61 protein-coding genes (1 of these 61 cut by a window edge) are annotated in these 54,979 nt (G+C 68.1%); 43 read left to right on the forward strand and 18 right to left on the reverse strand.

The window, feature by feature from the left end:
* Positions 1-43: 43 nt before the first annotated feature.
* From ACFXNW_RS25845 to ACFXNW_RS25865, 5 genes are all read right to left on the reverse strand, one after another.
* Positions 44-250 (reverse strand): DUF397 domain-containing protein, encoded by a 207-nt coding sequence (locus ACFXNW_RS25845; protein ID WP_379420387.1) that lies wholly within the window; start codon positions 248-250, stop codon positions 44-46.
* A complete protein-coding gene (locus ACFXNW_RS25850; protein WP_379420388.1) occupies positions 247-1,128 on the reverse strand; it encodes a helix-turn-helix domain-containing protein in 882 nt (293 codons plus the stop codon). The genes ACFXNW_RS25845 and ACFXNW_RS25850 overlap by 4 nt, the downstream gene beginning before the upstream one ends.
* Positions 1,129-1,437: 309 nt before the next feature.
* Complete coding sequence (locus ACFXNW_RS25855) at positions 1,438-2,262, reverse strand: class I SAM-dependent methyltransferase (RefSeq protein WP_379420389.1); 825 nt, start codon at positions 2,260-2,262, stop codon at positions 1,438-1,440.
* On the reverse strand, positions 2,232-2,747 hold the full coding sequence (locus ACFXNW_RS25860; protein ID WP_379420390.1) for a DUF2505 domain-containing protein: 516 nt from the start codon (positions 2,745-2,747) through the stop codon (positions 2,232-2,234). The genes ACFXNW_RS25855 and ACFXNW_RS25860 overlap by 31 nt, the downstream gene beginning before the upstream one ends.
* A 104-nt stretch (positions 2,748-2,851) precedes the next feature.
* The gene (locus ACFXNW_RS25865; protein WP_379420391.1) at positions 2,852-3,337 is read right to left on the reverse strand and encodes a DUF2505 domain-containing protein; all 486 of its coding nucleotides are present in this window, start codon (positions 3,335-3,337) and stop codon (positions 2,852-2,854) included.
* A gap of 42 nt (positions 3,338-3,379) precedes the next feature.
* Here ACFXNW_RS25865 and ACFXNW_RS25870 point away from each other — a divergent pair, with 42 nt between their 5' ends.
* Positions 3,380-4,468: a UDP-N-acetylmuramate dehydrogenase gene (locus ACFXNW_RS25870; RefSeq protein WP_379420602.1), complete on the forward strand. Its 1,089-nt coding sequence runs from the start codon at positions 3,380-3,382 to the stop codon at positions 4,466-4,468.
* 153 nt (positions 4,469-4,621) lie between these two features.
* Complete coding sequence (locus ACFXNW_RS25875) at positions 4,622-5,863, forward strand: Ig-like domain-containing protein (protein ID WP_379420392.1); 1,242 nt, start codon at positions 4,622-4,624, stop codon at positions 5,861-5,863.
* Positions 5,864-5,872: 9 nt separating this feature from the next.
* Here the strand turns inward: ACFXNW_RS25875 and ACFXNW_RS25880 are convergent, their stop codons facing one another.
* The 3 genes from ACFXNW_RS25880 to ACFXNW_RS25890 form a co-directional block, all read right to left on the reverse strand.
* A complete protein-coding gene (locus tag ACFXNW_RS25880; protein ID WP_379420393.1) occupies positions 5,873-6,385 on the reverse strand; it encodes a YbjN domain-containing protein in 513 nt (170 codons plus the stop codon).
* Entirely contained in the window at positions 6,382-7,761 is a 1,380-nt protein-coding gene (gene mshA / locus ACFXNW_RS25885) for a D-inositol-3-phosphate glycosyltransferase (protein WP_379420394.1), read from the reverse strand. The genes ACFXNW_RS25880 and mshA overlap by 4 nt, the downstream gene beginning before the upstream one ends.
* 135 nt (positions 7,762-7,896) lie before the next feature.
* Entirely contained in the window at positions 7,897-8,718 is an 822-nt protein-coding gene (locus ACFXNW_RS25890; protein ID WP_379420395.1) for an alpha/beta fold hydrolase, read from the reverse strand.
* A gap of 159 nt (positions 8,719-8,877) precedes the next feature.
* On the opposite strand from ACFXNW_RS25890, the gene ACFXNW_RS25895 reads away from it, so the two are divergent.
* Complete coding sequence (locus ACFXNW_RS25895; RefSeq protein ID WP_379420396.1) at positions 8,878-9,615, forward strand: SDR family NAD(P)-dependent oxidoreductase; 738 nt, start codon at positions 8,878-8,880, stop codon at positions 9,613-9,615.
* 69 nt (positions 9,616-9,684) lie between these two features.
* Here ACFXNW_RS25895 and ACFXNW_RS25900 read toward each other — a convergent pair whose 3' ends face one another.
* Both ACFXNW_RS25900 and ACFXNW_RS25905 read right to left on the reverse strand, forming a co-directional pair.
* Entirely contained in the window at positions 9,685-10,017 is a 333-nt protein-coding gene (locus ACFXNW_RS25900; protein ID WP_379420397.1) for a YnfA family protein, read from the reverse strand.
* Between the two features lie 59 nt (positions 10,018-10,076).
* On the reverse strand, positions 10,077-10,451 hold the full coding sequence (locus ACFXNW_RS25905) for a MerR family transcriptional regulator (protein ID WP_379420398.1): 375 nt from the start codon (positions 10,449-10,451) through the stop codon (positions 10,077-10,079).
* A gap of 58 nt (positions 10,452-10,509) precedes the next feature.
* Here ACFXNW_RS25905 and ACFXNW_RS25910 point away from each other — a divergent pair, with 58 nt between their 5' ends.
* The 4 genes from ACFXNW_RS25910 to ACFXNW_RS25925 all read left to right on the forward strand — a co-directional run bounded on the left by ACFXNW_RS25910 (position 10,510) and on the right by ACFXNW_RS25925 (position 13,370).
* The gene (locus ACFXNW_RS25910) at positions 10,510-11,280 is read left to right on the forward strand and encodes an SDR family NAD(P)-dependent oxidoreductase (RefSeq protein ID WP_379420399.1); all 771 of its coding nucleotides are present in this window, start codon (positions 10,510-10,512) and stop codon (positions 11,278-11,280) included.
* A gap of 45 nt (positions 11,281-11,325) precedes the next feature.
* Entirely contained in the window at positions 11,326-11,772 is a 447-nt protein-coding gene (locus ACFXNW_RS25915; protein ID WP_379420400.1) for an SgcJ/EcaC family oxidoreductase, read from the forward strand.
* A gap of 79 nt (positions 11,773-11,851) precedes the next feature.
* The gene (locus ACFXNW_RS25920) at positions 11,852-12,625 is read left to right on the forward strand and encodes an SDR family oxidoreductase (protein ID WP_379420401.1); all 774 of its coding nucleotides are present in this window, start codon (positions 11,852-11,854) and stop codon (positions 12,623-12,625) included.
* A 124-nt stretch (positions 12,626-12,749) separates the two neighbouring features.
* Positions 12,750-13,370 (forward strand): antibiotic biosynthesis monooxygenase, encoded by a 621-nt coding sequence (locus ACFXNW_RS25925; protein ID WP_379420402.1) that lies wholly within the window; start codon positions 12,750-12,752, stop codon positions 13,368-13,370.
* A gap of 107 nt (positions 13,371-13,477) precedes the next feature.
* Here ACFXNW_RS25925 and ACFXNW_RS25930 read toward each other — a convergent pair whose 3' ends face one another.
* The gene (locus ACFXNW_RS25930; RefSeq protein WP_379420403.1) at positions 13,478-13,813 is read right to left on the reverse strand and encodes an antibiotic biosynthesis monooxygenase family protein; all 336 of its coding nucleotides are present in this window, start codon (positions 13,811-13,813) and stop codon (positions 13,478-13,480) included.
* Between the two features lie 185 nt (positions 13,814-13,998).
* Between ACFXNW_RS25930 and ACFXNW_RS25935 the strand changes: the two genes are divergently transcribed.
* The 5 genes from ACFXNW_RS25935 (at position 13,999) to ACFXNW_RS25955 (ending at position 20,325) form a co-directional block, all read left to right on the forward strand.
* Positions 13,999-14,895: an ROK family protein gene (locus tag ACFXNW_RS25935; protein ID WP_379420404.1), complete on the forward strand. Its 897-nt coding sequence runs from the start codon at positions 13,999-14,001 to the stop codon at positions 14,893-14,895.
* Positions 14,896-15,074: 179 nt separating this feature from the next.
* A complete protein-coding gene (locus tag ACFXNW_RS25940; RefSeq protein WP_379420405.1) occupies positions 15,075-15,812 on the forward strand; it encodes a phosphoglyceromutase in 738 nt (245 codons plus the stop codon).
* 244 nt (positions 15,813-16,056) lie between these two features.
* Positions 16,057-18,108 carry a CocE/NonD family hydrolase gene (locus tag ACFXNW_RS25945; RefSeq protein WP_379420406.1) on the forward strand — a complete coding sequence of 684 codons (2,052 nt, stop codon included), beginning with the start codon at positions 16,057-16,059 and terminating at the stop codon, positions 18,106-18,108.
* A gap of 295 nt (positions 18,109-18,403) precedes the next feature.
* Positions 18,404-19,639, forward strand: a complete 1,236-nt coding sequence (locus tag ACFXNW_RS25950) for a sensor histidine kinase (protein ID WP_379420407.1) — start codon at positions 18,404-18,406, stop codon at positions 19,637-19,639.
* Positions 19,636-20,325, forward strand: a complete 690-nt coding sequence (locus ACFXNW_RS25955; RefSeq protein WP_280234144.1) for a response regulator transcription factor — start codon at positions 19,636-19,638, stop codon at positions 20,323-20,325. The genes ACFXNW_RS25950 and ACFXNW_RS25955 overlap by 4 nt, the downstream gene beginning before the upstream one ends.
* 18 nt (positions 20,326-20,343) lie before the next feature.
* Here ACFXNW_RS25955 and ACFXNW_RS25960 read toward each other — a convergent pair whose 3' ends face one another.
* Positions 20,344-21,171 (reverse strand): hypothetical protein, encoded by an 828-nt coding sequence (locus tag ACFXNW_RS25960; protein WP_379420603.1) that lies wholly within the window; start codon positions 21,169-21,171, stop codon positions 20,344-20,346.
* 190 nt (positions 21,172-21,361) lie between these two features.
* On the opposite strand from ACFXNW_RS25960, the gene ACFXNW_RS25965 reads away from it, so the two are divergent.
* The 9 genes from ACFXNW_RS25965 (at position 21,362) to ACFXNW_RS26005 (ending at position 30,280) form a co-directional block, all read left to right on the forward strand.
* Positions 21,362-22,393, forward strand: a complete 1,032-nt coding sequence (locus tag ACFXNW_RS25965; RefSeq protein WP_379420408.1) for a hypothetical protein — start codon at positions 21,362-21,364, stop codon at positions 22,391-22,393.
* On the forward strand, positions 22,390-24,423 hold the full coding sequence (locus ACFXNW_RS25970; protein ID WP_379420409.1) for a hypothetical protein: 2,034 nt from the start codon (positions 22,390-22,392) through the stop codon (positions 24,421-24,423). Before ACFXNW_RS25965 ends, ACFXNW_RS25970 begins: the two co-directional genes overlap by 4 nt.
* Positions 24,424-24,532: 109 nt before the next feature.
* Positions 24,533-25,408, forward strand: coding sequence for a sugar phosphate isomerase/epimerase family protein (locus ACFXNW_RS25975; protein ID WP_379420604.1), 876 nt, complete (start codon positions 24,533-24,535; stop codon positions 25,406-25,408).
* Between the two features lie 99 nt (positions 25,409-25,507).
* Positions 25,508-26,398: a thioesterase family protein gene (locus ACFXNW_RS25980; protein ID WP_379420410.1), complete on the forward strand. Its 891-nt coding sequence runs from the start codon at positions 25,508-25,510 to the stop codon at positions 26,396-26,398.
* A 97-nt stretch (positions 26,399-26,495) separates the two neighbouring features.
* The gene (proC, locus tag ACFXNW_RS25985) at positions 26,496-27,314 is read left to right on the forward strand and encodes a pyrroline-5-carboxylate reductase (protein WP_379420411.1); all 819 of its coding nucleotides are present in this window, start codon (positions 26,496-26,498) and stop codon (positions 27,312-27,314) included.
* 144 nt (positions 27,315-27,458) lie between these two features.
* On the forward strand, positions 27,459-27,704 hold the full coding sequence (locus ACFXNW_RS25990; protein ID WP_379420605.1) for a helix-turn-helix domain-containing protein: 246 nt from the start codon (positions 27,459-27,461) through the stop codon (positions 27,702-27,704).
* A gap of 186 nt (positions 27,705-27,890) precedes the next feature.
* Complete coding sequence (locus ACFXNW_RS25995; protein ID WP_003402602.1) at positions 27,891-27,992, forward strand: 30S ribosomal protein bS22; 102 nt, start codon at positions 27,891-27,893, stop codon at positions 27,990-27,992.
* A gap of 234 nt (positions 27,993-28,226) precedes the next feature.
* A complete protein-coding gene (locus ACFXNW_RS26000) occupies positions 28,227-29,273 on the forward strand; it encodes an NAD-dependent epimerase/dehydratase family protein (protein WP_379420412.1) in 1,047 nt (348 codons plus the stop codon).
* A complete protein-coding gene (locus tag ACFXNW_RS26005) occupies positions 29,270-30,280 on the forward strand; it encodes a lysophospholipid acyltransferase family protein (protein WP_379420413.1) in 1,011 nt (336 codons plus the stop codon). The genes ACFXNW_RS26000 and ACFXNW_RS26005 overlap by 4 nt, the downstream gene beginning before the upstream one ends.
* 158 nt (positions 30,281-30,438) lie before the next feature.
* On the opposite strand, the gene ACFXNW_RS26010 is transcribed toward ACFXNW_RS26005, so the two are convergent.
* Complete coding sequence (locus ACFXNW_RS26010; protein ID WP_379420606.1) at positions 30,439-31,395, reverse strand: HAD family hydrolase; 957 nt, start codon at positions 31,393-31,395, stop codon at positions 30,439-30,441.
* Between the two features lie 331 nt (positions 31,396-31,726).
* Here ACFXNW_RS26010 and ACFXNW_RS26015 point away from each other — a divergent pair, with 331 nt between their 5' ends.
* From ACFXNW_RS26015 to ACFXNW_RS26035, 5 genes are all read left to right on the forward strand, one after another.
* Complete coding sequence (locus ACFXNW_RS26015; RefSeq protein ID WP_379420414.1) at positions 31,727-32,011, forward strand: glutaredoxin family protein; 285 nt, start codon at positions 31,727-31,729, stop codon at positions 32,009-32,011.
* Between the two features lie 261 nt (positions 32,012-32,272).
* Positions 32,273-33,235, forward strand: a complete 963-nt coding sequence (locus tag ACFXNW_RS26020) for a redox-sensing transcriptional repressor Rex (RefSeq protein WP_379420415.1) — start codon at positions 32,273-32,275, stop codon at positions 33,233-33,235.
* Positions 33,232-34,671 (forward strand): glutamyl-tRNA reductase, encoded by a 1,440-nt coding sequence (locus tag ACFXNW_RS26025; RefSeq protein ID WP_379420416.1) that lies wholly within the window; start codon positions 33,232-33,234, stop codon positions 34,669-34,671. Before ACFXNW_RS26020 ends, ACFXNW_RS26025 begins: the two co-directional genes overlap by 4 nt.
* Before the next feature lie 73 nt (positions 34,672-34,744).
* Positions 34,745-35,782, forward strand: a complete 1,038-nt coding sequence (gene hemC, locus ACFXNW_RS26030) for a hydroxymethylbilane synthase (protein ID WP_379420417.1) — start codon at positions 34,745-34,747, stop codon at positions 35,780-35,782.
* A complete protein-coding gene (locus tag ACFXNW_RS26035) occupies positions 35,779-37,341 on the forward strand; it encodes a uroporphyrinogen-III synthase (RefSeq protein WP_379420418.1) in 1,563 nt (520 codons plus the stop codon). The genes hemC and ACFXNW_RS26035 overlap by 4 nt, the downstream gene beginning before the upstream one ends.
* A 73-nt stretch (positions 37,342-37,414) precedes the next feature.
* Here ACFXNW_RS26035 and ACFXNW_RS26040 read toward each other — a convergent pair whose 3' ends face one another.
* Both ACFXNW_RS26040 and ACFXNW_RS26045 read right to left on the reverse strand, forming a co-directional pair.
* Entirely contained in the window at positions 37,415-39,625 is a 2,211-nt protein-coding gene (locus tag ACFXNW_RS26040) for a hypothetical protein (protein ID WP_379420419.1), read from the reverse strand.
* A gap of 386 nt (positions 39,626-40,011) precedes the next feature.
* On the reverse strand, positions 40,012-40,287 hold the full coding sequence (locus ACFXNW_RS26045) for a hypothetical protein (RefSeq protein ID WP_379420420.1): 276 nt from the start codon (positions 40,285-40,287) through the stop codon (positions 40,012-40,014).
* A 191-nt stretch (positions 40,288-40,478) separates the two neighbouring features.
* On the opposite strand from ACFXNW_RS26045, the gene hemB reads away from it, so the two are divergent.
* From hemB to ACFXNW_RS26070, 5 genes are all read left to right on the forward strand, one after another.
* Positions 40,479-41,456 (forward strand): porphobilinogen synthase, encoded by a 978-nt coding sequence (hemB, locus tag ACFXNW_RS26050; RefSeq protein ID WP_379420421.1) that lies wholly within the window; start codon positions 40,479-40,481, stop codon positions 41,454-41,456.
* Between the two features lie 17 nt (positions 41,457-41,473).
* On the forward strand, positions 41,474-41,986 hold the full coding sequence (locus ACFXNW_RS26055; RefSeq protein ID WP_379420607.1) for a hypothetical protein: 513 nt from the start codon (positions 41,474-41,476) through the stop codon (positions 41,984-41,986).
* Between the two features lie 289 nt (positions 41,987-42,275).
* Entirely contained in the window at positions 42,276-42,872 is a 597-nt protein-coding gene (locus ACFXNW_RS26060; RefSeq protein WP_379420422.1) for a hypothetical protein, read from the forward strand.
* Complete coding sequence (locus ACFXNW_RS26065; RefSeq protein ID WP_379420423.1) at positions 42,869-43,192, forward strand: hypothetical protein; 324 nt, start codon at positions 42,869-42,871, stop codon at positions 43,190-43,192. The genes ACFXNW_RS26060 and ACFXNW_RS26065 overlap by 4 nt, the downstream gene beginning before the upstream one ends.
* Positions 43,193-43,196: 4 nt before the next feature.
* Positions 43,197-43,412, forward strand: coding sequence for a hypothetical protein (locus ACFXNW_RS26070; RefSeq protein WP_379420424.1), 216 nt, complete (start codon positions 43,197-43,199; stop codon positions 43,410-43,412).
* Positions 43,413-43,457: 45 nt separating this feature from the next.
* Here the strand turns inward: ACFXNW_RS26070 and ACFXNW_RS26075 are convergent, their stop codons facing one another.
* Positions 43,458-43,796, reverse strand: a complete 339-nt coding sequence (locus tag ACFXNW_RS26075) for a hypothetical protein (RefSeq protein WP_379420425.1) — start codon at positions 43,794-43,796, stop codon at positions 43,458-43,460.
* A 228-nt stretch (positions 43,797-44,024) separates the two neighbouring features.
* Between ACFXNW_RS26075 and hemL the strand changes: the two genes are divergently transcribed.
* The 10 genes from hemL to ACFXNW_RS26125 all read left to right on the forward strand — a co-directional run bounded on the left by hemL (position 44,025) and on the right by ACFXNW_RS26125 (position 53,446).
* Positions 44,025-45,362 carry a glutamate-1-semialdehyde 2,1-aminomutase gene (hemL, locus tag ACFXNW_RS26080; protein WP_379420426.1) on the forward strand — a complete coding sequence of 446 codons (1,338 nt, stop codon included), beginning with the start codon at positions 44,025-44,027 and terminating at the stop codon, positions 45,360-45,362.
* Between the two features lie 365 nt (positions 45,363-45,727).
* Positions 45,728-46,375 carry a histidine phosphatase family protein gene (locus ACFXNW_RS26085; RefSeq protein WP_379420608.1) on the forward strand — a complete coding sequence of 216 codons (648 nt, stop codon included), beginning with the start codon at positions 45,728-45,730 and terminating at the stop codon, positions 46,373-46,375.
* Positions 46,372-47,031: a TlpA disulfide reductase family protein gene (locus tag ACFXNW_RS26090; RefSeq protein WP_379420427.1), complete on the forward strand. Its 660-nt coding sequence runs from the start codon at positions 46,372-46,374 to the stop codon at positions 47,029-47,031. The genes ACFXNW_RS26085 and ACFXNW_RS26090 overlap by 4 nt, the downstream gene beginning before the upstream one ends.
* Positions 47,032-47,062: 31 nt before the next feature.
* Positions 47,063-47,266: a hypothetical protein gene (locus ACFXNW_RS26095; protein WP_379420428.1), complete on the forward strand. Its 204-nt coding sequence runs from the start codon at positions 47,063-47,065 to the stop codon at positions 47,264-47,266.
* Positions 47,263-48,111, forward strand: coding sequence for a cytochrome c biogenesis CcdA family protein (locus ACFXNW_RS26100; protein WP_379420429.1), 849 nt, complete (start codon positions 47,263-47,265; stop codon positions 48,109-48,111). Before ACFXNW_RS26095 ends, ACFXNW_RS26100 begins: the two co-directional genes overlap by 4 nt.
* Positions 48,108-49,778, forward strand: coding sequence for a cytochrome c biogenesis protein ResB (locus ACFXNW_RS26105; RefSeq protein WP_379420430.1), 1,671 nt, complete (start codon positions 48,108-48,110; stop codon positions 49,776-49,778). The genes ACFXNW_RS26100 and ACFXNW_RS26105 overlap by 4 nt, the downstream gene beginning before the upstream one ends.
* A gap of 2 nt (positions 49,779-49,780) precedes the next feature.
* The gene (gene ccsB, locus ACFXNW_RS26110) at positions 49,781-50,758 is read left to right on the forward strand and encodes a c-type cytochrome biogenesis protein CcsB (protein ID WP_379420609.1); all 978 of its coding nucleotides are present in this window, start codon (positions 49,781-49,783) and stop codon (positions 50,756-50,758) included.
* Positions 50,759-50,773: 15 nt separating this feature from the next.
* Positions 50,774-51,415 (forward strand): TetR/AcrR family transcriptional regulator, encoded by a 642-nt coding sequence (locus tag ACFXNW_RS26115; protein WP_379420431.1) that lies wholly within the window; start codon positions 50,774-50,776, stop codon positions 51,413-51,415.
* 82 nt (positions 51,416-51,497) lie between these two features.
* Positions 51,498-52,892 carry a lipase family protein gene (locus ACFXNW_RS26120; RefSeq protein WP_379420432.1) on the forward strand — a complete coding sequence of 465 codons (1,395 nt, stop codon included), beginning with the start codon at positions 51,498-51,500 and terminating at the stop codon, positions 52,890-52,892.
* 305 nt (positions 52,893-53,197) lie between these two features.
* The gene (locus ACFXNW_RS26125) at positions 53,198-53,446 is read left to right on the forward strand and encodes a hypothetical protein (protein WP_379420433.1); all 249 of its coding nucleotides are present in this window, start codon (positions 53,198-53,200) and stop codon (positions 53,444-53,446) included.
* Positions 53,447-53,481: 35 nt separating this feature from the next.
* Here ACFXNW_RS26125 and ACFXNW_RS26130 read toward each other — a convergent pair whose 3' ends face one another.
* Together ACFXNW_RS26130 and ACFXNW_RS26135 are read right to left on the reverse strand one after the other, a co-directional pair.
* Entirely contained in the window at positions 53,482-53,688 is a 207-nt protein-coding gene (locus ACFXNW_RS26130) for a hypothetical protein (protein ID WP_379420434.1), read from the reverse strand.
* Positions 53,689-53,806: 118 nt separating this feature from the next.
* A complete protein-coding gene (locus ACFXNW_RS26135; RefSeq protein WP_379420435.1) occupies positions 53,807-54,016 on the reverse strand; it encodes a BldC family transcriptional regulator in 210 nt (69 codons plus the stop codon).
* A gap of 190 nt (positions 54,017-54,206) precedes the next feature.
* Between ACFXNW_RS26135 and ACFXNW_RS26140 the strand changes: the two genes are divergently transcribed.
* Both ACFXNW_RS26140 and ACFXNW_RS26145 read left to right on the forward strand, forming a co-directional pair.
* Positions 54,207-54,566 carry a DUF4229 domain-containing protein gene (locus tag ACFXNW_RS26140; protein WP_379420436.1) on the forward strand — a complete coding sequence of 120 codons (360 nt, stop codon included), beginning with the start codon at positions 54,207-54,209 and terminating at the stop codon, positions 54,564-54,566.
* Positions 54,563-54,979, forward strand: the 5' portion of a protein-coding gene (locus tag ACFXNW_RS26145; RefSeq protein ID WP_379420437.1) for a PLP-dependent cysteine synthase family protein. 669 nt of this gene lie beyond the right edge of the window; only the first 417 of its 1,086 coding nucleotides appear in the window; it begins with the start codon at positions 54,563-54,565; its stop codon lies beyond the right edge, outside the window. The genes ACFXNW_RS26140 and ACFXNW_RS26145 overlap by 4 nt, the downstream gene beginning before the upstream one ends.

The following is a 54,979-nucleotide window of genomic DNA, read 5'->3' on the forward strand; positions in this document are numbered from 1 at the left end:
CTCAGAGACACGCTCGAGCGTCCAGGGCTCGCGCACTGTGGTTCTAGCGGTGGTCGAACTTGCCGCCCGCCACTCCGGCGGTGAACGCTTGCCACTCGCCCGGACCGAAGACGAGCGCGCCTCCGGACGGGTTCTTGGAGTCACGGACACCGACCAGCTCTGCATCAAGGAAAGCGACTTCCACGCAATCCTGGGTTGCGTCGCTGCGGCTGCTCTTGAACCAATGTGCATCAGACAGGTCAACGTTCACTGTAGAAACTCCTTAGCTACCTGGCGGAGCAGGCCCCTGCTGTCCACAGCATCCAGCGCACGATCCTGGAATGCCTTGTACGCCTGATGGTACCGGTGAACATCCTTCGGCTTCTCGAAATACATGCCACCGACGATGCCGGGCACATAGACGACAGGCGGCTCAACCAACCCGCCAACGCGGTTGGCGCCGAAGTCGAGGATTGTGAACTGTCCGACGCTATGGCCGCCTGGAACGCCCGCCTCATTGGGCAGTACACGCAAAGTGACGTTCGGCCGCGTACTCATGTCTGCGAGTCGTTTGAGCTGGACGCCTGTGATCTTTCCGTCGCCGATTGTGCGGCGCAGTACCGATTCGTGCAGCACGACATTGACTTCCACCGGCCGACGTTTCCGGGTAACGATCATCTGCCGGTACTGCCGCATCTGCACTCGCCGTTCGTGTTCGGCCGGAGCCTCGTCGGGGAGCGCTTCCCGCACCAGTACCCGCGTGTAGTCCGCAGTCTGCAAGATCCCTGGAACCAAGTCCGGGTGGTACGACGTGAACGTCTGCGCAGCCGCTTCCATCCCCATGTACACGTCGAAGTTCTCCGGAATCAGATCCCCGAACTCATGCCACCAACTCTTCTCGCTCGTCTGCCGCGCCAGGCCGACATAGGCGGCGACGAGGTGTTCGGGTACCCCGTACAGTTCGCAGGCGGCTTCGACGTGGCCAAGGTTTACTTTTCCGTTCTGTCCGTGTTCGAGCCGATACAAACTGGTGGAACCAATGCCGAGTAGTTGAGCCGCCTGTGGCTGGCTGAGCCCGGCGCGGGTGCGCCAGTCCATCAGGTAGCGCCCGAGTTGGCGGCGCGGCAATGTGGATCCGGTGTCCTGCATGGAAGTCCTCCCCATCGAGGGCGGGCCGATCGACCCGCAAACGGGTAGAGCAATGGCACTGCCGCGGAAACCATGCTGGGCTTTTGCATCGTGCGGGCCGACTGGCCCTGCATTCGCCATTCCGCTTCCGCGACAGATGTTTCGCTGTTGCACGCAGATACCGCTCGAGAACCCCAACATCACAATAGCACAACTGTATCAGTCGTAAACCATTCGCACACAACGGTATTGGAGTCCATCAGGGATATTCCAGCCGAGATATTCACCTGCAGAAACCAACGCGGGCGCCGCCCGAGTGGCCTGCGGAACTCACATGCGGTCGGCCACCGACTCGTCCAGCGGCGACGGCGCCACCACCTCCCACGGCACCGACAGCACGTTGTCCCGCATCCGCCTGCGGTACTCGCGCACTGGGAAACCTTGCTCGCGCAAGAGGTGTGCGGCGGCACGCCAGCGCGCTCGCGGACCGAACGGCGCCAGCGGCGCGGCGTGTGACCACGCGCGGTCGGCGGCGGTGAGCAGCGCGTGCACGCCTTCGCCGGGAATGTTGCGGTGGATCAACACCTTCGGGAGACGTTCGGCGATATCGGAGGGTCGCTCGACGGTGAACGGATCCCAGGCCAGGGTGAGCGAGAGCGGGCCGGTGTGGTCGAGCAGCACCCACGCGCTGCGGCGGCCGAGTTCGTCGCAGGTGCCGTCTACCAGCAGGCCTCCGGGGGCGAGGCCGGAGGTGATCGTCGACCAGGCCTCGGGCACAGCCGATTCCGGGTACTGGCGCAGGACGTTGAACGCGCGGACCAGCACCGGCCGCAGCCCGGCGAGTTCGAAGCCGCCGCGGGCGAAGCTCACGCCGTCACGTCCGGGCACCACACGCTCCGGGTCGATCTCCAGACCGACCACACGCACGTCGGGCCGGACCGTGCGCAGTCGCGCGGCCAGCTCGAACGTGGTCCACGGGCTCGCGCCGTAGCCGAGATCGACCACCAGCGGATCGGTGGCCGCGTGCAACCTGGCGGTGACCAGGTCGTCGTTGATCAGCCAGCGGTCACTGCGGCGCAACCGGTTGACGCCGGTGGTGCCGCGCGTGATCGTGCCGACCGGATTCAGCTGGTGGGGTTTTGCTCTTCCAGCCACGTCTGGGTCACCTCGGCCTCGGCACGGAACAGGTCGACTAGGTTGACCAGCATCAGTTGCTCGAGGCGCGGGCCGACCATCGGGATGAACACCTTCGCCTCGGAGGAGAAACGCATGGTGCAGCCGGTCTCGGTGGGGAACAGGTGCATGGTTCCGGTGAGACTGCCGGGGCCCGCTGGAATGGAGGCGGAGTATTTGCCGGTGACCTCGGGCCCGAACGGTCCGTAGCTCTCCTTGCGGGTGATCACCATGTCCTTGCGCATCACCGTCTGCGCGATCTCGGGCAGGGTTTCGCGCGGCAGGATGTGGTGCAGCACCACCTCGATACCGTCGTCATCGGATTCGAGGCTCACCACGTCGTTGGGCGAGAACTTCCGCATTTCCTCGATCCGGGCCTCCCAGTAATCCCGGTTCGACAGCGCCGCGTACAGCTCTTTGGTGGTATGCAGCGGGTAGCGGGCGGAGTAGTCCAGTCGTCGAGCCATGGGCGGTTACGTTACCGGGACCAGTTGTCGCGGCAGCGCCGGGCGGTGGAAGGAGGGACCGGCCACAAACCGGTCCCCGGCGGCGCCGTCGGCGTCACAGTCGGTCAGCTCTCGGAGATCCAAGCGTTGGTGAACTCGGTCTCCTCGGCCAGCAGTTCGGTGAGGCGTTCGGCGATCGCGGCCTCGATCTTGCCGCCGAACAGCGGAACCTTGACCTCGATCCCACCGTCGACCACGGCGGTAGCGCCCGCGTCGACATCGCTGAGGGTGATCGTCCCGCGGACTTCGGCGGGCGCACCCTCCACCCGCGCCTCGAACGTCGCGGAATTACCGGTCCAGCTCTCGATCCGCGGAATGATGAGGTCACCGGGGCGAACGGCGGTGATCGCCGCGGGTAGCAGCTCGGCGGCGATGGCCTGCACCATCTCGATACGTACCTGCTCACCCTCGACGGTGACCGAATCCAGCCGGGCATTCGGCCCACCGACGGCCGCGATCCGGTCCTTCCAGTACTGCTCGTCGGCGAACGCCGCGCGCACCGCAGCAACCGGATGGGTGTAGCGGGCCGTATACGCCAGGGGTGTAGCCATGGTCGGACACGCTACCGTCTGGCTGTGCGAACTTCACGGTTGGTGTCCTCGGAACAAGTGCGTGACCTGCTGTCGGGGACCGGTGCGACGGTCCGCGACGGGGTGCGCCTAGCGGACCTGACGACGCTGCGGGTCGGCGGCCCGGCCACCGTCGCCGACTGCGCGAGCACCGACGCCCTGGTGGCGGCGGTCCGCGCCCTCGACGCGGCCGGAGTACCCCTGCTGCTGCTCGCCGGTGGCTCGAATCTGCTCATCGATGACGCCGGGTTCGCCGGTGTGGTGGTGCGGGTGGCCAATGACGCGGTCACCTTCGGTGCGGACAGTGTGCTCGCGGAGGCGGGCGCGAACTGGGACGCCGTGGTCGCGGCCACCGTCGACGCCGGATTCGGTGGCCTGGAATGCCTGTCCGGGATTCCTGGCTCGGCCGGGGCGACGCCGGTGCAGAACGTCGGCGCGTACGGCGTCGAGGTCGACCGGCTGCTGCGCCGGATCCAGCTGCTCGACCGCACCACCGGCGAGATCGGCTGGGTCGAACCGGCCGAGCTGGGTTTCGGCTACCGCACCAGCGTGCTCAAGCACAGGGATCGGGCGGTGGTGCTCGCGGTGGAGTTCGCGTTGGATCCGAGCGGTGCCAGCGCACCGTTGCGGTATGGGGAACTCGCTCGGGTTCTCGGCGCGACAGACGGTGAATCCCGGACTGCCGCGCAGGTCAGGGCGGCTGTGCTGACCCTTCGCGCGGGCAAGGGGATGGTGCTCGATGCCGCCGATCACGACACCTGGAGCGCGGGCTCGTTCTTCACCAACCCGGTGGTGCCGCAGGCCGAGGCGGACCAGGTGCTCGGCAAGATCCGCGCACATGTCGGCGAAGTCGCCATCCCCACCTATCCCGCACCGGACGGGGTGAAGCTGTCGGCAGGGTGGCTGATCGAACGCGCGGGCTTCGGCAAAGGCTTCCCGGGTCCGGACGCCGCCGCCCGGTTGTCGACCAAGCACACGCTGGCGCTGACCAACCGTGGTGCGGCGACCGCGACCGACCTGGTCGAGCTGGCCCGCACCGTCCGGGACGGGGTTGCCGAACGGTTCGGCATCCGGCTGGTTCCCGAGCCGGTCACCGTCGGGATCGCACTCTGACGACCCCATCTGATCGATAGCTGATCAATTGCTGTGGCGCTGGTTTGCCGGTAGCAAACTTTCCCTCCGACGTGGCTGATCACACACCCGCACGCAGGCGATCCGGCGTGGTTGTGGTCGGGCGGCCGATTTGCCGGGCGTAGATTCGATGGGGTGAGCAACCGACCAGACAAGTTCGGGCCGGCTGCCGCTGTGGCGGGCGTGCTGTTCGCGGTGGTGGCGCTGGTCGCCGGGTGCACGATCGACCGGGGTGCGGGTTCCGGGTCGGCGCCGGACGAGCCGATCGCCTCGATCACCATGACCCCGGACGACGATGCCGCCGACGTCAGCCCGACCGCGCCCGTTTCGGTGACCGTCGAGAACGGCACCATCAACCAGATCGCCCTGACCAACGCCAATGGCAAGCAGGTCAAGGGTGAGGTGTCGCCGGACAAACGCAGCTACCGCACCACCGAGCCGCTCGGCTACGACTCGTCCTACACCTGGACCGGCACCGCGATCGGCACCGACGGCAAACCCGTCCCCATCGACGGCACCTTCAGCACGCTCGCGCCGAAGGCGACCCTCCCGGCCACTCTCAATATCGGTGACGGCCAGGAGGTCGGCATCGCCGCGCCGATCATCGTGCAATTCAAGGGGTCGGTGCAGAACAAGGCCGCGGTGGAGAAGGCGCTCACCGTCACCACCGATCCGCCCACCGAGGGCGCATGGGCCTGGTTCCCCGACGACAACGGCGGCTCCCGGCTGCACTGGCGTCCCAAGGAGTACTGGACGCCGGGCACCACCGTGCATGTCGGAGCCATGCTCTACGGGCTCGACCTCGGCAACGGCGCCTACGGCGACTCCGACATCACCTCCGATTTCACCATCGGACCCGCGCAGATCGTCAAGGCCGATGCACCGAGCCACCGCATGCAGGTGGTGCGCGACGGTGCCGTCGTCTTCGACTTTCCGGTCAGCTACGGCGAGGGCAACGAGGCGCGCAACGTGACCCGCTCGGGCATTCACGTGGTGACCGAGAAGTACGAGGACTTCATGATGTCGAATCCGCCGTTCTACGAGAACGTCCGCGAGCGCTGGGCCGTGCGCATCTCCAACAACGGCGAATTCATTCACGCCAACCCGGCCTCGCTGTCGGCGCAGGGCGCGGCCAATGTCACCAACGGCTGCATCAACCTCTCGCCCGCCGATGCCGAGGCGTATTTCCCGACGGCGCGCTACGGCGACCCCGTCGAGGTCACCGGCACCCGGATCCAGCTCTCGGCCGCGGACGGCGATCTCTACGACTGGACCATCGATTGGCCGACGTGGAAGTCGATGTCGGCGCTCACCGGCAAACCCGCCACGACGGTTTCCGCTACCCCGGTGCCCCCGCAGCCTGCGGGCGGGCGCTGAGCGCTCGGCTCAGGCGTCGGGGGATTCCTCGATGAGGTGCTCGAACGCGCGCAGATTCTTCAGCGATTCCCCGCGGGAGACCCGCCACTTCCATTCCTTGCGGATGGATTCGGCGAACCCCAATTCGAGCAGGGTGTTGAAGTCGAAATCGACGGCCTCGAGGACCTGGCCGAAGATGCGGTCCAGCTCGTCGGGGATGACGGCATGGGTGGACAGCCGCCCGACGAGGTAGATGTCGCCGACGCGGTCCAGGGTGTACGCCACGCCGTAGAGCTTGCGGTTGCGGCGCAGCAGGTATTTGTAGACGCCCTCGAAGTTCTCGTCCGGCTTGCGGCAGACGAACGATTCGATGCGCACGCCGTGCTTGCCGACGGTGAGCATGAGCGTGGTCTTCAGCTTGCGCTCACCGGGCAGGACGACGACGAAGGTGTCGTCGGCGGGACGGGTGTATTCGATCTCGCGCTCGGCCAGCGTCGCGTCGATCACGTCCGCGGTGGCAGCTGCCTCGGATGCCCGGCTCATCGGCGTGCTCCTGTCCGGCGGCGCCACAGCGCCCGTGATCTGGCCTGATTGTCGCCGAGGATAGTGGGCCTGACCGCTGCCGTGGGGAGGCTACCGAGTCCGGCGCGGTCGGCGGCGAACCGCGACAGCGCAGCCGAATAACTGGCCAGCAGGCCGTCGGCGGTGTGCGCCCAGGAGAATTCCGCGGCGTGCTCGACGGCGCGCGCGCCCATCTGTTCGAGCCTGGCGGGTGCGTCGAGCAGTGTGGTCAGTGCGTCGGCCCAGTCGTCGGTGCGATGGCCGGGAACCAGCAGACCGGTGTGCTGATCGCGGACCGCCGTGCCGAGCCCGCCCACATCGGCGGCGAGCACCGGGGTGCCGCTGGCCTGCGCCTCCAGCGCGACAAGGCCGAAAGATTCGTTGTAGCTGGGGACCGCGACCAGGTCGGCGGCGCGATAGATCTGCACCAGCCGGTCCGAGGACTGCGGCGGCAGGAACGTCACCCGATCGGCGATGCCGAGCTCGGCAGCGAGGTCGATGAGCGCGTCCGGGCGTTTGAGCCCACTGCCCGACGGTCCGCCGACGATGAGTACGCGCAGCTTGCGGCTCGGATCGCGGTGCAGGGCCGCGGCTGCGGCGCGAACAAGAACGTCAGGTGCCTTCAGCGGCTGGATGCGGCCGATGAACGCGACGATCTGCTCGTCGCCTGCCAGACCCAACTCGGCGCGGGCAGCGGCCTTGTCGCCCGGACAGTAGCGACTCAGATCGGCGCCGGGGGGTACCACGTCGATGCGGTCGGCTTCGGCGCCATAGAGCTCGACGAGCTGACGCGCCTCCTCACCGGTATTGGCCACCATCCGGTCGGCCTCCGCGATCACCTGCTTCTCGCCGATCTCCCGGGTCGCCGGTTCCGGACAATCGCCCTCGGCCAGCGCGGCATTCTTCACGGCCGCGAGGGTGTGCGCGGTGTGCACCAGCGGCACCCGCCAGCGGTCGCGGGCCAGCCAGCCCACCTGACCGGAGAGCCAGTAATGCGAATGCACCAGGTCGTAATGGCCGGGCAGATGCCGAGCCTCCTGCCGCAGCACCTCGGCGGTGAACGGGCACAGCTGAGTGGGCAGGTCGTGCTTGTCCAGGCCCTCGAACGGGCCCGCCACCACATTGCGCACCAGCACGCCCGGCGCGGCTTCCTGCACCGGCGGGACATTCGAGGAGGTGGCGCGGGTGAAGATCTCCACCTCGGTACCGCGACGAGCCAGCTCGACGGCGGTTTGCAGCACGTAGACGTTCATGCCGCCCGCATCGCCGGTACCTGGTTGCGCGAGTGGTGAGGTGTGCACCGACAACACCGCGATCCGACGGGGCCGTGGTTCCGGGCGTTCACTCACAATGTCCATACTGCATGGTGTAACGCCACGTTCAGGCGCCCGCTTCCCGACGAGTGACAGCCATCACAGACCGGCCGTGAGGGTGGTCACCCGATCCGCTGCGGACGCGCAGGCCCGGGCCGTGCGGCGCTCGGCGCGGGTCGTTCAGAGGCCGTCGATGAACTCGCCGACTTCGCGGACGAAGCGCTCGCGATCCTCGATGAACAGGCCGTGCTGGGCGTCCTCCCAGAACGACGTGCGCGATTTCGGGGCCAGCTCGGCGATGTATCGGCCGTTGTCGATCGGGACAACGGGGTCGGCGGTGCCGTGGAGCACCAGCACCGGAATGTCGAGGTTGCGCAGGGTCTCGGAGTTGTCCACCGTCCGGTAGAACAGCGCTTTGCGTACGAACGGCGGGGTCGACAGGCTCGCGCCGAACAAACGCTGGGCGTCGGCGCCGGTGTCCGCGCCCGGTCCGGTATTGGAGTTGCCGAACGCAGCGAATCCGCGCATGGCCCGGCCTGCGCTCTCCTCGAACACCGACGGAATCGCGGTCTCCATCGCCGGGCCGACGCCCGCACCGGGGATGCCGGGGCCGATATTGGCCAGCGATCCGGTGTAGATCACGCCCGCGATCGCGCCCGTACCGCAAGCGGTCAGGTAATCGCTGATCGCGATCCCGCCGTAGGACCAGCCGAGCAGCACGGCGCCCGACTCGATCGATTCGGCGGACAGGACTGCGGCCAGGTCGGCGGCCCAGTTCTTCGGGTCGTCGTAGCCGGTCGCGGGTGCACCCGAGTAGCCGTGCCCGCGCAGGTCGACCGCGATCACCCGGTACCGCTCGGCGAGATCCTCGGCAGCCCGGCCCCAGGACCGCAGGTTCGCCGACCAGCCGTGCAACAGCACCAGTGGCCTGCCCTCGGCCGGACCGCTGACCCGGTAGACGATGGTTGTTCCGTCAGCGCTGACGACTTCCCGAATAGCCATGCTCGTCAGGCTAGCGTTTCGTCCCCGGGTCCGGCCCGGTGCGGATCGGGTCGAAGACCCGCCCCTTTAGGCTTGGCGCATGAGCGAGCGCAGCGAGCGAACAGTCAACGCAGCCACGAGTGTGCTCGTGCTCGAGCCGAGCGCCGGCGAGGTGAAAGCATGAGCACACGCACCGCCGTCGTCACCGGAGCCAGCTCGGGAATCGGGGAGGCCACCGCCCGCGAGCTCGCCGATCAGGGTTACCACGTGTATGTCGGTGCTCGCAGGCTCGACCGTTTGCAGCGGCTGGCCGACGAGATCGGCGGTACCGCGCTCGAACTCGATGTGACCTCCGAGGATTCGGTGCGGGCGTTCACCGACGCGATCGACCGGGTGGATGTGCTGGTGAACAATGCCGGCGGGGCGAAGGGCCTCGCGACCGTCGCCGAGGCCGATCTCGACGACTGGCGCTGGATGTGGGAGACCAACGTCCTGGGCACGCTGCGGGTGACCAAGGCGCTGCTGCCCAAGCTCATCGACTCCGGCGACGGACTCATCGTCACCATCACCTCCGTGGCCGCCTTCCACGCCTACGACAACGGCTCCGGCTACACCTCCGCCAAGCACGCCCAAGCCGTCCTGCACCGCACCCTGCGCGGCGAGCTGCTCGGCAAACCGGTCCGCCTCACCGAAATCGCTCCAGGCGCCGTGGAAACCGAATTCTCCCTGGTCCGCTTCGAAGGCGACGAAAACCGCGCCGCCAAGGTCTACGAAGGCATCGACCCCCTCGTAGCCAAGGACATCGCCGAAATCGTCGCCTTCACCGCCTCCCGCCCCCCACACGTCAACCTCGACCAAATCATCGTCAAACCCCGCGACCAAGCCGACCCCGGCCGCTTCGCCCGCCGCACCCCCTGACGTCGGCACGAGTGGTACCTGACGGAGCGGTCTTCTCGCGAAATGCCGCAGCCAGGTACCACTCGGCGGTCAGGTGCGTGGGGCGTACATGATGACGGCGACGCCGAGTAGGCAGATGAGGGCGCCGGTGATGTCCCAGCGGTCGGGGCGGAAGCCGTCGAGGGCCATGCCCCAGGCGAGCGAACCGGCGACGAAGACGCCGCCGTACGCGGCGAGGATGCGGCCGAAGTTCGCGTCCGGCTGGAAGGTCGCGACGAAACCGTAGAGCCCGAGTGCGATGACTCCCGCGCCGATCCACGCCCATCCCCGGTGCTCGCGCACGCCCTGCCAGACCAGCCACGCGCCGCCGATCTCGGCTACGGCGGCCAGGGCGAACAGCAGGATCGAGCGCAGCACGGTCATGGGCGCACCTTATGAGACATCGGAGTCGCGCCGGGTGGTGCCGGACACGAGGGCGCGAGTCAGGATGCCGCGTGGGCGTGCGTGCTCGGCTCGGCGGCGAGGATGGATTGCAGGATGGAGCGCGCCGCTTCTCGTTCGGCGATATCGCGGTTCATGCGGTCCAGTTCCGTGCGGAGGTCCCCGGCCATCTCCTCGCACGTCGGCGCAAGGTAGCGGCCGTCGTCGACCATGCAGGGCAGTACCTCGGCGATCACCCGGGTCGGCAGCCCGGCCGCGAGCAGGATGCGGATGCGTCGCACGGATTCCACATCGGATTCGCTGAACTCGCGGTAGCCGCTGGCGCGGCGTGCCGGTCGCAGCAGCCCCTGTTCCTCGTAGTAACGCAGTCCTCGCACGCTCATGCCGGTCTTGTGGGAAAGCTCGCCGATTCGCATGTGACCCCCGTCTCAGGTGGTTGACTCTCACGTCGACGTGAGACTTTAGCGTAACGGCATGACCGAATACGAAAGCTCGAAACCATTGGCGGGCAAGAAGGCTGTAGTCACCGGCGGCACCCACGGTATGGGGCTGGCCATCGTGCAGTCCCTGGTCGATCGCGGTGCGGAGGTGGTGCTCACCGGGCGCAACGAGGCCGGGATCGAGAAAGCGCGCGCGGAATTGGATCCGGCTGCGGCTCATACCGTTCGCTCCGATGCGACGAAACCCGCGGACATCGAAGAACTCGCCCGCATCGTCGACCAACGCCTCGGCGGTATCGATTATCTGTTCGTCAACCACGGGATCGCCGAGTTCAAGACCCTCGACGAAGCCACGGTCGAGCATTGGGATCGCGTTTTCGACGTCAATGCCAAGGGTGCGTTCTTCACCGTGCAGCGGCTCGCTCCGCTGATCAATGACGGTGGCAGCATCGTCTTCACCACGGTCTCCAACGACCGCATCTTCCCCGGGCTCAGTGCGTATTCGGCGGCGAAGGAAGCCGTGCGCGCATTCGCGAAAGTCCTTGCCGCCGAGCTGTTGCCACGCAGTATCCGGGTCAATGCCGTCGCGCCCGGTTTCATCCTTACGCCGAGTATGGGCGTTGCGGAACTGACCGAAGAGCAGCGCGCGGAATTCATCCGTGACGGTAAGGAAACGACGCCGATGGGCAGGCCTGGAACGGTCGACGAGGTCGCCTCGGCGGCGCTCTACCTGGCCGCTGACGCGACCTTCACCACGGGAACCGAATTGATCGTCGATGGCGGGTTCGCGCAGGGTCTCGGATAACCACCACTTGACCTGAAGCATGGTTCAGGTATCACGCTGTTCATCATGAGCGCAACAACATCCGAACCGCCGGTCGTCGAGGACACCTCCGTCGACCACACCGCCGACATCGCCGCGATCGAACAATTGGTCGCCGATGTCGAGACCGGCTACAACAGCAACGATGCCGAATTGATGATCAGCGGATTCACCGCGAACGCGTCGGCGGGCAATGCGGTCGGCTCGGTGATCACCGGCCGCGACGCTCTGCTCGAGGCCGGCCGCCGCGGCCTCGCAGGCTTCCTGAAGAACGAGTACGTGCACTACGAACTCACCGACATCACCTTCCTGCGTCCCGATATCGCCATCGCGCACAAGGCAGCCAGGGCAACTGCCCCGGACGGCACCCTCATCGACAAAGACCCCGCCATGGTCGCCCTCTACGTCCTGGTCAAGGAGAACGACCGCTGGTGGGTCGCCACCCGCCACAACACCCCGGTCCCAGCAGCTTGACCGAAGCCGGGCGGTGTCGCGACACGCGGTGTTGTCACACTCGCCCGCCCTACGTCGTCTATGCGGTGAAGGACATCGGATGGAGGAGGTAGTGATGCGGGTTGCGGTGCTCGGGGCGAGTGGGCGGATCGGCCGTGAGGTCGTTGATGTACTGAAAAACCAGGGGCATGAGGTTGCCGAGCTGACTCGGGCGGCGGGGGTCGACGCCTACACCGGTGCCGGGTTGGAACCGGCGCTGGACGGTGTGGATGTGGTGGTGGATGCGACCAACGCGTCGACGACAGAAACCGCTGCGGTACAAGACTTCTTCCGTACCATCGCCCGGAACGTGCAGCGGGCGGCGCCTGCGGCGGGGGTGCAGCGGATCGTGCTCGTCTCGATCATCGGCATCGATGCGTTCACCGCGGGGCACTATGCGGGCAAGCTGGCCCATGAGCGCGCCTACCGTGAAGGTCCGCTGCCGGTGCGGATTCTGCGGGCCGCGCAGTTCCACGAATTCACCGAGATGATGTTGGACTGGACCACTCGCGGTGACAGCGCCTACGTTCCGGCGACGCGGACCCAGCTCGTCGCCGCGCGCACGGTGGCCGAAGAGCTGGCGAAGCTGGCGACGGCCGATTCTGCCCTCGAGATGACCGAGATCGCCGGCCCGGAAGAACTGAACCTTGCCGCGGCCACAGCGCGCCTTGCCGCCCGTCGTGGTGCCCCGGCCCGGGTACAGGAAATTACCGACGGCGAGGATCCGAACCGCGACTTGCAGGCCGCGGGCGCCTTGCTACCCGGTCCTGGCGCGCTCATCGCGGGCCCGACCTTCGAGCAGTGGCTCGACCAGCACTACCCCGCGAACGGCTAGCTTGCCGGTTCTCTGCGCCACCGGATGATCAGCTTCGCCTCTTGCCTCCGCGACTACGAGGGAGCATCGTGAAGGGCACCGGTGGCGCCGCCGGGCGCTGCCCTGAGTAGAGAGGGGGTGGGTCGTGTTCGCGCGATCTACCACGATTCAGGCGCAACCCTCCGCTATCGACGCCGGGATTGCGCATATGCGTGATGTCGTGCTGCCTGAACTTCAAGAAATACCAGGGTGCGTCGGATTGTCGCTGATGGTGGACCGGACCAACGGCCGGTGCATCGCCACGAGTTCCTGGGAATCGGAAGCGGCCATGCGCGACAGCATGGAGCGGGTCGGTCCGATTCGTGAACGCGCGATCGCCTTGTTCGGCGGGAGCGCACATGTCGAAGAATGGGAAATCGCCGGTCTGCACCGGGCCCATCTGTCCCGCGAAGGCGCATGCGTGCGGGCAACCTGGGTCAAGACCGATCCGAGCCGCGTCGATGCGGCCGTCGAGGTCTACAAGGCCAGCACTCTGCCCGCGATGGAGGAACTCGACGGGTTCTGCAGCGCGAGCCTGATGATCAACCGCAAGTCCGGCCGAGCCGTCTCCTGCACCACCTACGACAACGCCGAGGCCATGCGGCGCAGCCGTGAGCAGTCGGCTTCCCTGCGGGTCGACGCCGCTCGGGAGACCGGTGTCGAGGCGCTCGACGTCCGCGAGTTCGAACTGGCACTGGCGCATCTGCGGGTGCCGGAAATGGCGTAAGGGGTTCTGCGAGTTCGGTGAAGCGCGTGTGAACCGGCGGGTCGCGAGAGAGCGGCCCGCCGGTTCAGCGTCCGCGCCCACCGAATCATCCGCGCTGGATGAGGCTGCTAGGCCTGCTCCGGCGCGTGCCGGAAGCTGTGGTGGCGGCGCTGTTCGGTGACGGTGATGGAGTATTCGCTGTAGAAATCGGTGCGGCCGAGGTGCTGGGCGCGACGGTGTTCGGGGTCCTCCCGCCAGGCGTCGTGGTTGGCGCGGTTGTCGAAGACGACGATGGAAACGCGTTCACCGTCGGCGGCGGTGAACGCCTTGATGTCGAGGAAGCCGGGCATGGCCCTGGCGCGTTCTTCCATGCGGTCGGCCATGGCGGAGTAGCCGTTGGCTTCGGCGTCGGGGCGCAGGCGCGAACGGAAGATGGTCACGATCTGCGGGTCGTCGTCGGTCACGTTCCTGAGCATGCGTCGGCCGATCTCCGAGCACCACTGATTTTCGAGATCGGTGTCGAACCCTTGGCCCGCCGACTGTGACCGTCCGCTGCTCAGGGGGAGGCGCCGCCGTCGAGGACGTGTCGCCCGCCGAGCCCCAGCACCGTGGGCGACAATCGGTGCCGAGACAGTGATCAGGAGGCTCGGTGGCGGTTCTTGCACTCGATATCGGCGCGACGAAGTTCGCAGCCGGGCTCGTCGACAGCACGGGCCGGGTGAGCGCGGTGCGGAAGGTGCCCGTGCCCACGGCGGAGGTCTGGGAGGTTTGCCGGCAGCTGTTGCTCGAGGTCGCCGAAGGGGGTGCGGTGACGGCGGTCGGGATCGGATCGGCGGGGCCGGTGGATGTGCCGGGCGGGATCGCGGGGCCGCTCAATATCCCCGAGTGGCGCGACGGGTTCGCCATCGTGGCCGCGATCGGCGAGTTGTTTCCCGGCGCCGCAGTGCGATTCGCCATCGACGGGGCGTGTCTTGCCTTGGCCGAACAACATTCGGGTGCGCTGCGTGGCGTACGGAACGCGCTGGCGATGACGGTGTCGTCCGGCATCGGTGGCGGCCTGCTGGTCGATGGACGAGTTTCCTCGGGTCGCACCGGGAACGCGGGGCATATCGGCCACATCGTTGTGCCCGGCTGGGACGTGCCCTGCGCTTGCGGTGGGCTCGGGTGTGTCGAGGCGGTCGCCAGTGGAATGTCGTCGGCGCGGTGGGCCAGGGAACAAGGCTGGGTGGGGGAGAACGGAGCCGAGCTGGCGCGGGCGGCCGCGGCCGGTGATCCGATCGCGCGGGCTGCGCTGGAACGTGCCGGGACCGCACTCGGCCAGGCCATCACCTCCGCAGCGGCGCTGCTCGACGTCGACACCGTCGTCATCGGCGGCGGCTTCGCCCATTCGGGTGAACCGCTGTGGGCGCCGATGCGCGCGGCCATCGCCCGGCACGCGGGCTTGAACTTCATCCGCGACCTGCGGGTGGAGCTGTCCACACTGGCCGACGGTGCGACCCTGGTCGGCGCCGCCATCCTCGCGGCAGGCCTGCCCGCGCCGGGCTGAACCTGCCCACCGATCCGCGCTGGACGGTCGGCTCGCGCTGATCGGTCCGCCCCGCGCTGAACGGCCGTCCCCGGCACGAACCCCTCGCCGCTACGCACCTGCGCCCGAACCCCTGACCGGCGGGTCCACCGCTCGAGGTGCACGCACGGCGCCGATTCGACCATGGCAGGATGGCCCGCATGACGTACACCCTCGTGTTGCTGCGCCACGGCGAGAGCGAATGGAATGCCCTGAATCTGTTCACCGGCTGGGTGGACGTCCATCTGACGGACAAGGGCATCGCCGAGGGCAAGCGGGCGGGCGAGCTGCTCGCCGAGCACGGCATCGCGCCTGACATCGTCTACACCTCGCTGCTGCGTCGCGCGATCAGCACCGCCAATATCGCGCTCGACGCCGCCGACCGCCACTGGATCCCGGTCGTGCGCGACTGGCGCCTCAACGAGCGCCATTACGGCGAGCTACAGGGCAAGAACAAGGCCCAGATCCGCGACAAGTACGGCGATGACCAGTTCATGCTGTGGCGTCGCAGCTACGACACCCCGCCGCCGGCGATCGAAGCCGATAACGAGTACAGCCAGACCGGCGATCCGCGCTACGCCGGTATCGATGTTCCACAGACCGAATGCCTGCTCGACGTGGTGAACCGGATGGTCCCGTACTGGGAGTCGACCATCTCCAAGGAGCTGCTGTCGGGCAAGACCGTGCTGGTCGCCGCACACGGCAACTCGCTGCGCGCCCTGGTCAAGCACCTGGACAAGATCTCCGACGACGATATCGCCGGCCTCAACATCCCCACCGGCATCCCGCTGCGCTACGAACTCGACGAGGACCTGCGTCCGGTGCGTCCCCGTGAGTACCTCGACCCGGAGGCCGCCGCTGCCGGTGCGGCCGCCGTGGCGAGCCAGGGTGGGAAATAACCCCCAGCGATACCTCTCGATCAGCGCGCCGCGTCCCGTTCCGGGACGCGGCGCGCTAGCGTTTCGGCCCGATACCCGCACCCGTCCGTCTGGGTCGGTCAGTGCTCACCGGCATCGGGCCACGCCTGTGAATTCACCGTGTGACCGGCCGCGAGTGGATTAAGTGACTGACGATTATTACTCCCCGGTAAGCGGTGTGTAGGCTGCTCAGCGTCTGACCAGTGCGAGAGGTGGGTCACGTCCGATGAAGTACGTCTTACGGGCCGTTGTGATGATGGTGTCGGCGATGCTGCTGTTTCCCCTCCTGGGACAGAGCGCACTCGCGGCACCGGTAGCGGCAGGCCCAGACGGTGGCGCGGCGGGCGCGAGCTGGGCGACGACCCATGACGGCCCCCAGCAATACTCCAAGATCCACATCGAGTGGGACGTGCCCATCACGATGAGCGACGGGACCGTGCTCAAGGGCAACGTCTATCGGCCCGCCGACGAGTCCGGGCGGCCCGTCGATACCAAGACGCCGACCATCGTCAACATGACGCCGTACACCAAGTTGGTGTCGAATCTGGCCGATCACGCCGGGTCCATTCCCGGCCTGTCGGATGCGCTGCTGCAACTGCTGCGCGACATCGACCTCACCGGCACCCCGCTGTCCGGTGTCACCGACCTGACCAAAGCCTTCGCGGGTGGCGAGCTGCGCAATTTCGCCGTCGACCGTCAGCTCGTCAAAAGCGGGTACACGCAGGTAGTGGTCGATGTCCGGGGAACCGGCTTCTCCCAGGGTGTCTGGGACATGTTGCGTGACCGTGAACAGGCCGACACCGTCGAGGTGATCGACTGGGCCTCGCGTCAGCCGTGGTCGACCGGCAAGGTCGGCATGAACGGCATCTCCTACTCCGGCATCAACCAGGTGCAGGCCGCCGAGAAGCAGCCCGCCGCGCTGAAGGCGATCTTCCCGGTGGTACCCGGCAGCGACCTGGCCAACGACGTCCTCATGCCCGGCGGCGGATTCGGCTTCAACTTCATTCCGCTGTGGCTGACCGCGATCAACGGCCTCAAATGGGTGCCCGACGTGTCCTCGCTGGCCCTCGGCAACTTCGATCAGCAGTGGCTGGCCGACCGGATGGCGTCGCCGTTCACCTACCTCGACGTCTTCCTCAACGCCTACACCAAAGTGAACGTCGACGAGATCGACCCGCGGCTGCACGGCATGCTCGATCACACCAGCCCGGAACGGCAGGCGTGGCTCGGCGATCCGGCGAAGATCAAGACCCCGACCTTCGTGGTCGGTGGGTGGCACGACCTGTTCACCTATTCCGAATCCAAGATCTACAACAAGATTTCGCTGCCGCCGGGCCAGAAGCAGCTGTTGATGGGCAACACCTATCACCTGAACTCCGGCAACGAGTACGGCAAGCCCGGTCTGCCGCCGCGCCTGGACGTATTGCAGCGCGCGTGGTTCGACAAGTGGCTCAAGGGCATCGACAACGGCATCGATAGCTTCGGTCCGGTGACTCTGCGCCAGCAGGGCGGCGGCTGGGTGACCCGCGACGGCTTCGGTGACTCGGCCCCGGCCGATCAGCGCGCCGACCACCGTCGGATGTACCTGTCGGCTGCTGCGAGCGGTACCGCGCGGAGTGTGCACGACGGTTCGTTGACCGGTGCCGCCAATGGCGACACCGCCCGCCTGACCGTCGCGCCCGGATTGACCAGTCTGTGCTCCAACGACGCCGCGCAGGGCAGTGCGGGCGTGCTGTCGGTGATCGACGGATGCGCCAAGGACTCTCGCATCCAGGAGCTCAACGGGCTCACCTTCACCAGCGCGCCGGTCGCCGAGGCGACCACCATCTCCGGTCCGATCGCGGTGCGGCTCAATACCGTTCAGGACGCGGCTGACGGCTACTGGGTGGTGACCGTCAACGATGTGGCGCCCGACGGGCAGTCCACCGTGCTGTCGTCCGGGCAGCTGATGGCCTCGCTGCGTGAGGTCGACGAGGCCAACAGCACCCGCTCGGCCAACGGCGACTACACCGACCCGCGCCCGTTCACCTCGATCGAGAAGCGCAATCCGACCACCCCCGGCGAGGCAACCACCCTCGATATCGGCCTCCCGGCGACCGAGGCGCTGCTGAAGCCGGGCCACCGCTTGCGCGTGGACGTCTACGCGGGCAACTTCCCGAAGGGCCTGCCGATTCTGCCGATGTTGATCGACACCGGGCTGAAGCCGCAGCACGTCCAGCTGGACCCGCAGCGGCCCAGCTTCGTCAACATCCCGGTACGAGGCAACACGGGCTGGTAATCCCCGTCCGTCGACCGAACCCGAACAGGGCGCGGCGATCACCGGAGGGGAATCGCCGCGCCGACAGGCTGCGGCCGAGCGGGGCCGCGTGAGTATCCGAACTCGCGCGGCCCCGTTGCTCGTTTCACGCGGTGATCGACGACACGCCGTAATCCACGGCCGCGCCCATACCGCCGCAGTTTTGGCCGAACAGCAAGTGAACGCCTGGCTAACGTCGCCGTAAGCGGCTGTGACCTGCGTGAAACTTCGCGGACCTGCCGTCGGCGGCATTGCTGGCGACCGTACGATTCATGGTGTGAGTGTTCCCCAGGCCGTGCTGCTGGCAGTTCTGGCGGCTGTTGTCGGGCTGGCCATCGGCGGGCTGCTCATTCCGTATATGAACGCCAGGCAGGCCGCCCGCAGGCAGGCCGAGTCCGGGCTCACCATGTCGCAGGTGCTCGATCTCATCGTGCTGGCTTCGGAAAGCGGAATCGCAGTCGTGGACGAATACCGCGACGTGGTGCTCGTGAACCCCCGCGCCGAGGAACTCGGTCTGGTCCGCAACCGGCTGCTCGACGAACGCGCCTGGGCCGCGGTGGAGAAGGTGCTGGCCAGCGGCGAGTCCGCGGAGTTCGATCTGACGGCCAAGAACCCGGTGCCCGGCCGTAGCCGCATCGCGGTGCGCGGGGTGGCCAGGCCGCTCTCGCGTGAGGAAACCAACTTCACCGTCCTGTTCGCCGACGACGACTCCGAACAGGCCCGCATGGAGGCCACCCGCCGCGACTTCGTGGCCAATGTCAGCCACGAACTCAAGACCCCCGTCGGTGCGATGAGCCTGCTCGCCGAGGCGATGCTGGAATCGGCCGACGATCCCGACGCCGTGCGCCACTTCGGCGAACGCGTCCTCGGCGAGTCGCGCAGGCTCGGCAAGATGGTGACCGAACTGATCGCGCTGTCGCGGCTACAGGGTGCGGAGAAGCTGCCGCAGCTGGAAGTGGTCGACGTCGACACCGTGGTCATGCATGCCGTCGACCGCTCCCGCACCACCGCCGAAGCCGCGGGCATCACCGTCAGCACCGACCGGCCAAGCGGGCTAGAGGTGCTCGGCGATGAAACGCTGCTGGTGACCGCACTGTCGAACCTGGTCGAGAACGCCATCGCCTACTCGCCTGCCGGCTCGCATGTCTCGGTCAGCCGCTCGCTGCGCGGCGAGCACGTCGCCATGGCCGTCACCGACCGCGGTATCGGTATCGCCAAGGAAGACCAGGAGCGGGTGTTCGAACGATTCTTCCGCTCGGACAAGGCGCGCTCGCGCTCGACCGGCGGTACCGGCCTCGGGCTGGCTATCGTCAAACACGTGGCCGCCAACCACAACGGTGAGATCACGCTGTGGAGCAAGTTGGGCACCGGCTCGACTTTCACCCTGCGTATACCGGCACATCACGAAGCCGACGGAGAAGAAGAATCCGGCGGCGTGGTGATGAGCAAGAAGGAAACCAGCCCGCGTCCCCCGGCGCCGGGCCGAACCAATGGTGTGGAGGCACGCAGATGACGAGTGTGTTGATCGTCGAGGATGAGGAGTCGCTGGCCGACCCGCTCGCCTTCCTGCTCAAGAAGGAGGGCTTCGAGGTCACCGTCGTTGGTGACGGCCCGTCCGCGCTCGCCGAGTTCGACCGGTCCGGTGCCGACATCGTGCTGCTCGACCTGATGCTGCCCGGTATGAGCGGCACCGACGTGTGCAAACAGCTGCGCACCCGCAGCGGCGTGCCGGTGATCATGGTGACCGCGCGCGACAGCGAGATCGACAAGGTCGTCGGGCTGGAACTCGGCGCCGACGACTACGTCACCAAGCCGTACTCGGCGCGTGAGCTCATCGCCCGTATCCGGGCCGTGCTGCGCCGCGGCGCGGGAGACGAACTCGACGGCGGCAACGAGAACGGTGTGCTCGAGGCCGGTCCGGTGCGCATGGACGTCGACCGGCACACGGTGCTGGTGAACGGAAAGCCGGTCACGCTGCCGCTCAAGGAGTTCGACCTGCTCGAATACCTGCTGCGCAACTCCGGCAGGGTGCTCACCCGCGGGCAGCTCATCGATCGGGTCTGGGGCGCGGACTACGTCGGCGACACCAAAACCCTCGACGTGCACGTCAAGCGGCTGCGTTCGAAGATCGAAGCCGATCCGGCCCGGCCGGAGCACCTGGTGACGGTGCGCGGTTTGGGCTACAAGCTCGAGGCCTGACCGGACGCGCGTACCGGCCTACGCGGACTGTTCGGTCGCCGGAGCGTCGGCGCGCATCCGGTCGGCGTGCACGGTCGCCGGATGCACGGCGATCAGCCCGAGTCCCGCACGCCGCTTGCAGTGCCGCGCCAGCTCGTCGTAGGCGGGCTTGCCGAGCAGCTCGGTCAGCTCGGGACCATAGGACTGCCAGACCGGTCGTGCGCCGACATGGGCGTCCGGTGAACCGGAGCAGTACCAGTGCAGGTCGAGGCCGCCGGGACCCCAGCCGCGCCGGTCGTATTCGGTGATCACGGTGCGCAGGATCTGCACACCGTCGGGGCGGTCCACCCAATCCTGGGTGCGCCGGATCGGCAGCTGCCAGCACACGTCCGGTTTGACCTCGAGCGGTTCGATGCCGCGGCGCAGCGCCATGGTGTGCAACGCGCAGCCGACGCCGCCCGCGAAACCGGGGCGGTTGAGGAAAATGCAGGCGCCGTCGTAGCGGCGGGTGCGCAGCGCGGGCTCGTCCTCGAGGTCGTCGACCTCCAAATAACCCTTCTTGCTGACCTTGCCCTCGTCGTTGCGGGCCTGATCCATCAGCTGCCAGTCCTCGGGTGTGAGCAGTTTCACAGCCTTCTGGAGGCGCTTGCGGTCGTCGGTATCGGCGAGGAAGGCCCCGTGCGAGCAGCAGCCGTCATCGGGCCGGTCCTCGAGGATGCCCTGACAGGCGGGAGTGCCGAACACACACGTCCACCGCGACAGCAGCCAGGTGAGGTCGGCGACGATGAGATGCTCGTCGTTTGCCGGATCGACGAATTCGATCCATTCACGCGGGAAATCGAGGTCGACCTCTGGGGTCGGGTCCATCTTTCCCGCTGGTCGCGGCCGGGTCTGGCCCGTTGCCGCTGCGCCTGCCGTCACACCTGTCGACGCTAACAGTTCGGTCGCCTGACCTGAAGCTCGCCTCCACCGAATCCATCGCCGGCGTCCCAGGTCATATGGTGCCGCCCGGCTACCGCCTCCGGGCACGCCGCTCGGTCACGAGTACCGTGTTCATGTGCGTCTCGGGGTACTCGATGTGGGAAGCAATACCGTTCACCTACTGGTGGTGGACGCGCATCGGGGTGGCCACCCCATGCCGATGAGTTCCACGAAAGCGACATTGCGGCTGTCGGAAAACATGGATGACGAGGGGAAACTCACCCCCGGCGGCGCCGAGAAGCTGATCGCGACGGTCAAAGAATTCGCCAGCATCGCCGAAACCTCCCGGTGCGTCGAACTGATGCCGTTCGCCACCTCCGCGGTGCGGGATGCCACCAATTCCGAAGAGGTCCTCGCGCGGGTCCGTGCCGAGGCCGGCGTCGATCTGCAGGTGCTGTCCGGCGAGGACGAGGCCCGGCTCACCTTCCTCGCGGTACGCCGCTGGTACGGCTGGAGCGCGGGCCGCATCCTCAATCTCGATATCGGCGGCGGCTCGCTGGAACTGACCATCGGTGGCGACGAGGATCCCGATATCGCGCTGTCGCTTCAGCTCGGTGCGGGGCGGCTGACCAGGGAATGGTTACATGAGGACCCGCCGGGCAAGCGCCGGGTCGCGGTACTGCGCGACTGGCTGGACGCGGAACTGGTCGCACCGGCCAAGCAGGTGATCGATGCGGGCAAACCCGATCTGGCCGTGGGAACTTCGAAGACGTTCCGCTCGCTGGCCCGTCTCACCGGTGCGGCGCCCTCGGGCGCGGGGCCACGGGTGCGTCGTACACTCACCAGCTCAGGTCTTCGTCAACTGATCGGCTTCATCTCCAGAATGACCGCCTCGGACCGGGCGGAGTTGGAGGGCGTGAGTTCGGACCGGTCCCAGCAACTGGTGGCCGGTGCATTGGTCGCGGAGGCGAGTATGCGGGCTCTATCGCTGGATAGCATCGAAATTTGTCCGTGGGCGCTGCGGGAGGGACTGATCCTGCGCAAACTGGATACCGATATGAACGGTGGACCGCTTGTCACACGCGCACCGGGAACGGCCGCTGGCAACAGCGCGCCCTCGCCCGGCGGCGCCACGTCGGCGGGCCCGATCGAAACGGTGCCTTCATGAGTGAGGATTCCAAACAGCTATCGGTCGCCGAGCTGCTGGCCCGCAACGGCCAGCAGGGCGCCGGTTCCTCCGGTGGCGGCCGCCGCCGCAGGGGCGGGCGCGGGCTCTCGGTCGCCGAGCTGACCGGCGATCTGCCGGTGATCGACGGCGGGCGCTCGGCGCATTCGGCGCCCGACGAGGAGGCGGCGGATCCGCAGGCGCCTGCGCCGGGTGAGGTGAACGGATCGCACGGCGTCAGTGGGGTCGACGGCGGGTACGGCGCCAACGGTTCGCACGGCGCGAACGGTTCGCACGGCGCGAACGGTTCGTTTGGCGCGAACGGTTCGTATGGCTCCTACGGCGCGAACGGCTACGGATCCGCTTCGGTGCCCGCACAATTCCCGGCCCCCGCCTACGAATCCCCTGCACCACAGCCGGTGTCCTACGACCCCGACCCGGTCTCTTCGCCGATGTCGGGCCCGATCACCCGATTCGATCCACTGGCCGGCGATACCGATACCGAGCCGCGCCCGGGGCGCAGGTCGCGCCACAGCGCCCCGGACTCGGAGGCAGGCCCCTTCGTCAACGGTCAGCCGCTGGCCGTCGGCGACGCCGTCGGTTCGGGTCGCACCGGCCGCCGCCGCAGGCGCGCGGACCCCGACGACGAGTACGACGCCGAGCCGCAGCTACCGGCCACCACCCACGTCACCGACCCGATGCGCCGAAACGGGCAGCCTGTACCCGAGGCGCCCAACGGCCGGGACAGCTCCGTCAGCGGCCGCGCCGCGCGCCGCAGGGCAGCAGAGGCCGCCGAGGCGCAAGCCGAGGCCGAAGCGCAGGCGGCCGCCGAGGTTCAGGTCGCCGAGCAAGCCAGGGCTGCCGCGGAAGCAGAGGCCGCGGCACAGGCCAAGGCCGCTCGAGCCAGGCCCGCGCGACCCGAGGCAGGCCCGCCCGCCGCGGCGTGGACCCCGCCGGTCAACGGTTACGGACCCACCCCCCAGCCGCAGTGGCAGCCCACCGAGCAGATCGGCCCGCCCGCCCCGCCGAGCCCAGACCTGGGCACGGCAACGGCCGCCTGGACCCCGCCGCCGGTCAACGGTTACTCGCCGGGCCCGCAGCCTCCTGACGAACAGGGCCCGGCGACCGCCGCATGGTCGCCGACCATCAACGGGTTCGCGCCGAGACCCAAACCCGAGCCCGAACCCGGGCCACCGGTTCGCGACAACCGTCCCGAGCTGCCGCGCCGACGTGAGGCGCAGGGCGAGAACGGCCTGCCCGCCTGGTCGGCGCGCAGGCACCGTCCCGGCTCCGGGCCTGAGACCGGTGGCATTCCGACGTCCGCGTGGGCGCTGGCCAGCCAGGACCAGCAGCTGGTCTCCGGTCAGACCGTGGCGGGAGATCTGCTGCGCGACGGCGTCGAACGGGCCGAGGCGGGCCGCAAGGGCCGTGGTCGCAACGACGTCGTCGAACCCGATGATCAGCGCACCGATTTCTTCGCGCCGGTCGCCGACGACGAGCTCGACCACGATGACGCCGACGACTTCTACGATGACGACCTGCTCGACGACGATGATCTCGACGACGAGGACGAGGCGGAATCGTCCTGGGCCCGCCGCACCGCAGCGCTGAGCCGCACCTCGACCTCGCTACGCCGCAAGGCGGGCGCCCTCGGCAAGGTCAAGACCCTCGCCGGCGCCAAGGCCGCGACGCTCGGCAAGAGCGCCTCCGCCGCAGGTGCGGTACCGGCCGCGCGCGGCTCACGCAGCGCCCGCAAGGCCGAGTACGACGCCAACAAACGGCAGTGGATGATCCTCGGCGGCCAGAGCGCGGGCGCGGCGGTCGCGGGCATGTTGCTGTTCAAGGGTTTCGAGCGGATGTGGGAGATGCTGCCCTGGGTGGCGCTCGCGCTGGCCATGGTCGTGATTCTCGGTCTGGTTGCCCTGGTGCGGATCCTGCGGCGCACCGACGACATCCTCAGCACTGTGATCGCGGTCGTCGTCGGCATCTTTGTGACGCTCGGCCCGCTAGCCTTTCTTCTCAGTACGAACTGAGTAGGGAGCGGCTGTGGGGAATATCGGGCAGGCGGACGAGACCAGAGTGGTGCCGGGCCACACGGGCGCGGCGGGGGACTCCGACGTCGACCCTGCCTCGGCCGGCCGAATCCGGGTCGGTTTGTCCACGGCCTCGGTGTATCCGCAGAACACCGAGTCCGCGTTCCGTTATGCCGCCGAATTGGGTTACGACGGTATCGAATTGATGGTCTGGGCCGAACCGGCCAGCCAGAGCATCGCCACCGTGCAGGCCTACATTCGCAAGTACGGGATTCCGGTTCTCGCGGTGCACGCGCCGTGCCTGCTCATCTCCCAACGAGTGTGGGGTCCGGATCCGGTGGCCAAGCTGGAGCGCAGCGTGCGCACCGCGGAGGCGCTCGGCGCCGACACCGTGGTTGTGCATCCGCCGTTCCGCTGGCAGCGCCGCTATGCCGAGAACTTCCCCGCGCAAGTGGCCGAGCTGGAAGCCGACAGCTCCGTGGTGGTCGCGGTGGAGAACATGTTCCCCATGCGCGCCGACACCCTGTTCGGCCGCCGTGGCGGGGCCGCCAAGCGCTTGGAACGGCGCGGTGGACCCGGACTGGCGTTGACGGCGTTCAGCCCGTCCTACGACCCGACCGACACCGGCTTCGCGCACTACACCCTCGACCTGTCGCATACCGCGACCGCGGGCGCCGATCCGCTCGCGCTGGCCGCGCGCATGGGCCCCGGCCTTGTGCATCTGCATCTGGCCGACGGCCGCGGCGCGGCGCACGACGAGCACCTGGTCCCCGGCGACGGGACACAACCGTGTGTCGAGGTGTGCGCCGCACTGGTGGAGTCCGGATTCACCGGTCACGCGGTCGCCGAGATCAATACCCAGAACGCGCGCACCACCGCCGACCGGGCGGGCATGCTCGGCCGGACGCTGGCCTTCGCCCGTGAGCACCTCAACGGGCTCGCCCCGGCGCCCGCGCCGCAGTCGCCGCGCAGCGAATCGGTCTGATAGCGGCCGTCGCATTCCCGCACCCCGGGAATATCGATGTGCCGGTGCCGACTTGTACGCTGTACGAACGACGACGCAGGCCGCACGACAGGAGTGACGATGACGCCGGAGCTGACCGCCGACCCCGATCAGGCCACCGCCGCCCCCTTCGGCCAGGTGTGCGCCCTTACCGAACTCACTACCACCGACCGCGACACCGGGCGCTACGCGGGCACCATCGATCCGATCTGGACGATCGGCCCCAAGGTGCACGGCGGCACCATGGTCGCCTCATCGGCCGCCGCCGCGACCACCTGGCTGCGCACCATCGACCCCGAACGCACCGACATGGCGCCGATCGCGGCGAGCTCGGACTTCCTCGGCGCTCCGGAACCCGGCGCGGTCGAGTACGAGGTGACCGTGCGCAAGGTCGGCCGCCAGATCTGTCTGCTGGACACCACCCTGAGCCAGGGCGGCAAGGCCATGGTGCGCACCGCGTTCACCTTCGGCCATCTCGACGACGCCGGCACACCGCCCGCCTACGCCCCGGCACACACCGACATGCCCGCAGAACCAGGCGCTACCGCTGTCTCCTATGACCCCGAGTCGCCGATGGGCAGGATCGTGCACGTGGCACAGGGCGCCGACCTCTGTATCGATGCCGAATGGGCCCGGTTCCTCGCAGGTGAAACCGGCGAGCCGCGATTGCGGCTGTGGATACGCCCGCGCGAGGCCGACCAGAACGATCCGGACGTGTCGATGTACTTCGCCATGATGGCCGCCGATATGAGCCCGCCGGTTCCGGCGAACCTCGGCAGCTTCGGCTGGGCGCCGACCGTGCAGATGACCACCTATCTGCGCCGCAGGCCCGCCCCTGGCTGGCTGCGCATCATCGCCACCACGCACGAAGTGGGCGGGCGGATGTTCGACGAGGACCAGCTCGTCATCGATTCGACGGGCGCCGTCGTCGCGCAGAGCCGCCAGCTCGCCCTGATGCCGACTCCACGCTGATAGCAGCGAGAGTCGGGTAACCGGCTCGAACGGGCCGCGCTGTCGAGACCCCGCGGTATTGGCAGTACGTCCAGTAGGCCGTCTAGCCTTATGGCTCATGACCAGAATTGCTGTGATCGGTGGCGGGCGGATCGGCGAGGCGTTGATCGCGGGGTTGCTCGAGTCCGGGCGGGCCGTCAAGGATCTGGTGGTCGTGGAGACCCATGCGGATCGGGGTGAGGTGCTCGCGGACCGCTTCGGTATTCGGGTGACCGATTCGGTGACCGACGCCTCCGTCGGCGCGGACCTGCTCGTCATCGCGGTGAAGCCGGGCGATGTCGACGCGGTGCTCGCCGACCTCGGCAAGGCCGAACTCGGCGGCGACCGTGATCAGGTGTTGGTCTCGCTGGCCGCGGGCGTACCGACCGCCCGCCTGGAGAACAAGCTGCCTGCCGGTTTCCCGGTGGTCCGGGTGATGTCGAATACCCCGATGCTCGTCGGACAGGGCATGAGTGTCGTCTCGCCCGGTCGCTACGCCAAGGCCGACCAGCTAGATCTGGTCTCCGAGGTCCTCGACGCCGTCGGCAAGGTTGTTGTCGTCCCCGAAACCCAGATGGACGCGGTCACCGCGGTATCGGGCTCCGGCCCGGCGTATTTCTTCCTCGTCGTCGAGGCGATGGTGGACGCGGGCGTCGGCCTCGGCCTGACCCGCGACGTCGCCACCCAGCTGGTGGTGCAGACCATGGTCGGCTCGGCCGCGCTGCTCGAGGAATCCGGTCAGCATGCCGCGGACCTGCGCGCCGCGGTCACCTCACCGGCCGGAACCACCGCGGCCGCGTTGCGCGAACTGGAGCGCGGCGGAGTGCGTTCGGCCTTCCTCGAGGCCCTGCACGCGGCCAAGCAACGGTCGATAGAACAGGGTGTGGCCGCCGAATAGACGGCAGGGGCCCAGCATGTGAGCCGATTTCTCACTCCCGTCGCAGCAATCCCACTGGTCCCGCTAAGCTTCAAGGAGCACGTGCGTGTCTGTTCCGCCGGTGGGGAAGCCGGCGGCGCGGACGTGCCGGAGGTCAGTGGTGCGATGATGTCTTCGAACAAGATGTCTCAAAGTGGTGGCGGTTCGCCACAGGGACAACCCGTGCTCGGCGGAGGAACCCAGTTCCTCACTGTCGCCGAGGTTGCGAATCTGATGCGAGTGTCGAAAATGACGGTGTATCGGCTGGTGCACTCGGGTGAACTACCCGCGGTGCGCGTCGGCCGGTCGTTCCGGGTGCATGCCAAAGCGGTGCACGAATACCTCGAGACGTCCTACTTCGACGCGGGATGAGTCGATTACCGGCGCGTGTACGCGGGCCGGTACGATGGACCCTCGGTTCGTGTTCACGCACCGCGGCTACCGCATGTTCGTTAGCCCAGGTGGCGCGAACATTGGGAGTGAGGCTTGCCGAGCGACCGGACAGTTGGCGTACGTGAGCGCGTGCGCGCCGAGTAGAGAGAACGCGAGGAACACCCTATGGGTTCTGTGATCAAGAAGCGCCGTAAGCGCATGTCGAAGAAGAAGCACCGCAAGCTGCTTCGTCGTACCCGCGTGCAGCGGCGCAAACTCGGCAAGTAAGCGCTGATGACAGCTGAAGGACCCGTCACCGATCAGGTGGCGGGTCCTTCATTTTGAAATATGAAGATTTGAAACCTGGCATGTTTCCGGTGACTGAAGTCATCGTTAGAAGCCGGTTAAATTTCCCGGCAGCGGGTAGGGCAGCAGTTAGTCTGGAACGGGAATAAATTCGAGGGGGCTCGAAGGTGGGACGGCCCGGTGCGTATGGACGTTGAGGCTAGTAGGGGTGCACGATTGCCCGACGTGGTGATGGTGACCGGCGCGGCCAGGTTCTTCGGCGGCAATGTGGTCTCCCGTCTGGCCCAGGACGAGCGGATCTCGCGCGTCATCGCGGTGGATTCGCTCACCCCCCGCCCGGAACTGCGCAGGCGCATGGGCCGGGCCGAGTTCATTCGCGCCGATATTCGTAACCCGTTGATCCGCAAGGTGGTCGCGGGCAACGACGTCGACACCGTCGTGCACGCCGCGGTGCTGTCGCATCCGCCCGCCGGTGGTAGCCGGGCCGCTATGAAGGATCTCAACGTCCTCGGCGCCATGCAGCTGTTCGCGGTATGCCAGAAGGCGCCTACGGTGCGGCGGGTCGTGCTGCGTTCGTCGTCGGCGGTATACGGCGGCAGCGCCAAGGACCCGGCGAAGTTCACCGAGGAGATGGGCGCGCGCACGCCCCCGAGCGGCGCATTCGCCCGGGACATGATCGAGATCGAAGGATTCGTGCGCGGACTGGCCCGGCGCCGTCCCGATATCGCCGCGCCGATCCTGCGTTTCGCACCGATCGTCGGGCCACGGCTGGCCGGTCGCGGTGCCCAGTTCCTGCGTTCGCCGCTGACACCGACGGTGCTCGGTCGCGACGCACGGATGCAGATGTTGCATGAGGAAGACGCGGTCGCCGCGTTGGTGCACGCAGCGCTGGGTGCACCCGGAGGCACTTTCAATATCGCGGGCGATGGGGCCTTGGCTCTGTCACAAGCGGTTCGTCGCGCGGGCCGGGTGGCGATGCCGGTCCCGTGGGGTTTGTTCCGCACCATCGGCCGCACCCTCATGGGCCCGGTGATGCGTGATTTCAGCGCCGAACAGCTCGACTACTTCCATTTCGGTTGTGGCCTGGACACCACGCGCATGCGCACCGAGCTCGGGTTCGAGCCGCGCTGGACGACGGTGCAGGCGTTCGACGACTTCATCGGGGGCGCAGCGCTGCGGCCCGTTGTCGATCCCACGTGGATCGATGCCGCAGAAAACAAACTGCTCGGCCTCATAGGGGCCGGTACGGGAGCCAATACATGAACGACGTAGCGAAAGTGATTCAGCTGCACGACGTTGCGGTGGAACCGCGTCCACGGTCCGCGCCACGGGACTGGAGTGGACCGGTACCCGCCGTCACGTCACTGACCGAACGATTGGCCGCGGCCGCGCCCGCGGCCCCGCAATCGCTGGCCGAGCTGGTGCGCGGTGCGCTCGGCACACAGATCAGCAAGACCGCGAAATTCGCCCGCCGCAGGCTGACCGGCGATTACCAGGTCGACGAATTCGGCTTCGACGAGCACCTGCTCGAGTCGGTGATCCTGCCCGCGCTGCGGCCGCTGTCGGATTTCTGGTTCCGGGTGCAGGTCAGCGGCATGGAGAACATTCCAGAGGTGGGCGGCGCGCTGATCGTCTCCAACCACGCGGGCACGGTGCCACTGGACGGGCTCATGCTCCAGCTCGCCATCCACGACCATCACCCCAAACAGCGCGCACTGCGTCTGCTCGCCGCCGACCTGGTTTTCGAGACCCCGGTGCTCGGCGTGCTCGCCCGCAAGGCCGGACACACCCTGGCCTGCCGTCCGGATGCCGAGCGGCTGCTGCGATCGGGCGAGCTGACCGGTGTGTTCCCCGAAGGCTTCAAGGGCGTCGGCAAGCAGTACGCCGACCGGTACAAGCTGCAGCGTTTCGGTCGCGGTGGTTTCGTCGCGGCCGCGGTGCGCAGCGGGGTGCCGATCATTCCGTGCTCGATCGTCGGATCCGAGGAGATCTACCCCAAGCTCGCCGACATCAAGCCGCTGGCCCGGCTGCTCGGCCTGCCGTATTTCCCGGTGACGCCGACGTTCCCGCACCTCGGCCCGCTCGGCGCGGTGCCATTGCCGTCGAAGTGGTACATCGAATTCGGTAAGCCGATCGCCACCACCGGCTACGAGCCCGAGGCGGCCGACGATCCGATGACGATGTTCGAGGTCACCGACCAGGTCCGCGAAACCATCCAGCAGACCCTCTACAAACTGCTCACCAAGCGTCGCAATCCGTTCACGGGGTAGGTAAGAGCCGCACCGCCCTCACACAGGGGGCGGCCCCTGAGGAGCCCCGTTCGCGGCCCGGCTCGTGTTTCCGCGGCCGCTGTGCATGCCGAAGGCGAGCAGCGGCCGCGGAAACACGAGCCACAAAGGGGCCGCGAACACGCCGCACCAGCGGCAGATCAGACGCTGCGGCGCCGGGTGATCGCTGCGGCCACCGCACCACCGGCCGCGCCGACGGCCAATGCGGTCGGCACGCCGATCTTGGCGGCCTTGCGGCCGGTGCGGAAATCGCGGATCTCCCAGCCGCGGTTCTTGGCGACCTCACGCAGATCCGAATCCGGGTTGATCGCGACGGCCGTGCCGACCAGCGACAACATCGGCACATCGTTGTGGCTGTCGGAATAGGCGGTGCAGCGCTTGAGGTTGAGGCCCTCACGGATGGCGAGGGTGCGCACCGCGTGCGCCTTGCCGAGCCCGTGCAGGATGTCACCGACCAGGCGTCCGGTGAATTTTCCGTCCACGCTCTCGGCCACCGTGCCGAGCGCACCGGTGAGCCCGAGCCGCTTGGCGATCACCTGCGCCAGCTCCACCGGCGTCGCGGTGACCAGCCACACCTGTTGCCCGGCGTCCAGATGCATCTGGGCCAGCGCGCGGGTGCCCGGCCAGATCTTGTCGGCGATGATCTCGTCGTAGATCTCCTCACCGAGCGCGGCCAGCTCGGCGGTCGAGCGCCCGGCGATGAATTCCAGCGCCTTTTCCTTACCCGAGGCCATATCGGTGCTGTTCTCTTTGCCGGTGACCCGGAACTTCACCTGTTTCCAGGCGATATCGACCAGATCCGAGGTCTTGAAGTATTTACGGGCGGCCAGACCGCGCGCGAAATGCACGATCGAGGCGCCCTGCACCATGGTGTTGTCGACATCGAAGAACGCCGCCGCCGTCAGATCGCGCGGAACCTCCGGGCCCTCGGTCTCCTCTTCGGCAGCCGAGGCCAGCTCCGCGTCGTGCAGCGCAAGCGCCGCATCCGCACTGGCCTCACCTGCCAGATTGGCCCTCAGCTCCTCCTCGCTCGGGCCGAACGGGCTGCGCGAGATGCGGGCGAGCTGATCGGTCAGGCCCTGGCCGAGCGGGCCCAGGTTCCATCGCGCCGGAAACTCGCCGAACCGCCCCGCGATGAATCCGGTCCTCGCCACCCTCGATCGTTCCGGCACCAGTACCTCCGCCCGTCGCGCTGTGTAGCGGCCTCCCGGTGCCCTGCGTGGTTACGCAAGCTTGTCGCCTCCGGGCCCGTCGCTCGACCGCTGTGTCGGATCGCGCCTGACCGGGCCCGCATGGTGGCAGGTTCCACTGCCGCCCGGCGGTGACCTGCCAGGCGCAAGCCACGTCCAACAGTAACCGGATTCCGCCTTCCAGACCCCAGGACCGTGCGCAGCGGCACTCGCGTCGTGAGGGGATTTAATAGCGTCCATGACCAATCCCACAGAAAGTGCCGGATCCGGCGCGCGCCCGGCGGTGACCCTGCTGACCAGGGCGGGTTGCGGAATGTGCGGTATAGCACTCGAACAGTTGCGCGTCATCTGCGCCGATTTCGGTATCGAGGTCGCAACCGTCGACGTCGACGAGGCCGCCGCCACCGACCCTGGCCTGCGCGCGGAGTACGGCGACCGGCTGCCTGTGGTGCTGCTCAACGGTCGTGAGCACAGCTATTTCGACGTCGACGAAGCGCGATTGCGGGCCGACCTGAGCCGTTGATCGGCGCGCCGAACGGCGCTGTGCTGGTCGCGGGGGAAAATGAGGCCAATTTCACCGACTTTGTGCAGGGCTTCACAAGCGGTTACGGTGGTGGCACGCGACCCGCGGGCCGAGGATTCTCGAGAGTTTCTCGAGCAGCGTTCTCGAGTGTGCCGGCGCGCGGTGAATCAACCCGACATTCGATCCCGTCACCGGAGCAGCCCGGGACGGAGGTCACAGACGAACCGGACCTGAACTCAGGACGGGCGAGGAGCCGAGGACGTGACAGAGCAACATGAGGCGCCGGGTGGCGTCTCCAAGGCTCTGCGGTCGAACGACGGGTCCGGTGGCGGCAGCCCGCGCAATCACGAGGCCGCCAATCGTACCCATAAGGACATTCCGCAGGCGACGGTGGCGCGGTTGGCCACCTACCTCCGAGTCCTCGCCATGTTGGCCGACGACGGTGTGCTCATCGTATCGAGTGAGGAACTCGCTGTCGCGGCGGGTGTCAATTCCGCGAAGCTGCGCAAGGACCTGTCGTTCCTCGGCCCCAACGGTGTTCGCGGCGTCGGCTACGACGTCGCCAAGCTGCGGACCAGGATCGAAGACGTCCTCGGCCTGTCCGAGGGCCACCGCGTCGTGCTGGTCGGCGCGGGAAATCTGGGTCGCGCGCTGGTCGGTTACGGCGGATTCCGGCGCCGCGGTTTCACCGTGGTCGGCATGTTCGACAACGATCACGCGGTGATCGGGCGCTCGGTGGCCGGGCATCGCGTGCGTGACGCCGCCGAGCTGGCGGCTGCGGTCGCCGCCCTGGAACCGACCATCGCCGTCATCGCTGTCCCCGACGACGCCGCGCAGGACGTCTGTGACGCCCTCGTCGCCGCCGGTCTGCAGTCGATTCTGAGCTTCGCCCCCTGTGAGCTGGTGGTACCGGCCACGGTGGAGGTGCGGCGGGTGGATCTCGCCGTCGAGATGCAGATGCTGTCGTTCGAGCGCGTCCGCAATGCCGATACCGAACAGCAGCAGGCTGCCGTCGGTGACGAGCGCGGTGACTCGATCCCGGTCGCCCACGCGCTCGGCTCCGGCCGTGTCGCGAGGCGTGCGTCGAATACCCATCCGCAGCCCGCACATCCCGGTCGCGCCCACCCGGCGCCGACCACGCAGCATCCGGCAACCCCGCAGCATCCGGCAACCTCGCATTCGGCAACGGAGCCAACCAGCAAGGGATCGGTGGTCACACCATGAGTGTTCTTCTCGTCGGCATCTCCCATCGCAGTGCTCCGGTCTCGGTGCTGGAGAAGGTCGCGATCACCGACTCCGATCGGCCCAAGCTGATCGACCGGCTGCTGACGTCGAGCCACGTGTCCGAGGCGATGATCGTCTCCACCTGCAACCGCGTCGAGGTCTACGCCGTGGTCGACGCCTTCCACGGCGGCCTCGCCGAGGTCGGCGACCTGCTGACCAAGCACTCCGGACTTCCGCTGCCGGATCTGACCAAGCATGCCTACGTCCGCTACAGCGAAGCCGCCGCCGAGCATCTGTTCGCGGTCTCCAGCGGCCTGGATTCGATGGTGATCGGCGAGCAGCAGGTGCTCAGCCAGATCCGCAGCGCCTACGCCACCGCCGATGCCCAGCAGGCCGTCGGCCGCACGCTGCACGAGCTGGCCCAGCATGCGCTGCGGGTTGGGAAGCGAGTGCATTCGGAGACCGGGATCGACCGGGCAGGCGCCTCGGTGGTGTCGGTGGCCCTCGATCGCGCGAACGCTGTGCTCGGACCGCTCACCGGACGGACCGCGGTTGTCGTCGGCGCCGGTGCGATGGGCGGACTGGCTGTCGCGCATCTGGCGCGGGCGGGCGTCGGTCGCATCATCGTCGTCAACCGCACCATGGAACGGGCCGCGCGCCTGGCCGCCACCGCGCAGACACACGGTGTCGCCGCGCAGGCGATGGAGCTGTCGCGGCTGACCGAGGCGATGTCGGTCGCCGATGTGGTGATCACCTGTACCGGCGCGGTCGGCGCGGTGGTCACGCTGGCCGATACGCACACCGCGCTGGCCGATCGAGACCGGGCGGGCGAGCGTCCGCTGGTGTTCTGCGATCTGGGCCTGCCCCGGGACGTGGAGCACGCGGTGGCCGGGCTACCCGGCGTCACCGTGATCGATATCGAGACCCTGCAGCGCGATCCCGCCGCGGGTGCGGCCGCCGACGATACCGTCGCCGCGCGCACGATCGTCGCCGACGAACTCGCCAAATACCTTGCCGGACAGCGGATGGCCGAGGTCACCCCGACCGTCGCGGCCCTGCGTCAGCGCGCCGCCGAAGTGGTGGAAGCCGAACTGATGCGGCTGGATTCGCGGCTGCCCGGTCTGGCCGACCCCGACCGCGACGAGGTCGCGCGTACGGTGCGCCGGGTGGTGGACAAGCTGCTGCATGCACCGACGGTCCGGGTCAAACAACTGGCCTCGACACCGGGCGGCGACAGCTACGCCGAGGCGCTGCGCGAACTGTTCGAACTCAAACCCGGTGCGGCGCAGGCGGTTGCCGCACCGATGGAAATCCACGCGGTCCCGGCGCCGGGTGAGCGCAATGGCGCAACCCTCGCCATCGAGGACGGCGAAGTCACTTTGGCAGACGATTTTACCGCCGGTCATCTCGGCGACGAAGAGGAGCAGACGGCGTGAGCGGGTCAACGGCCGGAGGCGGCAGCCTGCGTAACCACGCAGGCCGTCCCGTCCACGCCCAGGAGGAAACGGCATGAACGCTTCGATGACGGCCACCACGCGGTCGGCTTCGGAGGTGCGCGCCCCGTTGCGGATCGGCACCAGAGGCAGCCTGCTGGCGCTGACCCAGGCGGGTACCGTGCGCGACGCGCTGATCGCCGCCGGGCGGCCCGCGGAACTGATCGTGGTGAAGACCCCAGGCGATCTGTCCTCCGACCCGGTGGAGAAGATCGGCGTCGGCGTGTTCACCTCCGCGCTGCGTGATGAGCTCGCCGCGGGCACAGTCGATATCGCGGTGCACTCCTACAAGGACCTGCCGACTGCGCCGGACGACCGGTTCACGATTGCCGCGATCCCGCAGCGCGAGGACCCGCGTGACGCCCTTGTCGCCCGCGACGGCCTGGTGCTCGGTGAACTGCCCTCCGGTTCGGTGGTCGGTACCTCGGCCCCGCGCCGTGGCGCCCAGCTGCGTGCTCTCGGACTCGGCTTGGAGATCGTGCCGTTGCGCGGCAACCTCGATTCGCGGTTGCGCAAGGTCAGCGAGGGTGAACTCGACGCGATCGTCGTCGCCCGCGCCGGACTGTCCCGCATCGGCCGTCTCGACGCTGTCACCGAAGCGCTGGAACCGGTGCAGATGCTGTCCGCACCCGCACAGGGTGCCCTCGCGGTGGAATGCCGCAGCGACGATGCCGAACTGATCGAGCTGCTGACCGCGCTGGACGACTTCGCCACCCGCGTCGCCGTCATCGCCGAACGGGCGTTGCTTGCCGAACTCGAGGCCGGATGCACCGCACCGGTCGGCGCCATCGCCGAGGTGGTCGAATCCCTCGACGACGACGGTCGCATCGTCGAGGAACTCTCGCTGCGCGGATGCGCGGCTGCCATCGACGGCTCCGACGTGCTGCGCGCGTCGGTGGTGGGTGCCCCCGCTGATGCCGCCGAATTGGGGCGGGCGCTGGCCCGCGAGCTGCTGGAGCTCGGTGCGCGCGAATTGCTCGCCGCCGAACCCGCCCCGGCAGTGGCCGCCCCCACAGACGTCACCGATCCCAGTCCAATGGAGAACAACCGATGAGTCGAGCCGCAAAGAAGCATCCCGGACGGATCCTTTTCGTCGGGTCGGGTCCAGGAGATCCGGCGCTGCTCACCGTGCGGGCGCGTGAGGTGCTCGGCCGGGCAACGCTCGCCTTCACCGACCCCGATGTCGACAAGGGCGTGCTCGCCCTGATCGGGACCGCGGTCGAGCCGGGCCCTGACGGTGAGTCCGCCGTCGACGTGCGCCCCGCGCTTGGTGAGCCCGCCGAGGTCGCCAAGACGCTGATCGCCGAGGCACGCGCCGGACACGATGTGGTCCGCGTGGTCGCCGGCGATCCGCTGACCACCGACGCCGTGATCGCCGAGGTCACCACGGTGACCCGCTCGCACATGGTGTTCGAGGTGCTGCCCGGTCTGCCCGGTGGGTCGGCGGTGCCGAGTTACGCGGGTATCGCATTGGGTTCGGGCCACACCGAAGCCGATGTGCGCGGCGAGGTCGACTGGGCGGCGCTGGCCGCCGCACCCGGACCGCTGGTGCTGCACGCCACCTCGGGCCATCTCGCCGAAACCGCGAGCGCGCTGGTCGAGCACGGTATGGCGCCGCAGACGCCCGTCGCGGTGACCGTGCGCGGGACCACCCGTCAGCAGCGCACCATCGAGGCCACCCTGGCCACGCTCAACAGCGCCGCTTCCGAACTGGTCGGCCCGCTGGTGGTGACCATCGGCAAGGTGGTCGCGCAGCGGTCGAAGATGTCGTGGTGGGAGTCGCGCGCGCTGTACGGCTGGACCGTGCTCGTGCCGCGCACCAAGGATCAGGCCGCCGAGATGAGCGAGCGTCTGGTCACCCACGGCGCCATCCCGATGGAAGTGCCGACCATCGCGGTCGAGCCGCCGCGTAGCCCCGCGCAGATGGAGCGCGCGGTCAAGGGCCTTGTCGACGGCCGCTACCAGTGGGTTGTGTTCACCTCCACCAACGCGGTGCGCGCGGTGTGGGAGAAGTTCGCCGAGTTCGGGCTGGACGCGCGGGCGTTCTCCGGTGTGAAGATCGCCTGCGTCGGTGAGGCCACCGCGGACAAGGTGCGTTCCTTCGGCATCAACCCGGAACTGCTGCCCAGCGGTGAGCAGTCCTCCGAGGGCCTGCTCGCCGACTTCCCGCCCTACGACGACGTGTTCGATCCGGTGAACCGCGTGCTGTTGCCGCGCGCCGATATCGCCACCGAAACCCTGGCCGAGGGTCTGCGTGACCGCGGCTGGGAAATCGACGACGTCACCGCCTACCGCACGGTGCGTGCCTCGCCGCCGCCCGCGGAGACCCGCGAGATGATCAAGACCGGTGGTTTCGACGCGGTCCTGTTCACCTCGTCCTCCACGGTCCGCAATCTGGTCGGTATCGCGGGTAAGCCGCATGCGCGCACGATCGTCGCATGCATCGGCCCCAAGACCGCCGAGACCGCGATCGAATTCGGCCTGCGCGTCGACGTGCAGCCCGAGTCCGCCCAGGTCGGCCCGCTGGTGGAGGCACTGGCCGAGCACGCAGCCCGGCTGCGCGCCGAGGGCCTGCTGCCGCCGCCGCGCAAGAAGAGCCGCCGCAGCCGCTAGCCCTGCGGCCGCAGGCCATACCACTGCTCGACCCAGCAGCGCGATCATCGATCGCGCTGCTGGTGTTCGGGGGTCAACCACCCCCGTCTCCGTCGGACGCCGGGAGATGGTCGACGACGGGATAGCTCGGTGTTCCGGCATCTGCGACACCCATTGCCGTTCGGGTGACGTGATGCGGACGGGTATGGATGGCGAGGGTGCGGTTGGCTTGTTGTAGCTCGGTGTACAGGTCGGCCAAGGAGCCGGGCAGTTCGATCACCGAACCTGTTGCCGCGCGCTGCCATTTCTCCAGGCGCTGTGTGCGCTCGGCGGTGGCGCGCCTGCGTAGCCGGGCGGCGGCCTCGTGCGGGCGCCGTTGCAGGTGTGAGCCCAGTTCCAGCAGGACGAGACCGAGCACCAGTGATCCGATGAACCAAGCGCACGCCGCGACGAGGAACCAGCGTGCGGCGGTCGGGTGGTCTGCCAGCAGCACCCAGCCGAGGATGGCCAGGGGGAGTGCGAAAAGCGAACGCAGGACCAGTTTTCCGATGCCGCGCACGATCTCGCCACGTGGGCGGCGGGCTGTTCGGGCGGATACGTCCGGGCCGGTGGATTCGGGTTCCTGGTGCGGCTCGATATCGCTGACAGCGTCACGGTTGCGACGCAGCTCGGACCAGTAGGCGGCGGCGGGGGTCCGGCGATCCTGCGCCGCGACCTCCGCGCGGAATCGCAGCACGCCGTCTTGCAGATCGGTCGGTGTCACGAACGCGCGGACCCGGGTGACGGTTCTCGACTCCGGTCGGTTGCGTGCCCACAACAGCGCGCCGTTGTCGTGGATCAGCGATTGGGCAACAGAGCGTGGGGCCCCGGTGGCATGCACCTCGACCGTGGCCTCCTGTCCGCCGAACCGGGTGGCCGACGCCGTGGTCCGTTCGATCCAGCGCGCGCCGCCATCACGATGGAAGGCGTTCATCGAACTCACTTCCACCAGGTAGTGCCGGTGGCCGCGCCGCGCGGGCTCATACGCGGGATACCGCCACGCGCGCCAGAGGCCAACGGTCGCACCGATATCGCGCACCGCGGCCAGCACCGCCTGATCGGCGCGGTCGAACAACAGGTCGTCGAGATCATCGAACCCGCGGCGATCGGTGAGATCGAGCCTGCCCGGTAGCCGCGACCACGCCACCCGCAACGCGGCAGCGGGCACCGGCGCATATCGATGACGTTGCGGTGGAGCGTGATCGACGCCGATCATGCTCCGGGGCCCCGGCAGTTCCCGCCCGATGATCTCGGCCCGGAACAGGGCGACGCCATCCACGAATGCCGGGGGCGGTCCCGCAGTGCGCAGGTGCTCGGTGAGCGCGGGATCCGGCGCCAAGCCGTACTCGTCGAGATAGTGCGCGACGGCTTCGGGCCATACCCAGCGGCCGTCGGTGCGGATCGTCATCGATACCGCCGCAGTGGATTCCGGCTCCACGGTGTCCGCCACTCCGCCCGACGCCCGGCACACCACCGGCGCTGTGCGCAGATAACGCACCGCGGCCCTGCCCTCGGTGAGGCGCGGATGGTTCGCGGGGAAGCGGACCGGATGCTCGGTGAACGGCGCGGGCACACGCGGTGCGGTGTCGTCGGCGGCCCAGAGCAGACACGATCGGGCGCGGGCGGTGAGCTGGTAGCGCGGGAGTGCGTCGCCGGTGGTGTACACCTCGACCTGTCCGTCCGCTTCGCCTGTCGCATGTAGGGCCGAGGCCAGTTCGGCTGCGACGACCCATGGTCGAGCGCCATTGCCGACCTCGACCAGATAGATCCGACGGTGGTGCTGCGGCCCCGTCTCCCGATCCGGCTGCTCGGCCGGATGACGCCAGGACCGCCAGACACCGATCGCCTCGGCATGCTCTCTGGCCGCCTCGACTACGGCAGCGTCGGTCGCGTCAGCCGGATGGTCCACGCCGGCGGCCCCGGTGACGCCGGTCAGGTCGAGCGCTCGCGGCATCGGTGCGCCGGAGCGCTCGACCGCTTCCGGTGGCAGCGGGGTGAATTCGAACGGCACGCGATCCGTCGGCGCGGGTGCAGGCTCGTTCCTCGCGTCCCAGCGTTTGAAACGCATCCCGAGGATCTCCGCAAGTAGCGCGATCTCGGACGGACGTAGCGCGACTTTGCGGCGGCGCGCGATCGCCTCGACGGCGAAGGCGACCTCCCGCTGATCGCCGAGGCCGAGGCTGTAGCGAAGGTCGGTCAGGTGCCGGTCCGGGAACCGGCCGGCGAATCCGAGCAGCATGGCGTGCAGGGCATCTGCGGATGGCATCGTTGGTCCGAATTCGTGTGTGGGCGAGCGGTGGTGGTCCCCGCGCTCATGGACGGAGTCCGATCGTAGTCAGCGTGCGCGGACGCCGACAGGTGTTGTACGCCGAAAACTCCGACCGGGAAGCGCAATTCGATAGCGCACATTCAAGTCCACACACTCGACCCGGGCCGACGACCGATTCCCGGTGTGGAGAAACCCGGAACCTACGTGCGCGACTGCGGCTGCTCAAAGCCGCTGATCGGGTTGCCGGATCAATGCTCCGGCAACCCGATTCGGCCGAAAGCCTGCCGATTGAACGGCTTCGCGACAACGCCGCGAGGTGATCACCGGAGCGGGTGGCCGGTGACCGAGCCCGCACGGCCGATGCGACGGGGGCTCGTGGCGCGTCAACGATGCTGGCGTAGCAACGTACGAACCAGCTCGCAGGTGGCTTCCGATGGCTGCCGTACACCGGCGGCCTCCGCGGCTGTCCGGATCTTGCGATCGGTGGCGTAGCCGGGTGCGTACACGCCTGAATCCAACAGCGCGATGGCAAGGCGCATCGCCTTGCGGCGCCGGTTGTGCAGGATGTACCAGGAACGTGGCCTGCCTGCCGGCAACGGCCTGCGTGTCGATGCGACATGGACGTGATCGATATGAGCGGTCTTCGTAGCCACTGACATCCCTCCCGTAGTGATCCGGGGCACGCGGCCCCTTCGAACATGTCTTCGATTCTACTCGGGGGCACCGACAAATTCGGCTGTGCGCAACAGTTTTCGGTGCTGTGACCGGCGGATTCGTGCAGCCTGCCCAGCCGAGAACGGCGCCGGACGCGGCCGAAGGGGACGCGGCGAGCAGGCGTATCGTGCGGGTTATGACGGGAATGGAACGTCCGCGACGGTTGCGGCGTACCCCTGCGATCCGGCGGCTGGTGGCGGAGACGTCGCTGCAGCCGCGGCATCTGGTGCTGCCGATGTTCGTGGCCGACGGCATCGATGAGCCGCGCGAGATCGGATCGATGCCGGGTGTGCAACAGCATTCGATGGACTCGCTGCGCAAGGCCGCCGTGGATGCGGTCGCCGCGGGCGTCGGTGGCCTGATGTTGTTCGGTGTGCCGCGTCCGGAGGACAAGGACGCCGCCGGAACCCAGGCCAGCGATCCGGACGGCATCCTCAACCGTGGCCTGCGCGCATTGGCCGAGGAGGTCGGCTCGTCGACGGTGATCATGGCCGACACCTGCCTGGACGAGTTCACCGATCACGGGCACTGCGGCGTACTCGCCGCAGACGGCTCGGTCGACAACGACGCCACCCTGCACCGCTATGTCGATATGGCCATCGCGCAGGCCGAATCCGGCGCCGATCTGCTCGGTACCAGCGGCATGATGGACGGCCAGGTCGGTGCGATCCGGCTCGGCCTCGACGCCGCAGGCCACCTCGACACCGGGATCCTGGCCTACGCCGCGAAGTACTCCTCCGCCTTCTACGGCCCGTTCCGCGAGGCCGTCGGGTCGTCGCTGCACGGTGACCGGCGTACCTACCAGCAGGACCCGGCCAACCGCCGCGAGTCGATTCGCGAAGTGGAGCTCGACCTGGCCGAGGGCGCCGACATGGTGATGGTGAAGCCGGCCATGTCCTACCTCGACATCCTGCGCGATGTCGCGGACCGCTCCACCGTGCCGGTCGCCGCCTATCAGATCTCCGGCGAGTACGCGATGATCACCGCCGCCGCTGAACGTGGCTGGATCGACCGTCGGGGCGCCATCATCGAATCGCTGACCGGTATTCGCCGGGCGGGCGCGGACATCGTGCTCACCTACTGGGCGGCCGAGGCGGCGCACTGGCTGTCGTGAATATGCCGTACGTGAATATGTCCAAACCGCCGGACTCCGACCCGGCGCCCGTCATGCCGGAGGATGTGGGCACGGCACGCCAGTTGTGGTGGGGTGCCATCGCGGTCGGGCTCGTGCAGTTGATCGCCTCGGTGATCACCGCTGTCGGGCAGCGGTCCACCTTCACCGAGGACATGCTCGAACAAGCGCGCGCGACCGACCCGCAGTTCAGCGCGGCGACCGCCGAGTTGATGGTCACGATCGCGTTCGTGCTCGTGGTCGTGTTCGGGCTGGTGATCGCCGGGATCGGCCTGCTCGTCGTGCATCAGCTCGCGCGCGGCAAGAGCTGGGCGCGGGTGGTGCTGACCTTCGCGGGCGTCTGGCTGGTGATCATGGCCATCGGATCGCTGTTCGCGCTGGACGCGGTGAGCGGTGCCGCCTCGCTGGTGGCCGGTGGCGCGGCCATCGTGCAGGGCGTGCTCGCCGCGGGCGCGCTCTATTTGAGTCACCGTCCGGACTCGACCAAGTACTTCCAGATGAACCGGCGGTGAACGGTTCCGGCGCCGAGGCCGAGTTTGTGCGGCGTACGACGGCATGTATCGTGAGGGTTGTCACAGAAGGAGTGGGAACCGGAAGTTGTCGCCCGGACGTTCGAATACGGACGTCGCGCAGACTGCTCCGGAAGATCGGAGGCAGTAATGCGAGTGGTGATCCAACAGCCGCAGAGCATTCGGCGAGATCTCGTCGTCTTGAGCCTGCTGATCCTGTTCGGTCTGGTCACCGTCGCCGTCCTGCTGATCCCCAGCCTCCTCGGCTGATCTCACCCCGCCCGCTGCTGTCATGAGCGGTGCCGTCACGAGTGAATCCGCGACCATCCTGTTCGCCGAACCGGGCGGACGTTGGCGTGCCGTCGCCTACGGGCCCGCATTGTGCCTGCTCATCCTCATTCTCGAGCTCGCAACCGGCAGTACCCCGCACTGGTTCGCTCTCCTGTTCTGCGGTGCGCTGATCGCCGCCTTCGTCGCGTTGCAGGTGGTCGCCGCGCGCAGGCACATCAGCGTCGAACTGACCACCGATGCCCTGCGAAACGGCACCGAGACGCTGTCGCTGGACGCCATCGATGCGGTCCTCGGCGAATCCGACGAGCAGAACTGGGACGATGAACCCTGGGACTCCGCGCGTGCGCTCGGTGAACTATCGGGTATCCCGCGCCGCCGCACCGGCATCGGCCTGCGGCGCACCGACGGCGACGTAGTGCAGACGTGGGCTCGCGATCACCGTGGCCTGCGGGCCGCGTTGACGGCCGCACTGGACAAGCGGACACCGCGGCCGAGCGACGGGCACGCAGGAGGCGGCGCGCGTAACCACGGAGGGCCCCGGGAGGCCGCCGATCCACCACCGCAGCAGCGTCCCGGCGAGAACGGAGCGGACCGATGAACCGACGAACCGTGCTGATGATCGTCGACGGCGTGCTCGCGGTGGTCTGTGTCATCGCGGCCGTGCTCAGCTGGCGTCAAGGCGTGCAGACGACCGAATTCGCCCCGATGGGGGAGGTGCCCGGCTTCACCGCCACCCGGTACGCCGGTCCGTGGCTGGTGTTGGCCGCAGTGCTGATCGCGGTTGCGGGGCTTGCGGTGATCGACTTCGTCACCAAGATCGTGCGCGGTCTGTGGGCAAACCATTCCGACCGGAATGTTTTTGCGGCAGAACCCGATTCGGCTACGGTCTGGGCCGGGGGACGACGCAGCGAAGGATAATCCTATGAATCGGCTGGTAATGAGAACCTGTGCGGCCGCCGCGGCTGTCGCAGCCATCGGTTTCGCCGCCGCACCCGCGGGCGCCGCACCCGGTCTGCCGCTGGAACCCGCACCACCGGCCGCGGTGTTCGCGCCCGAGACCGGTTCGGCAGGCGCCTACAACCAGATCATGTGCATGCTGCACACCATCTCGGCCTCCGTGCCGTGCATGTACACCTGACCGGCACCATGGTGCGCTGATCGCGATCCGGATGCCGGGCCGCGATCAGTTCCAATGCTGGTAGACGTCCAAAATCCGCCCGTTGCGGGTGCCAGGCGCATTGATGAGGATCGTGACCGTTCCGTCCGGCCTGCTCGCCGCCTCCGACACGATCTGGCGCAGCGTCGCGTAGACGGCGCCGTTGTCGTCCCGGTAGATCTTGGTGTCGTTCTCCAAGCCCGCACCGATCCGGTTGGCGGGCACGACCATGGTGACCAGCGCCGGGATCGGCCCACCCGCCAAGGCGGCGGTTTCCGCGTTGTTCAGATGCACGCCTGCCCGCGACTGTTCGGGGTCCATGATCGGATCGGCCGCCGACGCCGATCCGGCGCCGAACACGGCCATGGCCGCGACTATCGGGAACAGAACTGCGCTGATGTAGCGAATCCGCATGGCGAGCCTTCCGGCCGAAGTGAGTGGAAGTGGCGCGATATGCCCCGTCACCCTACGCAGCCGACATCGTGGGATGAATCATTTCGCGCGGAGGCGCCATGGCGTGTTGCGCTGCGGTGTGGGTCACTCCACTACACCCTGTCGTCGACTGGATCGGATGCGGCTGCCAGACTGGATCGCGTGAGTTCTTCTCCGCGCGTGACCAGGGCAACGGTGCCGGTTTCCGCTCAGCTCTTCGAACGAGCCACTGCGGTCATTCCCGGCGGTGTCAACTCGCCGGTGCGGGCCTTCAATTCGGTCGGGGGCACACCGCGTTTCATCGCCGCAGCCAACGGCTGCACATTGACCGACGCGGACGGCAACAATTACGTCGACCTGGTGTGCTCCTGGGGTCCGATGATCCTCGGGCACGCCCATCCTGCCGTCGTCGAGGCGGTGCAGAAAGCCGCCACCAGCGGGCTGTCCTTCGGCGCGCCGACCGAGGCCGAGATCGAACTCGCCGAGCACATCGTGGGGCGGGTCGCGCCCGTCGACCGGGTCCGGCTGGTGAACTCCGGCACCGAGGCGACCATGAGCGCGGTCCGGCTCGCCCGCGGCTACACCGGCCGCACCAAGATCATCAAGTTCGCCGGTTGCTATCACGGGCATGTCGACGCGCTGCTGGCCGACGCGGGCTCCGGTGTGGCCACCCTCGGCCTGCCCACCTCGCCCGGCGTGACCGGAGCGCAGGCCGCCGACACCATCGTGCTGCCCTACAACGACCTCGAAGCCGTCACCGCCGCGTTCGCCGCGAACCCCGGCGAGATCGCCTGCGTGATCACCGAGGCGGCCGCCGGCAATATGGGCGCGGTCGCGCCGCTGCCCGGATTCAACCAGGGACTGCGCAAGCTGACCATCGAGCACGGCGCGTTGCTGATCATGGACGAGGTGATGACCGGTTTCCGGGTCAGCCCGGCAGGCTGGTTCGGGCTCGACGGCGTCGCGGGCGATCTGTACACCTTCGGCAAGGTGATGAGCGGCGGCCTGCCCGCGGCGGCCTTCGGCGGCCGCGCCGAGATCATGAACCATCTCGCCCCGCTCGGCCCGGTCTATCAGGCCGGCACCCTCTCCGGGAATCCGGTCGCGGTGGCAGCGGGCCTGGCCACACTGCGCGCGGCCGACGACGAGGTGTACGCGACGCTGGACCGCAACTCCGAACGGCTCGGCATCCTGTTCGCCGAGGCGCTGGCAGAGGCAGGGGTCGAGCACCAGGTTCAGTTCGCAGGCAATATGGTGAGCGTGTTCTTCGCCGATTCCCCGGTCATCGACTACGCCACCGCCAAGGCGAGCCAGACCTGGCGTTATCCCGCCTTCTTCCACGCCCTGCTCGAGGGCGGGGTCTACGCGCCGCCGAGCGCGTTCGAAGCGTGGTTCGTTTCCGCGGCGCTCGACGAGGACGCATTCGCCCGTATCGCCGCCGCCCTGCCCGCCGCCGCACACGCGGCCGCGGCCGCCACACCCGAAGGAACCCGCGCGTGAGCCAGCCCGATTCCGAGCGCGAACCCACCGAGAACACCGCTGACGCGGCATCGGCCGTCGACGCCGCCACCGCCAAGGCCGCCGCGGCCAAAGCGGTCGCCGAGACCGCGGCCGCCGACGCTGTCGTCGCGAAGGCCGCCGCCGAAACCGCCGCCGCCATGGCCGCCGCGGAATCCGATCCGGCCGCCGCCGCCGAGGCCATCGCGCAGACCACTGCCGCCGAGACCGCGGTGGCCGAAGCCATGGTCGCCGAGGCTGCCGCCGAGACCGCCGCTTTCGAAGCCGCCGCCGCTACCGCCGCCGCGGAGAGCGCTGCCGATCAGGCGCAGGAGCCGTCGTCTCCGGTCGCGGCCTCCCAGCCGCGCATCCACGACGGTGGGACCGCCGTCGAGACGATCGTGCATGTGCTGCGTCACGGTGAGGTGCACAACCCGAAGGGCATTCTGTACGGCAGGCTGCCCGGATTCGGGCTGTCGGTGTCGGGCCGGTCCCAGGCCGGTGCGGTCGCGCGGGCGCTGGCCGATCACGATATCGCCGCCGTCATCGCCTCGCCGCTGCAGCGCGCCCAGGAGACCGCCGAGCCGATCGCGGCCGAGCACGGGCTGATCGTGCGCACCGACGAGAACCTGATCGAGGCCGGTAACACCTTCGAAGGCCTGCGGGTATCCGTCGGTGATGGCGCGCTGCGCAAGCCACGGCACTGGTGGAAGCTGCGCGATCCGTTCACCCCGTCCTGGGGCGAGCCGTACCTGCAGATCGCCCATCGCATGCTGGCCGCGGTGAACAAGGCCCGCGCCGAGGCCACCGGCCGCGAAGCGGTGCTTGTCTCCCATCAGCTGCCGGTGTGGACGCTGCGCCGGTTCCTGCAGGGGCAGCGGCTGTGGCACGACCCGCGTCAGCGTCAGTGCTCGCTCGCCTCGCTGACCTCGCTGGTCTATCAGGGCGACACCCTCGTCGACATCGTCTACTCCGAGCCCGCCGGTGGCTCGGATCCCACGGTGCACGGGGCATGACGAGGAAGGTGTCGCCACGGCGGGCCCGGCTGCTGCCGGTCCTGCTGGCCTGCGTGTGTCTGGTCGCCGCGGCTCTCGCCGGCTGCGCGACCGGGGACGACGCGGTGGCATCCGGCGGCACCTTCGAATTCGTTTCACCGGGCGGTAAGACCGTAATCTTCTACGATCCGCCCAGCTCACGCGGCACTCTCGGTGAGCTGTCGGGCCCCGATCTGATGAACGAGGGCTCCGATATCGCGCTGTCGGACTTCGCGGGCAAGGTCGTGGTGATCAATCTGTGGGGCCAGTGGTGCGGGCCCTGCCGGGCCGAGGCGCCCGCGCTGGAGCAGGTCTACGAGCAGACCAAGGACTCCGGCGTCGCCTTCCTCGGCATCAATGTTCGTGATGCCCAGCGCGACAAGGCGCAGGATTTCGTCGTCGACAACAAGGTCGGATACCCGTCGATCTACGATCCATCCATGCGCACGCTGCTCGCTCTGGGCGGCAACTTCCCGACCAGCGTCATCCCGACGACGCTGGTCCTCGATCGTCAGCACCGGGTCGCCGCGGTCTTCCTGCGTGCGCTGCTGGCCGAAGATCTGCAACCTGTCGTCGAGAGCGTCGCTCGCGAGGAACCTGCCGGGGGGACCGTCAACCAAGCGCCGGAGGGTCGATGAACTCACTCCGGGAAGCCACACAGGAGAGACGATGAAACCGGTCCGCAGCCGGACGGCGGTCCGCCGCCGCTACCCGTCGACCCGTCCGCCCCGCGGTGTTCGCGCGGAGGTGATGGTTCGCTCCTCCCTCGGGCACTGGGTGCTCGAATATCGCACGGCCCCCGCCGTCCCGGTCACCCCCCGCACCGAGGACGACAGTGACGCCGACGCGCCGGCCGAGCCGGAGCAGGCGTGACGGTACTGGCCGGGGTGGGTGAATCGTTCCAGCAGACGGCGGCCACAGGGCCGCTGCTGCTGGCACTCGGCGCCTGCCTGCTCGCCGGACTCGTCTCGTTCGCCTCGCCGTGCGTGGTGCCGCTGGTACCGGGCTATCTGTCGTATCTGGCCGGGCTGGTCGGCGCGGAAGCGCCACCCGCCACGGTGGCCGAGGCGCAGGGAAAGACCGCGTCCGGAACTGCTGTCGCTGTGGTGGAACGCAGCCCCCTCCGGGCTGCTCGGATGCGGGTCGCCGGTGCGGCCGGGTTGTTCGTCGCGGGGTTCACCGTGGTGTTCGTCCTGGCGACGGCGACCGTGTTCGGTGTGATCCAGACGTTGAACGTCAACCGGGAGTTGCTGATGCGGCTCGGCGGCGTCGTCACCATCCTGATGGGTCTGGTATTCATCGGGCTGGTCCCGGCGTTGCAGCGCGACACCAGGATGGAGCCGCGCAGGCTGACGAGCATCGCGGGCGCCCCGCTGCTCGGCGGCGTGTTCGCGCTGGGCTGGACGCCGTGCCTCGGTCCGACACTGTCGGGCGTGATGGCCGTGGCCGCGGGCACCGAGGGCGCCACGGCGGTCCGTGGGGTCGCGCTGATCGTGGCCTACTGCCTCGGGCTCGGGCTGCCGTTCGTGATCCTGGCATTCGGATCGGCCAGTGCGCTGCGTGGCGTCGGCTGGCTGCGGCGCAACTCCAGGACCATCCAGGTGATCGGCGGCCTGCTGCTGGTCGCAGTCGGCATCGCGTTGGTCACCGGCGCCTGGGATCAGTTCGTGGCCTGGGTGCGTGACGCGTTCGTCTCCGAGGTGACGCTGCCGATATGACCGTGATCGACCGTCCCGAGGCTCCGGCGCGTCCGCCGCGCCAATCGCTACCAGGTCGGGCGTTGGCTTTCGTGCGCAATGCCTGGCGTGGGCTCACCAGCATGCGCACCGCGCTGGTGCTGCTGTTCCTGCTCGCGTTGGCCGCCATTCCCGGCGCGTTGCTGCCGCAGCGCGAACTCAACGAGCAGAAGGTCAACCAGTACATCGCGGACCGGCCGACGCTCGGCCCGTGGATGGACCGCTTCCAGCTGTTCGACGTGTTCGCCAGTTCGTGGTTCACCGCGATCTACGTGCTGCTGTTCATTTCGCTGGTCGGTTGCATCCTGCCGCGCACCGTCGACCACTACCGCGCGCTGCGTACCCCGCCGGTGCGGGTGCCGCGCAACCTGAAGCGGTTGCCGCACCACTATTCCGGCGCCGTCACCGGCACCCCGGAGGAGGTGATCGCCACTGCGCGCGGGCAGTTGCGGCGTTGGCGGACCGAGGTACGGCCGGGTGATCGCGACGGCGAAGTCACGCTGTCGGCGGAAAAGGGATACACGCGCGAGTTCGGCAATCTGGTCTTCCATCTGGCGTTGGTCGGGCTGCTGATGTCGATCGCGGTGGGCAAGCTGTTCGGCTACGAGGGCAGCGTCATCGTGATCGCGAACAACGGCCCCGGTTTCTGCAGCACCTCGCCCGCGGCGTTCGACTCCTTCCGGACCGGATCGGCCAACGACGGCACCGGGATGACGCCGATCTGCGTGCGGGTCAAAGACTTCCACGCCGATTATCTGGAGAACGGCCAGGCCGAGATGTTCCGCTCCAACATCGCCTACCAAGCGGGCGATGACTTGGCGACGGGCACCTGGCGCGATACCGAGGTCCGGGTGAACCACCCGCTGCGCGTCGCGGGCGACCGCATCTACCTGCAGGGACACGGCTACGCGCCGACGTTCACGGTGAAGTTCCCGAACGGTGAGACTCGCACCGAAACCATCCAGTGGCGCCCCGACGACGCCACCACCTTCCTGTCCAGCGGTGTGCTGCGCATCGACCCGCCCGGCGGGCTCTACCCGACCGAGGAAGAGCGCCGCAACAACCAGATCGCGATCGAAGGCCTCTTCGCGCCGACCGCGAATCTGCACGGCACCCTGCTCAGCTCGTCCTTCCCGGAAATGACCGACCCGGCTGTTGCCGTCGACATCTACCGCGGCGACACCGGACTGGACACCGGCCGCCCGCAGTCGCTGTTCGCCCTCGATCAGGAGCTGATCCGCCAGGAACGGCTCACCAAGGAAGCCAGGGTGAACCTGCGTCCTGGCGAGTCCTCCACGCTGTCCAACGGGACCGTTGTGACCTTCGACGGCGCGGAAGAATTCGTCAACCTGCAGGTCTCGCACGATCCGGCGCAGCAGTGGGTGCTGGTGAGCGCGGTGACCATGATGGCCGGACTGCTGGTATCGCTGCTGGTGTCGCGACGGCGGATCTGGCTGCGCGTGTACCCGGCCACCGATGAAGCGGGTACCGTTGACCAACGACGCGTCGTAGTAGAGATGGGTGGACTCGCCAGGTCTGATCAGGCCGGGTGGGGCGGGGAGTTCGATCGATTGCGCGCACGTCTACTCGACGAGGCCGCGCCCGACGCGCCGACGCCGTCACCGAATGTGAAGACCACGGGAGATTGATGATGCAGATCGACGAGACCATCGCGCGCTACAGCGACTTCGCGTACATGTCCGCGATCTTCGTGTACGCGCTGGTGCTCGTGCTGCTGATCGTGCAGTACGCGTCGGTGCGCACCCGCAAGGTGGTCGAGCGCGAACTGGTGCACGCCGGCGGCGGCGACACCGTCACGATCGATCCGGCCGTCCCCGGCAAAATCGTCGAGGCGCCGCGGCCGCCGCTGTCGGAGCGGCTGGGCAATATGGCCTTCTCGGTGCTCTACGTCGCGGTCGGGCTGCATGTGTTCTCGATCGTGCTGCGCGGCTTCGCGACTCATCGGTTCCCGCTGGGCAACATGTATGAGTTCGTCACCATGGCGACCGCGGCGACCGCGGTGGTCGGGCTGGTGTTCCTACGCGACCAGAAGTACCGGGCGATGTGGGTGTTCCTGCTGGTCCCGCTGCTGATCCTGATGTTCCTGGCCGGCACCGTGCTCTACGCCGACGCCGCGCCCGTGGTGCCCGCGCTCAAATCGTTCTGGTTGCCGATCCACGTGACGATCGTCAGCGTCGGTAGCGGTGTGTTCATGGTGTCCGGTGTGGCGAGTCTGCTGTTCCTGTTCCGGCTCCGTCAGCCGCAGGACGGGGAATCGGACAATGTCTTCGGCGCCATCGCCCGTCGCCTGCCCGACGCGCGCACCCTGGACCGGATCGCCTACAAGACCACCATCATCGGCTTCCCGCTGTTCGGCGCCGGCGTCATCCTCGGCGCCATTTGGGCCGAAGCCGCCTGGGGCCGGTTCTGGGGCTGGGACCCGAAGGAGACCTGCTCGTTCATCGCCTGGGTCCTCTACGCCGCCTACCTGCACGCCCGCGCCACCTCCGGATGGCGTGACACCAAGGCCGCCTGGATCAACGTCGCCGGTTTCGTGGCGATGTTGTTCAACCTGTTCATCATCAATATGGTCGTGTCCGGCCTGCACTCCTACGCCGGCCTGAACTGAGGCCGGGCGCTGGCGATGAGTACGGCGCGGACCAGGCACAACTATGCCGGGCGATCGGTGGCGGAGCGGCGGACGGAGCGGCGCGCGCTATTCCTCGAGGCGGGGCTGACGGTCTTCGCGGACAAGACCTACGCCGCGAGTTCGATCTCGGATGTGTGCGCGGCGGCGGGGCTGTCGCGGCGACAGTTCTACGAGCAGTACTCCGGGCGGGAAGAGCTGCTGGTCGATGTGTACGACCATGTGCAGCAGCGGGCGCGGGCGGCGTTCCGGGAGGGGCTGGAGAGCGCGGGGAGTCTCGATCCCCGGGTGCTGATCGGGGCGGCGATGCGCGCCTACGTCCATGCCATTACCGACGATCTGCGCTGCGTGCAGGTCGCGTTCGTGGAGATCGTCGGGGTCAGTGACTCCGTCGAACGCCATCGCGCGCAGATGCGTGATGAATGGGGCGAGGTGGTCGCGGCGACGGCCGCGGCGGTGCCCGGCGTGCGGACCCCGCCGGGGGGCTGGGGCATGGCGATGGCGGCGTTCATCGGGGCCGTCAACGGTGCGGTGCATCGGTGGAGCCAGCAACAGCCGCGCCCTCCGGTCGACGACCTGCTCGAGGTGCTCTCGACGCTGCTGCTCGCCCTGGTGCTGCCGGGTATCGCCGCCGGGTGATTGCGATGTGGGACACATCCGTGCCATAGTGGGCGCGAAGTTGAGACGTCGGCGTCTCAAAAGGCAATAAGGATGTGGGTCGATGAAGACCGAACCGGGGTGGGTCCGCCGGATCTGCACGTTGTCGCTCAGTGCCGTCGCGGTGATCGCGGTGGTCGGTACGCCCGCATGGGCCGAGCCCGAGCCCGCGGTGATCGAGCCGGCGCGGGTGCTGCCGTTGCCGCCGGAGCTGGATCCCGGCTTCTATCACCCGCCCGCCGAGGTCGTCGGGGCCAAGGCGCCCGGTGAGATCATCGCGATCCGTCAGGTGAACGTCGCCAATTTCGGTCTCATCCCGCTCAATGTCGATGCCTGGCAGGTCTCCTACCGGTCCAACAACAGCCGCGACGAGGCAATCCCCGCCGTCGCCACCCTGATCAAGCCGCGCGGTGTCGCGCCGACGCCGCGCAAGCTGCTGTCGGTACAGATCGCCGAGGATTCCACCGCCGGCTACTGCACGCCCTCCTATGCGCTGCAGCATCTTTCGGTGGCGCCGTTCGTCGGGCAGATCGTGGCGCCCGCGGAGTTCGTCTTCGCGCAGGCCGCGCTGCAACAGGGGTGGGCGGTCGTGATCCCCGATCATCAGGGCCCGAACTCGGCGTACGCGGCCGGTCCGTTGGCCGGGCGCATCACCCTCGACGGTATCCGGGCGGCGACCTCGTTCGCGCCGCTCGAGGTGGGAGCGGAGTCGCCCGTCGGGATGTACGGCTACTCCGGTGGTTCCATCGCCACCGGGCACGCCGCCGAACTACACAAGTCTTACGCGCCCGAACTGAACATCGCCGCGACCGCGATGGGCGGCGTCGGTGCCGATCTCGGTGCGGCGCTGGAGATGTCGAACAACCAGGCCACCTCGGGTCTCGTCTTCGCCGCGGTAATGGGCTTGTCTCGTGAGTACCCCGAGTTCGCCGCCTTCCTCGATCGCAATCTCGACCCGCTCGGCAAGACTCTGATGACGCTCAAAGCGCCACTGTGCGTGCAGTATCAGTCCAGCCTGTTCCCCTTCCTGAACATGAAGGGCATGATGCGCACCCAGGGCGACCCGATGCGCGACCCCGCCGTTGCGGCAATGCTCGACGCCACCCGCATGGGCCGGTCCGTCCCCGAAATGCCCATGTTCATCTGGCATTCCGCCTGGGACGAGATCCTCCCGCTGCACTCGACCAACCAACTGGTCGACACCTACTGCAAGGACCCGAACGCGCAGGTCCAGTACACCCGTGACCACTCCAGCGAACACATCATCGCTGAAGTCACCGGCGGCCCCTCGGCCCTGCTGTGGATGCGTGACCGCCTCAACGGGGTCCCCGCCGCACCCGGCTGCACCACTACCGACGCTCCCTCCTTGCTCGGCACTCCCGGCCAGCTGGACTTCATGGGTTCGGTAGTCGGCGAAACCCTCGCCTCGTTCTTCGGCAAGCCGATCGGATCGCGGTAGAAACTGCTTCGGCACCGGTAGCGAATCGCGGCAATCCGGGGTGGAACCCGGCGGCCGAATCACGGTGTCGCCAGGCTGATCGCCGACTGCGCCCCGCAGGCCTGCGCACCTCGCGATAGGGGTCGCGCAGGCCCTGGGGCGCATCTGCGTGCAGGCGATCTCGGTGGTGCCGCTCGCATCAGAGTTATCCGCGACGTCGAGTGACATGTATCACTGATCAACTGGCGTGCCGATAACCGTGACGTCGGTGTCCTTCGAGGTAGCGCGCTGTGCCGGTGCGTGCGAAAGCTCGAGGAGGGTTACGCGTGGATGCTGGGAACTTCTTGGGGGGCCGGGTCGGGTTATCGAACGTCGAGGATGTCGGCGGGAGCGCACTGCTGCGATTGGTGCGCGCGGCGACCGGGCTGTCGGAGGAGTCGCAGCGGTATCTGGCGATGATCGCCGATCGGCTACGCGTCAGTGAGGGGCTGCCGCTCTTCGATGACGCGGGCGAACTCCGGGAGCGTGGCGACGGGCCCGCGCCGGCCGGCTACGCGACGGATGGCCGCAGCTAGACCACGGAGAGGGCCTGCGGACGCGAGGTCCCGGCTCAGTGCTCGGTGGGGCCGGGATCGCCGTCCCGGTGTTGCGGGCGGGAGATGCGCCAGAGGAATTCGGGGTCGTCATCCGGGCCGACCACGCGCTTGGGGGCGCGCCGGATCGGTGCGGAGATGCCCGCACCTCGGTCGGGGCCGAATGCCTTCCAGCACAGCACCGCGATCGCCACGACCGCAATGAGTGCCAATAGGTACGTCACGTCGCTCACCTCCTGCTACCGAGGGTAGCCCCGGTGCGGGCAGGTGTGCATCGAGACGTGCGATACCCGGTCACGCCGGCCCTGGACGGGCCGCGCGTGACGTGTTGGCGCAGGCCGATCAGCGGGTCGTGGCCTCGGTGGTAAGCGACCTCAGCAGCTGCATGACCTCGGACTCACGGAACCGGCGGTGCCCACCCGGGGTGCGCAACGATCCGAGCCGCCCGGCGTGCGCCCACCGGGTGACGGTCTTCGGATCGACATGAAACAGTGCGGCAACCTGGCCGGGCGTCAGCAGGGTGTCCTGGCCGCCGACGGTGATCGCGGTCATAGCAAACTCTCCGTTCTCGACACTAACTATCCCTCATCAAGATGCCGTCATAGTCGCACCGCGACCCCCAGGTACTCGAATGACCTACTGTTGGTAAAGGGGAGGTAATGGACAAAACGGATATTGTGCGCACTCGCCGTTCGGAGCGCCGGGTCGATCGCCGTTCGGGCAGCCGCTTACTCTGGACACCGTGAGCGACGCATCTCGACCGGAAGGGGCATCTGCCCGGCAAACCAGTGGCTCGACGGGTGGGCGACTGGCCCGCAACCTGGCCCTGTACACAGTGGCCCGGTTGGGCATGGTCGTCATCATCACCGCGGTGATCATGCTGGTGGCGAATCTGATCGGGGTGGAGATTCCGCTGGTGGTCGCGGCACTTTTCGCGCTCATCATCGCGATGCCACTGTCGCTGACCCTGTTCAAGGGTCTGCGCACCAAAGTCAACGAGGACATCGCCGTGGTCGACGCGCGCCGTCGTCAGGACAAGGCGCAGCTGCGGGCCCGCCTACGCGGCGATGAACCCGGCGACGAGGGCGGGCCGAAGGCGTGAAATACGTCGACCGGAGCGCGCCGCGTGCCTGGGTCGACAATGCCGTCCGGCTGATCGACGCCGACACTCAACGCAGTGCCGACACCCATCTGCTGCGGTATCCGCTGCCCGTCGAATGGGACATCCAGCTCTATCTGAAGGATGAATCCACCCACATCACCGGCAGCCTCAAGCACAGGCTGGCGCGCTCGCTGTTCCTGTATGCCCTGTGTAATGGCTGGATCACCGAGAACACCACCGTGGTCGAGGCCTCGTCCGGGTCGACCGCGGTGAGTGAGGCGTACTTCGCCAAACTGCTCGGCCTGGATTTCGTCGCGGTGATGCCTGCCAGTACCTCGCCGCAGAAGATCGCGCTGATCGAGGCGCAGGGCGGCCGCTGTCATTTCGTGCAGCGACCGCCGGAAATGTACACC

This window comes from Nocardia sp. NPDC059180 (genome assembly GCF_042754945.1).
In the GTDB taxonomy this organism is placed as follows: domain Bacteria; phylum Actinomycetota; class Actinomycetes; order Mycobacteriales; family Mycobacteriaceae; genus Nocardia.

What these genes read in the sequence shown, in the direction of transcription:
- ACFXNW_RS25945 (WP_379420406.1), top strand. Translation starts at nt 16,057, where the DNA reads ATGAAGTACGTCTTACGGGCCGTTGTGATGATGGTGTCGGCGATGCTG.
- ACFXNW_RS26015 (WP_379420414.1), top strand. Translation starts at nt 31,727, where the DNA reads ATGACCAATCCCACAGAAAGTGCCGGATCCGGCGCGCGCCCGGCGGTG.
- ACFXNW_RS26005 (WP_379420413.1), top strand. Translation starts at nt 29,270, where the DNA reads ATGAACGACGTAGCGAAAGTGATTCAGCTGCACGACGTTGCGGTGGAA.
- ACFXNW_RS25905 (WP_379420398.1), bottom strand. Translation starts at nt 10,451, where the DNA reads ATGCGAATCGGCGAGCTTTCCCACAAGACCGGCATGAGCGTGCGAGGA.
- ACFXNW_RS26055 (WP_379420607.1), top strand. Translation starts at nt 41,474, where the DNA reads ATGTCCAAACCGCCGGACTCCGACCCGGCGCCCGTCATGCCGGAGGAT.
- ACFXNW_RS25990 (WP_379420605.1), top strand. Translation starts at nt 27,459, where the DNA reads ATGATGTCTTCGAACAAGATGTCTCAAAGTGGTGGCGGTTCGCCACAG.
- ACFXNW_RS26135 (WP_379420435.1), bottom strand. Translation starts at nt 54,016, where the DNA reads ATGACCGCGATCACCGTCGGCGGCCAGGACACCCTGCTGACGCCCGGC.
- ACFXNW_RS26105 (WP_379420430.1), top strand. Translation starts at nt 48,108, where the DNA reads ATGACCGTGATCGACCGTCCCGAGGCTCCGGCGCGTCCGCCGCGCCAA.
- mshA (WP_379420394.1), bottom strand. Translation starts at nt 7,761, where the DNA reads ATGGACATTGTGAGTGAACGCCCGGAACCACGGCCCCGTCGGATCGCG.
- ACFXNW_RS25860 (WP_379420390.1), bottom strand. Translation starts at nt 2,747, where the DNA reads ATGGCTCGACGACTGGACTACTCCGCCCGCTACCCGCTGCATACCACC.
- ACFXNW_RS25955 (WP_280234144.1), top strand. Translation starts at nt 19,636, where the DNA reads ATGACGAGTGTGTTGATCGTCGAGGATGAGGAGTCGCTGGCCGACCCG.
- ACFXNW_RS25880 (WP_379420393.1), bottom strand. Translation starts at nt 6,385, where the DNA reads ATGAGCCGGGCATCCGAGGCAGCTGCCACCGCGGACGTGATCGACGCG.
- ACFXNW_RS26035 (WP_379420418.1), top strand. Translation starts at nt 35,779, where the DNA reads ATGAGTCGAGCCGCAAAGAAGCATCCCGGACGGATCCTTTTCGTCGGG.
- ACFXNW_RS25970 (WP_379420409.1), top strand. Translation starts at nt 22,390, where the DNA reads ATGAGTGAGGATTCCAAACAGCTATCGGTCGCCGAGCTGCTGGCCCGC.
- ACFXNW_RS26040 (WP_379420419.1), bottom strand. Translation starts at nt 39,625, where the DNA reads ATGCCATCCGCAGATGCCCTGCACGCCATGCTGCTCGGATTCGCCGGC.
- ACFXNW_RS26095 (WP_379420428.1), top strand. Translation starts at nt 47,063, where the DNA reads ATGAAACCGGTCCGCAGCCGGACGGCGGTCCGCCGCCGCTACCCGTCG.
- ACFXNW_RS26115 (WP_379420431.1), top strand. Translation starts at nt 50,774, where the DNA reads ATGAGTACGGCGCGGACCAGGCACAACTATGCCGGGCGATCGGTGGCG.
- ACFXNW_RS25915 (WP_379420400.1), top strand. Translation starts at nt 11,326, where the DNA reads ATGAGCGCAACAACATCCGAACCGCCGGTCGTCGAGGACACCTCCGTC.
- ACFXNW_RS26045 (WP_379420420.1), bottom strand. Translation starts at nt 40,287, where the DNA reads ATGTCAGTGGCTACGAAGACCGCTCATATCGATCACGTCCATGTCGCA.
- ACFXNW_RS26025 (WP_379420416.1), top strand. Translation starts at nt 33,232, where the DNA reads ATGAGTGTTCTTCTCGTCGGCATCTCCCATCGCAGTGCTCCGGTCTCG.
- ACFXNW_RS26090 (WP_379420427.1), top strand. Translation starts at nt 46,372, where the DNA reads ATGACGAGGAAGGTGTCGCCACGGCGGGCCCGGCTGCTGCCGGTCCTG.
- ACFXNW_RS25900 (WP_379420397.1), bottom strand. Translation starts at nt 10,017, where the DNA reads ATGACCGTGCTGCGCTCGATCCTGCTGTTCGCCCTGGCCGCCGTAGCC.
- ACFXNW_RS25890 (WP_379420395.1), bottom strand. Translation starts at nt 8,718, where the DNA reads ATGGCTATTCGGGAAGTCGTCAGCGCTGACGGAACAACCATCGTCTAC.
- ccsB (WP_379420609.1), top strand. Translation starts at nt 49,781, where the DNA reads ATGCAGATCGACGAGACCATCGCGCGCTACAGCGACTTCGCGTACATG.
- ACFXNW_RS25980 (WP_379420410.1), top strand. Translation starts at nt 25,508, where the DNA reads ATGACGCCGGAGCTGACCGCCGACCCCGATCAGGCCACCGCCGCCCCC.
- ACFXNW_RS25910 (WP_379420399.1), top strand. Translation starts at nt 10,510, where the DNA reads ATGACCGAATACGAAAGCTCGAAACCATTGGCGGGCAAGAAGGCTGTA.
- ACFXNW_RS25960 (WP_379420603.1), bottom strand. Translation starts at nt 21,171, where the DNA reads ATGGACCCGACCCCAGAGGTCGACCTCGATTTCCCGCGTGAATGGATC.
- proC (WP_379420411.1), top strand. Translation starts at nt 26,496, where the DNA reads ATGACCAGAATTGCTGTGATCGGTGGCGGGCGGATCGGCGAGGCGTTG.
- ACFXNW_RS25895 (WP_379420396.1), top strand. Translation starts at nt 8,878, where the DNA reads ATGAGCACACGCACCGCCGTCGTCACCGGAGCCAGCTCGGGAATCGGG.
- ACFXNW_RS26120 (WP_379420432.1), top strand. Translation starts at nt 51,498, where the DNA reads ATGAAGACCGAACCGGGGTGGGTCCGCCGGATCTGCACGTTGTCGCTC.
- ACFXNW_RS26075 (WP_379420425.1), bottom strand. Translation starts at nt 43,796, where the DNA reads ATGGCCGTGTTCGGCGCCGGATCGGCGTCGGCGGCCGATCCGATCATG.
- ACFXNW_RS26070 (WP_379420424.1), top strand. Translation starts at nt 43,197, where the DNA reads ATGAATCGGCTGGTAATGAGAACCTGTGCGGCCGCCGCGGCTGTCGCA.
- ACFXNW_RS25995 (WP_003402602.1), top strand. Translation starts at nt 27,891, where the DNA reads ATGGGTTCTGTGATCAAGAAGCGCCGTAAGCGCATGTCGAAGAAGAAG.
- ACFXNW_RS25940 (WP_379420405.1), top strand. Translation starts at nt 15,075, where the DNA reads ATGACGTACACCCTCGTGTTGCTGCGCCACGGCGAGAGCGAATGGAAT.
- ACFXNW_RS26065 (WP_379420423.1), top strand. Translation starts at nt 42,869, where the DNA reads ATGAACCGACGAACCGTGCTGATGATCGTCGACGGCGTGCTCGCGGTG.
- ACFXNW_RS25865 (WP_379420391.1), bottom strand. Translation starts at nt 3,337, where the DNA reads ATGGCTACACCCCTGGCGTATACGGCCCGCTACACCCATCCGGTTGCT.
- ACFXNW_RS25920 (WP_379420401.1), top strand. Translation starts at nt 11,852, where the DNA reads ATGGAGGAGGTAGTGATGCGGGTTGCGGTGCTCGGGGCGAGTGGGCGG.
- ACFXNW_RS26060 (WP_379420422.1), top strand. Translation starts at nt 42,276, where the DNA reads ATGAGCGGTGCCGTCACGAGTGAATCCGCGACCATCCTGTTCGCCGAA.
- hemC (WP_379420417.1), top strand. Translation starts at nt 34,745, where the DNA reads ATGAACGCTTCGATGACGGCCACCACGCGGTCGGCTTCGGAGGTGCGC.
- ACFXNW_RS25850 (WP_379420388.1), bottom strand. Translation starts at nt 1,128, where the DNA reads ATGCAGGACACCGGATCCACATTGCCGCGCCGCCAACTCGGGCGCTAC.
- hemB (WP_379420421.1), top strand. Translation starts at nt 40,479, where the DNA reads ATGACGGGAATGGAACGTCCGCGACGGTTGCGGCGTACCCCTGCGATC.